The organism is Cupriavidus sp. 05T41, assembly GCF_056396525.1.
Map to the genome: position 1 here is coordinate 1 of NZ_JBFTLQ010000057.1, position 57,671 is coordinate 57,671.

Annotated in this window: 51 protein-coding genes and 4 pseudogenes (1 of these 55 running past the window's edge); 10 read left to right on the forward strand and 45 right to left on the reverse strand. The window is 67.4% G+C overall.

Annotation, left to right across the window (positions count from 1 at the left end; genetic code table 11):
- Both AC1DKV_RS27490 and AC1DKV_RS27495 read left to right on the forward strand, forming a co-directional pair.
- Positions 1-488: pseudogene (locus tag AC1DKV_RS27490) on the forward strand (HlyD family secretion protein); the annotation flags it as partial.
- Positions 485-2,023: pseudogene (locus AC1DKV_RS27495) on the forward strand (efflux transporter outer membrane subunit). The pseudogenes AC1DKV_RS27490 and AC1DKV_RS27495, both read left to right, overlap by 4 nt.
- Before the next feature lie 92 nt (positions 2,024-2,115).
- Here AC1DKV_RS27495 and flgL read toward each other — a convergent pair.
- The 11 genes and pseudogenes from flgL to flgB form a co-directional block, all read right to left on the reverse strand.
- Positions 2,116-3,345, reverse strand: a complete 1,230-nt coding sequence (gene flgL / locus AC1DKV_RS27500) for a flagellar hook-associated protein FlgL (protein ID WP_477138390.1) — start codon at positions 3,343-3,345, stop codon at positions 2,116-2,118.
- A gap of 37 nt (positions 3,346-3,382) precedes the next feature.
- Complete coding sequence (gene flgK / locus AC1DKV_RS27505; RefSeq protein WP_477138391.1) at positions 3,383-5,296, reverse strand: flagellar hook-associated protein FlgK; 1,914 nt, start codon at positions 5,294-5,296, stop codon at positions 3,383-3,385.
- Positions 5,297-5,476: 180 nt separating this feature from the next.
- On the reverse strand, positions 5,477-6,517 hold the full coding sequence (gene flgJ / locus AC1DKV_RS27510) for a flagellar assembly peptidoglycan hydrolase FlgJ (RefSeq protein WP_477138392.1): 1,041 nt from the start codon (positions 6,515-6,517) through the stop codon (positions 5,477-5,479).
- Between the two features lie 2 nt (positions 6,518-6,519).
- The gene (locus AC1DKV_RS27515) at positions 6,520-7,653 is read right to left on the reverse strand and encodes a flagellar basal body P-ring protein FlgI (RefSeq protein WP_477138393.1); all 1,134 of its coding nucleotides are present in this window, start codon (positions 7,651-7,653) and stop codon (positions 6,520-6,522) included.
- Positions 7,654-7,667: 14 nt separating this feature from the next.
- Positions 7,668-8,351 (reverse strand): flagellar basal body L-ring protein FlgH, encoded by a 684-nt coding sequence (flgH, locus tag AC1DKV_RS27520; RefSeq protein ID WP_477138394.1) that lies wholly within the window; start codon positions 8,349-8,351, stop codon positions 7,668-7,670.
- Positions 8,348-9,133 (reverse strand): flagellar basal-body rod protein FlgG, encoded by a 786-nt coding sequence (gene flgG / locus AC1DKV_RS27525; protein ID WP_441621977.1) that lies wholly within the window; start codon positions 9,131-9,133, stop codon positions 8,348-8,350. Before flgG ends, flgH begins: the two co-directional genes overlap by 4 nt.
- Positions 9,134-9,185: 52 nt before the next feature.
- Positions 9,186-9,929 carry a flagellar basal-body rod protein FlgF gene (gene flgF / locus AC1DKV_RS27530; RefSeq protein ID WP_441650386.1) on the reverse strand — a complete coding sequence of 248 codons (744 nt, stop codon included), beginning with the start codon at positions 9,927-9,929 and terminating at the stop codon, positions 9,186-9,188.
- A gap of 41 nt (positions 9,930-9,970) precedes the next feature.
- Positions 9,971-11,224: pseudogene (flgE, locus tag AC1DKV_RS27535) on the reverse strand (flagellar hook protein FlgE).
- 44 nt (positions 11,225-11,268) lie between these two features.
- Positions 11,269-11,934: a flagellar hook assembly protein FlgD gene (gene flgD / locus AC1DKV_RS27540; protein WP_477138395.1), complete on the reverse strand. Its 666-nt coding sequence runs from the start codon at positions 11,932-11,934 to the stop codon at positions 11,269-11,271.
- Between the two features lie 21 nt (positions 11,935-11,955).
- Entirely contained in the window at positions 11,956-12,363 is a 408-nt protein-coding gene (flgC, locus tag AC1DKV_RS27545) for a flagellar basal body rod protein FlgC (protein WP_477138396.1), read from the reverse strand.
- Positions 12,364-12,370: 7 nt separating this feature from the next.
- Positions 12,371-12,778 carry a flagellar basal body rod protein FlgB gene (flgB, locus tag AC1DKV_RS27550; RefSeq protein ID WP_477138397.1) on the reverse strand — a complete coding sequence of 136 codons (408 nt, stop codon included), beginning with the start codon at positions 12,776-12,778 and terminating at the stop codon, positions 12,371-12,373.
- Between the two features lie 221 nt (positions 12,779-12,999).
- On the opposite strand from flgB, the gene flgA reads away from it, so the two are divergent.
- The 3 genes from flgA to AC1DKV_RS27565 all read left to right on the forward strand — a co-directional run bounded on the left by flgA (position 13,000) and on the right by AC1DKV_RS27565 (position 14,731).
- Positions 13,000-13,719, forward strand: a complete 720-nt coding sequence (flgA, locus tag AC1DKV_RS27555) for a flagellar basal body P-ring formation chaperone FlgA (RefSeq protein WP_441621966.1) — start codon at positions 13,000-13,002, stop codon at positions 13,717-13,719.
- 201 nt (positions 13,720-13,920) lie between these two features.
- Complete coding sequence (gene flgM / locus AC1DKV_RS27560) at positions 13,921-14,226, forward strand: flagellar biosynthesis anti-sigma factor FlgM (RefSeq protein ID WP_441621964.1); 306 nt, start codon at positions 13,921-13,923, stop codon at positions 14,224-14,226.
- A 46-nt stretch (positions 14,227-14,272) separates the two neighbouring features.
- Positions 14,273-14,731 carry a flagella synthesis protein FlgN gene (locus AC1DKV_RS27565; RefSeq protein ID WP_441621962.1) on the forward strand — a complete coding sequence of 153 codons (459 nt, stop codon included), beginning with the start codon at positions 14,273-14,275 and terminating at the stop codon, positions 14,729-14,731.
- Between the two features lie 253 nt (positions 14,732-14,984).
- On the opposite strand, the gene AC1DKV_RS27570 is transcribed toward AC1DKV_RS27565, so the two are convergent.
- The 22 genes and pseudogenes from AC1DKV_RS27570 to AC1DKV_RS27675 form a co-directional block, all read right to left on the reverse strand.
- On the reverse strand, positions 14,985-15,416 hold the full coding sequence (locus AC1DKV_RS27570) for a flagellar protein FlhE (RefSeq protein ID WP_477138398.1): 432 nt from the start codon (positions 15,414-15,416) through the stop codon (positions 14,985-14,987).
- A complete protein-coding gene (locus tag AC1DKV_RS27575) occupies positions 15,413-16,129 on the reverse strand; it encodes an RNA polymerase sigma factor FliA (protein WP_006162649.1) in 717 nt (238 codons plus the stop codon). The genes AC1DKV_RS27570 and AC1DKV_RS27575 overlap by 4 nt, the downstream gene beginning before the upstream one ends.
- Positions 16,130-16,168: 39 nt before the next feature.
- On the reverse strand, positions 16,169-17,002 hold the full coding sequence (locus AC1DKV_RS27580) for a MinD/ParA family ATP-binding protein (RefSeq protein WP_441621957.1): 834 nt from the start codon (positions 17,000-17,002) through the stop codon (positions 16,169-16,171).
- 3 nt (positions 17,003-17,005) lie between these two features.
- On the reverse strand, positions 17,006-19,444 hold the full coding sequence (flhF, locus tag AC1DKV_RS27585; protein WP_477138399.1) for a flagellar biosynthesis protein FlhF: 2,439 nt from the start codon (positions 19,442-19,444) through the stop codon (positions 17,006-17,008).
- Between the two features lie 13 nt (positions 19,445-19,457).
- A complete protein-coding gene (gene flhA, locus AC1DKV_RS27590) occupies positions 19,458-21,548 on the reverse strand; it encodes a flagellar biosynthesis protein FlhA (RefSeq protein ID WP_441621953.1) in 2,091 nt (696 codons plus the stop codon).
- On the reverse strand, positions 21,545-22,687 hold the full coding sequence (gene flhB, locus AC1DKV_RS27595; RefSeq protein ID WP_477138400.1) for a flagellar biosynthesis protein FlhB: 1,143 nt from the start codon (positions 22,685-22,687) through the stop codon (positions 21,545-21,547). The genes flhA and flhB overlap by 4 nt, the downstream gene beginning before the upstream one ends.
- Before the next feature lie 213 nt (positions 22,688-22,900).
- Positions 22,901-23,530, reverse strand: coding sequence for a protein phosphatase CheZ (cheZ, locus tag AC1DKV_RS27600; RefSeq protein WP_441621949.1), 630 nt, complete (start codon positions 23,528-23,530; stop codon positions 22,901-22,903).
- A 16-nt stretch (positions 23,531-23,546) separates the two neighbouring features.
- Entirely contained in the window at positions 23,547-23,942 is a 396-nt protein-coding gene (gene cheY, locus AC1DKV_RS27605) for a chemotaxis response regulator CheY (RefSeq protein ID WP_441621947.1), read from the reverse strand.
- An 89-nt stretch (positions 23,943-24,031) separates the two neighbouring features.
- Positions 24,032-25,114 (reverse strand): protein-glutamate methylesterase/protein-glutamine glutaminase, encoded by a 1,083-nt coding sequence (locus AC1DKV_RS27610; RefSeq protein WP_477138401.1) that lies wholly within the window; start codon positions 25,112-25,114, stop codon positions 24,032-24,034.
- 22 nt (positions 25,115-25,136) lie between these two features.
- Complete coding sequence (gene cheD / locus AC1DKV_RS27615; RefSeq protein WP_477138402.1) at positions 25,137-25,787, reverse strand: chemoreceptor glutamine deamidase CheD; 651 nt, start codon at positions 25,785-25,787, stop codon at positions 25,137-25,139.
- The gene (locus AC1DKV_RS27620) at positions 25,787-26,689 is read right to left on the reverse strand and encodes a CheR family methyltransferase (protein WP_477138403.1); all 903 of its coding nucleotides are present in this window, start codon (positions 26,687-26,689) and stop codon (positions 25,787-25,789) included. The genes cheD and AC1DKV_RS27620 overlap by 1 nt, the downstream gene beginning before the upstream one ends.
- 52 nt (positions 26,690-26,741) lie before the next feature.
- On the reverse strand, positions 26,742-27,236 hold the full coding sequence (locus AC1DKV_RS27625) for a chemotaxis protein CheW (RefSeq protein ID WP_477138404.1): 495 nt from the start codon (positions 27,234-27,236) through the stop codon (positions 26,742-26,744).
- Positions 27,237-27,257: 21 nt separating this feature from the next.
- On the reverse strand, positions 27,258-29,267 hold the full coding sequence (cheA, locus tag AC1DKV_RS27630; protein WP_477138405.1) for a chemotaxis protein CheA: 2,010 nt from the start codon (positions 29,265-29,267) through the stop codon (positions 27,258-27,260).
- 59 nt (positions 29,268-29,326) lie between these two features.
- Positions 29,327-30,349, reverse strand: a complete 1,023-nt coding sequence (gene motB, locus AC1DKV_RS27635; protein ID WP_477138406.1) for a flagellar motor protein MotB — start codon at positions 30,347-30,349, stop codon at positions 29,327-29,329.
- A gap of 18 nt (positions 30,350-30,367) precedes the next feature.
- On the reverse strand, positions 30,368-31,231 hold the full coding sequence (gene motA, locus AC1DKV_RS27640) for a flagellar motor stator protein MotA (RefSeq protein WP_477138407.1): 864 nt from the start codon (positions 31,229-31,231) through the stop codon (positions 30,368-30,370).
- A gap of 435 nt (positions 31,232-31,666) precedes the next feature.
- Entirely contained in the window at positions 31,667-32,272 is a 606-nt protein-coding gene (flhC, locus tag AC1DKV_RS27645; RefSeq protein ID WP_477138408.1) for a flagellar transcriptional regulator FlhC, read from the reverse strand.
- Positions 32,269-32,580, reverse strand: a pseudogene (gene flhD / locus AC1DKV_RS27650) (flagellar transcriptional regulator FlhD); the annotation flags it as partial. The pseudogene flhD and the gene flhC, both read right to left, overlap by 4 nt.
- 435 nt (positions 32,581-33,015) lie before the next feature.
- Complete coding sequence (locus AC1DKV_RS27655; protein WP_441621927.1) at positions 33,016-33,750, reverse strand: DUF4088 family protein; 735 nt, start codon at positions 33,748-33,750, stop codon at positions 33,016-33,018.
- Between the two features lie 93 nt (positions 33,751-33,843).
- Positions 33,844-35,655: a methyl-accepting chemotaxis protein gene (locus AC1DKV_RS27660; protein ID WP_477138409.1), complete on the reverse strand. Its 1,812-nt coding sequence runs from the start codon at positions 35,653-35,655 to the stop codon at positions 33,844-33,846.
- A gap of 271 nt (positions 35,656-35,926) precedes the next feature.
- The gene (locus AC1DKV_RS27665) at positions 35,927-37,576 is read right to left on the reverse strand and encodes a methyl-accepting chemotaxis protein (protein ID WP_477138410.1); all 1,650 of its coding nucleotides are present in this window, start codon (positions 37,574-37,576) and stop codon (positions 35,927-35,929) included.
- A 46-nt stretch (positions 37,577-37,622) separates the two neighbouring features.
- Positions 37,623-38,099 (reverse strand): chemotaxis protein CheW, encoded by a 477-nt coding sequence (locus AC1DKV_RS27670; protein ID WP_477138411.1) that lies wholly within the window; start codon positions 38,097-38,099, stop codon positions 37,623-37,625.
- A 169-nt stretch (positions 38,100-38,268) separates the two neighbouring features.
- The gene (locus tag AC1DKV_RS27675; RefSeq protein ID WP_441621919.1) at positions 38,269-38,652 is read right to left on the reverse strand and encodes a response regulator; all 384 of its coding nucleotides are present in this window, start codon (positions 38,650-38,652) and stop codon (positions 38,269-38,271) included.
- 471 nt (positions 38,653-39,123) lie between these two features.
- On the opposite strand from AC1DKV_RS27675, the gene AC1DKV_RS27680 reads away from it, so the two are divergent.
- The gene (locus AC1DKV_RS27680; RefSeq protein WP_441650214.1) at positions 39,124-39,876 is read left to right on the forward strand and encodes a hypothetical protein; all 753 of its coding nucleotides are present in this window, start codon (positions 39,124-39,126) and stop codon (positions 39,874-39,876) included.
- A 52-nt stretch (positions 39,877-39,928) separates the two neighbouring features.
- Here the strand turns inward: AC1DKV_RS27680 and AC1DKV_RS27685 are convergent, their stop codons facing one another.
- The 3 genes from AC1DKV_RS27685 to AC1DKV_RS27695 all read right to left on the reverse strand — a co-directional run bounded on the left by AC1DKV_RS27685 (position 39,929) and on the right by AC1DKV_RS27695 (position 44,511).
- A complete protein-coding gene (locus AC1DKV_RS27685) occupies positions 39,929-41,878 on the reverse strand; it encodes a putative bifunctional diguanylate cyclase/phosphodiesterase (RefSeq protein ID WP_441650213.1) in 1,950 nt (649 codons plus the stop codon).
- A 135-nt stretch (positions 41,879-42,013) separates the two neighbouring features.
- Positions 42,014-43,759, reverse strand: coding sequence for a methyl-accepting chemotaxis protein (locus tag AC1DKV_RS27690; RefSeq protein ID WP_477138412.1), 1,746 nt, complete (start codon positions 43,757-43,759; stop codon positions 42,014-42,016).
- Positions 43,760-43,899: 140 nt separating this feature from the next.
- Entirely contained in the window at positions 43,900-44,511 is a 612-nt protein-coding gene (locus AC1DKV_RS27695) for a flavin reductase family protein (RefSeq protein WP_477138433.1), read from the reverse strand.
- Positions 44,512-44,850: 339 nt separating this feature from the next.
- On the opposite strand from AC1DKV_RS27695, the gene AC1DKV_RS27700 reads away from it, so the two are divergent.
- Positions 44,851-45,156, forward strand: a complete 306-nt coding sequence (locus AC1DKV_RS27700) for an H-NS histone family protein (RefSeq protein ID WP_477138413.1) — start codon at positions 44,851-44,853, stop codon at positions 45,154-45,156.
- A 93-nt stretch (positions 45,157-45,249) separates the two neighbouring features.
- On the opposite strand, the gene galE is transcribed toward AC1DKV_RS27700, so the two are convergent.
- Positions 45,250-46,269: a UDP-glucose 4-epimerase GalE gene (galE, locus tag AC1DKV_RS27705; protein WP_441621909.1), complete on the reverse strand. Its 1,020-nt coding sequence runs from the start codon at positions 46,267-46,269 to the stop codon at positions 45,250-45,252.
- A 134-nt stretch (positions 46,270-46,403) separates the two neighbouring features.
- Entirely contained in the window at positions 46,404-47,441 is a 1,038-nt protein-coding gene (locus AC1DKV_RS27710) for a tyrosine-type recombinase/integrase (protein ID WP_477138434.1), read from the reverse strand.
- A 348-nt stretch (positions 47,442-47,789) separates the two neighbouring features.
- Here AC1DKV_RS27710 and AC1DKV_RS27715 point away from each other — a divergent pair, with 348 nt between their 5' ends.
- Together AC1DKV_RS27715 and AC1DKV_RS27720 are read left to right on the forward strand one after the other, a co-directional pair.
- Entirely contained in the window at positions 47,790-48,164 is a 375-nt protein-coding gene (locus AC1DKV_RS27715; RefSeq protein ID WP_441622005.1) for a nuclear transport factor 2 family protein, read from the forward strand.
- A gap of 90 nt (positions 48,165-48,254) precedes the next feature.
- Positions 48,255-49,250 carry an NAD(P)H-dependent flavin oxidoreductase gene (locus AC1DKV_RS27720; RefSeq protein WP_477138414.1) on the forward strand — a complete coding sequence of 332 codons (996 nt, stop codon included), beginning with the start codon at positions 48,255-48,257 and terminating at the stop codon, positions 49,248-49,250.
- Positions 49,251-49,304: 54 nt separating this feature from the next.
- Here AC1DKV_RS27720 and AC1DKV_RS27725 read toward each other — a convergent pair whose 3' ends face one another.
- Entirely contained in the window at positions 49,305-49,847 is a 543-nt protein-coding gene (locus tag AC1DKV_RS27725; protein WP_477138415.1) for a PadR family transcriptional regulator, read from the reverse strand.
- Positions 49,848-50,189: 342 nt separating this feature from the next.
- Between AC1DKV_RS27725 and AC1DKV_RS27730 the strand changes: the two genes are divergently transcribed.
- Positions 50,190-50,411 carry a hypothetical protein gene (locus tag AC1DKV_RS27730; RefSeq protein ID WP_441621903.1) on the forward strand — a complete coding sequence of 74 codons (222 nt, stop codon included), beginning with the start codon at positions 50,190-50,192 and terminating at the stop codon, positions 50,409-50,411.
- 211 nt (positions 50,412-50,622) lie between these two features.
- Here AC1DKV_RS27730 and AC1DKV_RS27735 read toward each other — a convergent pair whose 3' ends face one another.
- The 6 genes from AC1DKV_RS27735 to AC1DKV_RS27760 form a co-directional block, all read right to left on the reverse strand.
- Positions 50,623-51,642, reverse strand: a complete 1,020-nt coding sequence (locus AC1DKV_RS27735; protein WP_477138416.1) for a Bug family tripartite tricarboxylate transporter substrate binding protein — start codon at positions 51,640-51,642, stop codon at positions 50,623-50,625.
- A 126-nt stretch (positions 51,643-51,768) separates the two neighbouring features.
- Entirely contained in the window at positions 51,769-52,500 is a 732-nt protein-coding gene (locus AC1DKV_RS27740) for an SDR family NAD(P)-dependent oxidoreductase (protein ID WP_477138417.1), read from the reverse strand.
- A gap of 155 nt (positions 52,501-52,655) precedes the next feature.
- Positions 52,656-53,801, reverse strand: coding sequence for a 3-oxoadipyl-CoA thiolase (gene pcaF, locus AC1DKV_RS27745; RefSeq protein WP_477138418.1), 1,146 nt, complete (start codon positions 53,799-53,801; stop codon positions 52,656-52,658).
- Positions 53,802-53,854: 53 nt separating this feature from the next.
- Entirely contained in the window at positions 53,855-54,499 is a 645-nt protein-coding gene (locus AC1DKV_RS27750) for a 3-oxoacid CoA-transferase subunit B (RefSeq protein WP_441621895.1), read from the reverse strand.
- A gap of 20 nt (positions 54,500-54,519) precedes the next feature.
- Positions 54,520-55,200, reverse strand: coding sequence for a 3-oxoacid CoA-transferase subunit A (locus tag AC1DKV_RS27755; RefSeq protein ID WP_441621893.1), 681 nt, complete (start codon positions 55,198-55,200; stop codon positions 54,520-54,522).
- Positions 55,201-55,586: 386 nt separating this feature from the next.
- Positions 55,587-57,671: the 3' portion of an AAA family ATPase gene (locus tag AC1DKV_RS27760; RefSeq protein ID WP_477138419.1), read on the reverse strand. 993 nt of this gene lie beyond the right edge of the window; only the last 2,085 of its 3,078 coding nucleotides appear in the window; its start codon lies off the right edge, out of view; it ends in the stop codon at positions 55,587-55,589.

Here is a 57,671-nt window from a genome sequence, read left to right on the forward strand (position 1 = left end):
GCTCAGGAATTGGCGAAGCTCAGGAATTGGCGAATCTCAATCTGTCCTATACGGAAATCCATGCACCGGTGKACGGCAAGGTTGGCAGGCGCTCGGCGCGGGTCGGCGCATTTGTGACGCCCGGCGCGCCGGTTCTCGCGATTGTCCCGGTCTCCGACGCCTATGTCGTCGCCAACTTCCAGGAAAACCAGATCACCAATATGCGACCTGGCCACAGCGTGCGCATCAAGGTGGATAGCCTTCCTGGCGTCGTGATCCAAGGTCATATCGATAGCCTTGCCCCGGCGACCGGAGTGAGCTTCGCGCCTATTGCTCCTGACAACGCAACCGGCAACTTCACGAAGATCGTCCAGCGCGTGCCCGTCAAGATCACCATCGACCGCGGGCAGCAAGCCGCGTCGGAATTKAGCGTAGGCCTTTCCGTCGTAACGGAAGTGGCCGTTGGCCGCCGTGGCGATATGCTGGCCAAGGGAGCAGACAGAAAATGAACGCGAATGAATACTCTTTCCGCGCCTCGGTGCTGGCGATACTKGCGTGCCTCGCGATGGCCGGCTGCGCGGTCGGGCCGGACTTCGAACGTCCGGGCGCGGCCACCCCCGACGTCTTCGACCGCGCCCAGTCTGCGCAAGCATCGAGCAAGGCGGTTGAATCCCAGTTCAGTTCGGAATGGTGGACACTGCTCGACGATCCCCTGTTGAACTCGCTCGAAAAGCAACTGGCCGATGCGAACCTGGACGTGGCCGCCGCGTCGGCGCGGCTGCGGCAAAGCCGGGCCGCGCAACGGGTGGCCGGCGCCGCTGAATATCCGACACTGGACGGCGCCGCCTCCTATCACCRCGAGCGCGGAAGTCCAAACGGCATCCTCTCCTTGCTTGGGGTCAGCCCGACAGGTAGTCAGCCACAATCGGCATCGGGCGACGCGCCGCTCGGCGTAGCGCCATTGCCGGGTTCGAGCGGTTCGCCCGCATTCGACCTGTACCAGTTCGGCTTCGATGCGTCGTGGGAGATCGATATCTGGGGCCGCGTGCGACGCGGTGTCGAAGCGGCGACCGCTTTGACGGCGGCCTCGTACGAGGACCGGAACGCGGTTCTCCTGTCTGCCCGCGCCGAACTCGCGCGAGACTATATCGAGTTGCGCGACACGCAGTCCCTGCTACAGATCGCAGGACAGAACCTTGAAATCGCCCGTGACACCACCAAGCTCACGCAGGTACGCGCACGTGAAGGCGTCACGACGGATCTGGACGTGGCCAATGCTTCCGCACAGGTGGCATCGATCGAAAGCCTGATCCCGACGCTCGAGTCGCGTCGCGAGGCCACCATCAATGCGATCGGACTGTTGCTGGCCGAAGAGCCGGGCGCACTGCGGCAAGCGCTCGGCGAAGTGCGTGACATTCCGGAACTCCCCAAGGAGGTGCCCATCGGTTTCCCGTCGGAACTCGTGCAGCGCAGACCGGACATCAGGAGGGCGGAAGCGCAACTGCACGCGGCCACGGCGTCGATCGGCATGGCAAAGGCTGACTTCTATCCGCGCATCACGCTAAATGGCAGTGCCGGGTTCCAGAGTCTCCAACTCTCGAACCTCGCAAACTGGGCGTCGGGCCAGTTTGTCGTCGGACCGTCGATCTCGCTTCCCATCTTCGAGGGCGGCAAGCTCAAGGGGATGCTGCATCTGCGCGAGGCGCAGCAACAGGAAGCCGCGATCGTCTACAAACGCACCCTGCTCTAAGCCTGGCGCGAGGTTGACGACGCGCTGCTCGCCTACGATGCCGAACAGCGGCGGCGCKACCGGCTGACCGAGGTCGTGAGYCTGAACCAGCGCGCGCTCTCGATCGCGCAGCAACGGTACAAGGCCGGCGCTATCGACTACCTCAACGTCCTGAACGTGCAGAAGCAATTGATCGAAGCGCAGCGCAATCTTGAACAGAGCAGGTCAACCGCCGCCACGAACCTTATTACGCTATGCAAGGTACTCGGTGGCGGCTGGGAGTCGACCTACGGCGAGCAGCACGTTGTTCGCTGAGGAGGTGTTTGGGCGAGCGGGTGCGGGTTTCATCGCTTCCAGGCTTTGCTACCGTCGCACACACACCAATATCAGCCTGGCACTTCCCCGCCTTACAAGTACTTGAACAGATTCATCCCCTGGATCTGCATGAACGACTGCTGGGCGGCCTGCAGCGCAGTCTGGCGCTGGTAATACTCGGGGATTGCGGAGTAGTAGTCCAGGTCCTGCAGGCCGGACAGGGTCTGCGTGTAGTTCAGCGAGCGGTTGGAGCCGATGGTGTTGAGCGCATCGAGTTCCTGCAGGCGGGAGCCTGCCGAGGACTGTACCGTGCTGACGTTGTCGAGCGAGTTGGCCATCTTGCGGTTGGCGGTCGCCAGCGCGTTGGTCAGCGAGGCGCGGTCCGCATCGGTGACCATGGGCTTTTTCAGCGCGGCGATGACGCTMTGCAGGTTGGCGAAGATATCGGTGCCGGCCTGCTGCGCGGGCTGCAGGTTGACGATGTCGCCGCTGTTGGGCGTGCCCTTGATCGACAGCGAAAGACCGCCGATCTGGATGCCGGCATCGTCGGTGTAGGCGACAGGAGTGCCGACCGCGGCCGGCGGGGTGGCGCTGTTGTCGACCACCTGGTATTGCATCGCGCCGGTGGTGGGATCGGCGGCGAAATTGATCGACAGGGCATGGCCGTACAGCGCATTGGTCGGGTCGGCGACCGTGACCGCGCTGAAGGTGGCCGTGCCGGTGTTGCCCGCGCCCGCGGAGGCCACATAGCTTGCGGTGTTCTGCACGCTCATGAAAATGGCGTAGCCGTTGTCGTTGGTCGGCATCTGGCGCGACACGTCGACCTGCAGCAATTGCTGGCCCGTGTCGCCCGTGTATTGCACCGCGCCGAGGCTGTTCTTGGAGAACGGCGGCGTCGACGACTGGTAGCCCGCGAACATGAACTGGCCGTTGCCGTCGTCGGCGTTGGCCGTGCCCAGCAACTGGTTGTAGGCGYCTTGCAGCGACGATGCCACGGAGGCGCGGTCGGCGTCGCTCATGGTGCCGTTGCCGCCCTGCACCACCAGCGTCTGGATATTCTGGATCGTGGTGACGACGCTGTTGAGGGAGTTCAGCTCCATCGACAGGTTGTTGGTGGCCTGCTTGCGCGACGTGGTGTACTGGTCGTTGACCGCGCTCGACTGTGCGACGGTCAGGGCGCGGGTGGCGCCGACGGGATCGTCCGACGGCGTGAGGATGCGGCGGCCGGTGCCGAGTTGCTGCTGCACATGCAGCAGGGAGCCTTGCTGGCTGTTCATCGAGGCCAGGCCGAGCTGGTAAAGCGTTGAGCTTGCGACGCGCATGTCTGTTCCTTTCCTGGGATCCGGGTCTGCTGGACGATCAGTTGCCGATGCCGATGATGGTATCGAACAGGTTGGTGGCGGTCTGGATCACCTTGGCGTTGGCCTGGTAGAGCTGCTKGAAGCGCAGCATCGACACGGTTTCCTCATCCATGTTCACGCCCGACACGCTCTGCTGTGCGGTKGTGACCTGCGTGGTGACGCTGTCTTGCGACGTCGATGCGATCTGCACCGACTTGGCACGGCTGCCGACGTCGTTGACCAGCTGGGCAAAGGCATCGTTGTAGCTGGAGACACCGCCGATGGTCTTGACGTTCTGCAGCTTGGCCAGCGTCAAGGCGTTRCCATTGTCGGACACGCMGCCGAGGTTGGGCGCCAGGGTGAAGGTGTCGTTMACGGCAGGCGTGCCGGCGAAGCTCACGGTGATGCCGTTGAACGAGAAATCCGTTGCGGCGCCGTTGGGGGTCGGGCCGGTGGTCGGCACGACCGCGGCACCGGCGGCGTCGGTGAAGACGTAGCCGGCGGCGGTGTACTTCGCGGTGATGGTGGTGGCGGGCAGGCTGAAGCCCGCCGCGACGTTGCTGACCTTGACGGTGCCGGTGCCGGTGTTGGTGGCGCCGGTGCTGGCGCGCAGCGGACCCGCGGCAGCAATCTTGGCCGGATCGGTGATCGCCATGTCCATTGCCGCGGCCACGTTGCGGGTCGGCTGGATCTGGAACGARTCGTTGGTCGACATCGCKGTCGGGATATTGACGTCCACGCCATCCGCCGACAGCGTCAGCGGGTAGATAGCGGTGGCGCCGGCCTGGCTGGCCACGACCTTGCTGTCGGACGCGCGCACCAGGTTGTAGTTGGTGCCGTCGAACGACAGGGTGTAGTCGCTGGTGGTGAGCTGGGACGTATTGCTGATGGTCGCCGAGACCGCGGAGGCGCCTGTGTTGGTGGTMTTGGCGATCACCGCGGGCGTGCCCAGCGTGAACAGGTTGCCGCCGATCTGCCCGGTCAGGTCCACGCCAAGCTTGTGCTGGTCGTTGAAGGTCTGCGCCAGCGTCACCGACAGGCGGCCGATGGCGTTCTGCGCCGAGTCCAGGGTCTCGCTGCGGAACTTCAGCAGGCCACCGACGGAGCCGCCCGTGAGCGAGCTCTCATCCATCTCATACGCATTGCCGTTGGCTTGCGTGTAAGCGATGGTGGTACGCGAAGGGTCGTCGGCCGAGGCGACTGCCTTCAGGTCGTACGAGCTGGAGCCCATCACCAGCGCCTGGCCGTTGCCGGCGAAGACATTGTAGGTGCCGTCCTGCGGCACCACCTTGACGCCAACGATCTGGGTCAGTTGCGAGACCAGCTGGTCACGCTGGTCGAGCAGGTCGTTGGGAGGCTGGCCGGCACCGGCCGCGGTCGCCTGCGTGATCTGGGTGTTGAGCTTGGCGATCTGCTGGGAGAACGCGTTGATCTGCGTCAYMGAGCTTTGCAGCTGGCTGTTKACACCGTCGCGCAACTGCTGGAAATATGCGTTGGCGGCCCGCATCTGGCCCGTCAGCGACTGGCCGGCGTTGAGCAGGTTCTGGCGCGCGGCGGGGTCGGCCGGCGTATCGGACACGCCCTGCACGGCGGCGAAGAACTTCTGCATCAGCGGCGCCAGGCCACCCTTCTGGTCGGCCAGCAGGTTGTCGATCTGGCCGATCTGGTCGGAGTAGGTGGAGAGCTGCGCGCTGGCGGTCTGGGCACCGCGCAGCTGGTTGGTCAGGAATTCGTCATAGACGCGGACCACCGAGGTGGCATTCGAGCCCTGGCCGTAGAAGCCGGCGCTGGTGTACTGGCCGCCGGCCGAAGCGATGATGGTGTTCTGGCGGGTGTAGCCAGTGGTGGCCGCATTGCTGAGATTGTGGCCAACCGTGGTCAGCGCGTTCTGCGCCGTGTTCAGGCCGGAAAGTCCGATATTGAAGAGAGACATGCTCTAGCTCCGCGTCTGGTGGCTGCCGTGCGCCTGGCCKGGCGATCCGCGCACCGGAGCCGGTGCCAGTTCGCCGCTGCGAGGACCGACGGCGGTGAATGGTGTAAGTAACGGCAAAAAGACAAACAGACTTTAGAGCGCGGCGGCCGAATATTTGCCCGCCGCGGCCGGCCCGAGGGCTCAGACCGGGACCTTGCGCATGATCCGCACGAGCTTCTCGCCGTAAGCCGGATCGGTGGCGTAGCCGGCCCGCTGCAAGCCGCGCGCGGCGTCGTCCGGGTTGCCCGCGGCCAGCACCTCGGCATAGCGCGGGTTGTTGCTCAGCAGGCGTCCGTAGTCGGCAAACGCTTCGTCGTACGAACCATAGGCGCGAAAGCGCGCGCGCACCTTCTGCGGCTGGCCGTCGACGTATTCGGTGGTGGTGATTTCCGCGACGGCGCCCTTCCAGTTCGCCCCGGCCTTGACGCCGAACACGTTGAAGGTGGTGCTGCCGTCCGGATGCGCGATCTCGCGCCGGCCCCAGCCGGATTCGAGCGCGGCCTGGCCGAGGATCAGCTTGGCCGGCACGCCGGTGGCGCGCGAGGCGGACATGGCGGGCCCCGCCATGCGCGAGACGAAGGCGCTGATATGGGCCGGCGTGTCTTCCGGCAGCGCCGGGCCGTTGCCCTGCCAGGCGCCGGTGTCCTGGGCCTGGCCCTGGTATTGGCGCAGCCMGGCGGTCGGGTTCCAGCTGGGGCCGGCCACCACGCTGCCGGCGCGCGGCGTGTCGCCGTCGCCGTTGCGCATGTCGAGCGCGCCGGCCAGGCCGGGAGCGGCGTCGTCCATGCCGGCCTGCAGCGACGCCTGCCTTGCCGCCGCGACCCCGGCGCTGCCGGCAAGCTCGGGCGGCACCGCCGCGCCGCTGGCCCGCGCCAGCTGGCGCACCATCACGTCCGCCAGGCCGATGCCGCGGCTGGACATCTGCTGCGAGAGCTGCTGGTCCATCATCGACATGTAGAGCTTGGTCTGCTCATTGTCKAACAGGCCCTCCTGCGGCGTGGCATCGCGMATGCTCTTGAGCACCATCTGCGTGAACACAGCCTCGAACTGGCGGGCCKCGGTGCGCAGCGTCTCGGGTCCGGCCCCGGTGCGGGCGCTCTGCTTGAGTCCCTCGAAACCCTGGGTGTCCAGGGCAAAGCGTTGCGAGAGTTCGGCCTGCGCGGCCAGTCGGCTGGCGGACATGGTCAGATGATCTCGAGGTCCGCGCGCAGCGCGCCGGCCGCGCGCATGGCTTCCAGGATGGTCTGCAGGTCGGCCGGGGTCGCGCCCAGCGAATTGAGKCCCTTGACCACCGCCGCCAGCGAGGCGCCCGCCTTCACGATCTGYAGCGAACCGGCCTGCTGCTTCAGGTCGATCTGCGACACCGGCGCCACCACGGTCTGGCCGCCGCTGAACGGCGCCGGCTGGCTGATCACCGGCTGGGTGTTGATGACCACGGAGAGATTGCCGTGCGCGACGGCGCAGTCTTCCACGGTGACGGCCTGGTTCATGACGATCGAGCCGGTGCGTGCGTTGAGAATGACCTTGGCCGCGGCCTTGGCGCGCGTGACCTCGATGTTCTCGATGCGCGCCATGAAACCCACTCGCGCGGAGGAACCCTGCGGCGTGCGCACCTGCACTACGCGCCCGTCCAGCGCGGTGGCCACGCCGCCGCCCATGTTGCGGTTGATGGCATCGACCACGCGTTCCGCGGTGCCGTAGTCGGTTTCACGCAGTTCGATGTTCAGCAGGCCGCCTTCGGGCTGGAAGGCCGGCACGGCGCGTTCGACGATACCGCCGTTGGCGATGCGGCCCACCGCCAGCTGGTTGACCTGCACCTTGCTGCCGTTGGCCGACGCACCCGCGCCGCCCACCAGCATGTTGCCCTGCGCGATGGCATAGACCTGGCCATCGGCCCCCTTGAGCGGCGTCATCAGCAAGGTGCCGCCGCGCAGGCTCTTGGCGTTACCCATCGACKACACCACCACGTCGAGCTGGGTGCCGGGCTGCGCGAACGGCGGCAGCGTCGCCGTCACCATCACCGCCGCCACGTTCTTGAGCTGCATGTTCTTGCCGGCCGGCAGCGTGATGCCGAGCTGCGAGAGCATATTGGTCAGGCTCTGCGTGGTAAACGGCGTCTGCATGGTCTGGTCGCCGGTGCTGTCCAGCCCGACCACCAGGCCGTAGCCGACCAGCGGATTGTCCCGCACGCCCTGGAAGGTAGCCAGGTTCTTCAGCCGTTCCGCATGCGCCGCGCCTGACAGCAGGCCCAGCGTCAGCGCGAGGAAGAGAGCGCGGACGAAGCGGCGGCGCAAGACAGGGAGCGAAGACGGGAACATGATGCAATCTGCCATCAGTACGGTGAAACGTTGAGGAAGAAACGCTGCAGCCAGCCCATGTTCTGCGTTTCGTCGATATAGCCCTTGGCGGTGTATTCGATGCGCGCGTCCGCCACCTGGGTGGACGGGACCGCGTTGTCGCCTGTGATCGTGCGCGGATTGACCACGCCCGAGAAGCGGATGAACTCCGCGCCCTGGTTGATGGCCATCTGCTTTTCGCCGGACACCACCAGGTTGCCGTTGGGCAGCACTTCCAGCACGGTCACGGTGATGGTGCCGCTGAAGGTGTTGGCGGCGGTGGCGCCGCCGCTGGCCTTGAGGGCGTTGGCACCGCTCATGGTGGCGTTCTGGCTGCTGCTGAACAAGCCACCGAGCGCCTTGGGCACGGCATCGAATGCCAGCGCGMTGTTGGACGTGCGGCTGGCGTTGGTGCCGGAATTCTTGCTGGCGTTGACGTTTTCGCTGATCACGATGGTGAGGATGTCGCCCACGTTGCGCGGACGGCGATCCTCGAACAGCGGATTGCCTGCGTACGACCCCTGGAAAATCGATCCGCTCGCCGGTCCCAATGCGCGGGGTTCCGCCCGCGCGGTGGTGGGAAGCTKGACCAGCGGCTCGCGCGGCATCATCGCGCAACCGGTCGCGAGGCAGCACAGGGCGAGCGCGCCCAGGCGGGTCAACGAGGCAATCATGATCATCCGAGCTGGGTGAGGCGCTGCAGCATCTGGTCGGACGTCTGCACTGCCTTGCTGTTGATCTCGTAGGCGCGCTGGGTCTGGATCATGCTGACCAGCTCTTCGACCACGTTCACGTTGGAGGCTTCCACGTAGTTCTGCTGCAGCGTGCCGGCGCCGTTCAGGCCGGGCACGGTGGTGTTGGGCGCGCCCGATGCGTCGGTCTGCACGTACAGGTTCTCGCCCAGGCTTTCCAGTCCGGCCGGATTGGCAAAGGTAGCCAGTTGCAGCTGGCCGACCTGCACGTTGTTGCTCGAGCCCGGCTGCGTGACCGAGACCGTGCCGTCGCGCCCCACGGTGAGCGTGGTGTAGTTGGCCGGCAGCGTGATGGCGGGCTGGACCACGAAGCCGCTGGAGGTCACCAGCTGGCCGTTCGGGTCGGTCTGGAACGAGCCGTCGCGMGTGTAGGCGGTGGTGCCGTCGGGCAGCGTGACCTGGAAGAAGCCCTGGCCGATCACGGCCACGTCCTTGCTGTTGCCGGTCTGCTGCGGATTGCCCTGGGTGTGGATGCGCTCGGTGGCCACGGGGCGCACGCCGGTGCCCAGCTGCAGGCCCGAGGGCAGCGTGGTCTGGTCCGACGACAGCGCGCCCGGCTGGCGCACGGTCTGGTACATCAGTTCCTCGAACACGGCGCGGCCGCGCTTGAAGCCGTTGGTCGACACGTTGGCCAGGTTGTTCGAGATCACGTCCATCTGCGTCTGCTGCGCATCGAGGCCGGTCTTGGCAATCCAGAGAGAGCGGATCATGTTTGTCCTCACAGGCCGCCGCATGGTGCGACGGCGCATCAATTCAAGAAATTCAGTTGTTCGAGAGCAGCTGGTTGGCGCGCTGGTCGTTGGTGTCCGCGCCCTGGATCATCTTCATCTGCATCTCGAAGCGGCGCGCGTTGGCGATCATGTCGACCATGGCTTCCACCGGATTCACGTTGCTGCCTTCAAGCGCGCCGGAAACCACGCGTACGTTGGCGTCCTGCTGCAGCGGCTGCGCGCCGGGGCGCAGGCGGAACAGGCCGTCGTCGCCGCGGGCGATCGACTCCGGCGGCGGGTTCACCAGGCGCAGCTTGCCAACCTGCGCAAGGCCTTGCGCGGCATCGCCGGGGCCGCGCGCGGTGATGGCGCCATCGCTGCCGATGCTGACCGTCGACCCGGGCGGCACCGCGATCGGGCCGCCGTCGCCCATCACCGGCAAGCCGGTGCTGGTCAGCAGCTGGCCGTCGGCCGACACCTGCAGCGAACCTGCGCGAGTGTAGGCCTCGCTGCCGTCGGGCGCCTGCACGGTCAGCCAGCCATTGCCCTGCAGYGCCACGTCCAGCGGACGCTCGGTGTAGGTCAGCGGCCCGGCCTTCATGTCAGCGCCCGGCGTGGAAGCCAGCGTGAAGGCGCGGGTCGGCGAGGCATTGCCCACCACCGGCACCGCGCGGAACATGTTGACCTGCGCGCGGAAGGCCGGCGTGGAGGCATTGGCCAGGTTGTTGGATACCGCAGCCTGCTGGTCAAGCGTCTGCTTGGCCCCCGACAGGGCGGTATAGATCAAGCGGTCCATTGCGTTTCCTCAGTTCCGGCCTTGCTTGCCGACGACGTGCATTACAGGTTGACCAGGGTCTGCATGACCGTGTCCTGTGCCTTGATGGTCTGCGCGTTGGCCTGGTAGTTGCGCTGCGCCACGATCAGGCTCACGAGCTGGCCGGAGAGGTCMACGTTGGAGGCTTCGACCGCATTGGACTTGAGCGTGCCCAGGCTGCCGCCGGGCGCGCCKACCACCGGCTGGCCCKACGCGCCGGTCGCCTACCACACATTGTTGCCTTCGGGCCTGAGGCCTTCGGGGTTGCCAAAGCCCGCCATCACGACCTGGCCCAGTGCCTGGGTCTTCTGATTGGAGTAGCTGCCCAGGATGGTGCCGTCCGGCTGGATGGCGAAGCCCAGCAGGCTGCCCGCCGCATAGCCATCCTGCACCGGCGGCTTGGTGTCGCTGGCGCCGGCGAACTGCGTGGTGCCGGTCAGGTCCATGGCGATGGCCATCGCGGCGGCGCCGTTGGAGGCGGGCATGGCGATGTTGGTGGTGGCGCCAGGCGCCGGCGACACCAGGTTGCCGTTCGAGCTGAACTGCATCGTGGTGGTGTTGACGACGTTGCCCGCCGCATYGGTCAGGTGCATGGTCCAGTCGGTGCCGCCCGGCTGCGTGCCGGCGCCCGGCGTACCCGTCGAGAAGTACGCGGTCAGCTGGCGGGCATTGCCCAGCGAGTCATACACCGTCACGCCGGTGCCGTAGTTGTACATGCTCAAGGTCGGCAACGAAGCCGGCACCGGGGGCGGTCCGGGGAGCGGGCCGGTGCTGACGAACGGCGTGGCCGGAACCTTGCTGCCGGAATCCAGGTTGAACGACGAGGCCAGCGTGGTGGTGGCCTTGGCCGCCATGGTGGTGCTGGGCACCACCAGCGGCTGCGGCTGCACCGCGCCGCCGCCGGTCGTGCCGGCCGGGTAGCCGGTCAGCGCCAGGCCCTGCGCATTGGTGATGCTGCCGTCGGGCTGGCGCGAGAACTGGCCATTGCGCGAGTAGAAGACCGAACCTGTGGCGTCGGTCAGGCGGTAGAAGCCGTTGCCGTTGGTGATCGCCACGTCGAGCGAGCTGCCGCTCGCCTCGATATTGCCCTGGCTGAACGACTGCACCACCGAATTCACCGTCACGCCCAGGCCAATCTTGGTGCCCGCATACACGTCGGCGAACTGCGCCGTCGATTGCTTGTAGCCGACGGTATTGGCGTTGGCGATGTTGTTGCCGATGACGTCCAGGTTGGATGCCGYGGCGTTGATGCCGCTTACCCCTTGACCGAAACCCATGATGTTCCCCTAGTAGACTGGTTAGCTGATGAATCGCAGTTKAATCAAAGAATGCGGCGCACGTCGTCGACGGACGCCGTGCGGCCGTTGCCGATATCCACCAGCACGCCGCTGGAGTCACCGCTGATGCTGCCCACCTTGCCGTAGACCAGCGCGACCGGCGTGACATCCTTGCCGCTGGCCGTGGCCGTGACCTTGAAGCTGTAGTCGCCGTCGGGCAAAGCCGCGCCGGCATCGTTCTTGCCGTCCCACGGAATGTCGTGCACGCCCGCGACCTGGCCCTTCATGTCGATGGTGCGCACGACGTTGCCGTCCTTGTCGAGCACGTTCACCGTGACCGCGTCGGCCGTCGAAGGCAGGTCCACGCCGATCTTGTCCGGCACGCCGCCCGTCACCGAGGTGCTGGAGCCCGGCACCATCACCGTATGGCCGATCAGCGACGCCGAATCCATGGCCCGGCTGGCGGAGACTTGCGACAGCAGCGCCTGCAGCGTGCTGTTCATGGTCTGCATGCCGCTCACCTGGCTGATCTGCGCGAGCTGCGAGGTGAGCTGCGAGTTGTCCATCGGGTTGAGCGGGTCCTGGTTGTTCATCTGCGTGACCAGCATGGTCAGGAAGTTGTTCTGCAGGTCGGCGGCGCTAGCGCTGCCACTCTGCAAGGCGTTGTTGATGCCCTGGCTGCTGGTATMGACGGAAGAAGTGCTAGTCATTGCGTATCCCGGTTAAGACGATTACTGCCCGATGGTCAGTGTCTTGAGCATCATGTTCTTGGCGGTGTTGAGGACTTCCACGTTGGCCYGGTAGGACCGCGAGGCCGAGATCATGTTGACCATCTCTTCCACCGGGTTGACGTTCGGCATGGTGACGTAGCCGTCGGCGTTGGCCAGCGGATGTGTCGGGTTGTGGATCATGCGCGGCGGCGACGGGTCTTCCAGCACGCCTTCCACCTGCACGCCGCCCACGTCGCTCTGGCCTGGCGTGGGTGCCAGGMCGAACACCACCTGCTTGGCGCGGTAGGGCTGGCCGTTGGGGCTGACCGCGCTGTCCGCGTTGGCCAGGTTGGAGGCGGTCACGTTCATGCGCTGCGACTGCGCGGCCATGGCCGAGCCGGCCACCTCGAAGATATTCATTGCTGGCATGGCGCGCTCACTGCTGGATGGCCGACAGCATGGTCTTGATCTTGGCGCTCATCACCGTGAGGCCAGACTCGAAGTGCACCGCGTTGTCGGCGAAGGCCACGCGCTCGGTGTCCATCTCGACGGTATTGCCGTCGATGCTCGACTGCATGGGGATGCGGTACTCGAGGTCCATGTTGTCGGACGCCGACGCCTGGCCCGGCAGGTGCCGCGCCGAGGTCGTGGAGAGAGATACGCCTTCGGCGCGCCTGCCGCGCTCGACCGTCTGCGCCAGCGTGCTGGAGAAATCGAAGTCGCGCGCCTTGTAGCCGGGCGTGTCGGCGTGCGCGATATTGGAGGCAATCACCGACTGCCGCTGGGTCCGCAAGCTCAGCGCATCCTGCTGGAAGYGCAGTGCCGCATCGAGTCTGTCAATCATGTCTGTGTCTCGCTGGAGGGAGAGAGCGATGAAGGTCGACCTTCTTCAGGTGTGCCATCTTAGGTTCGGCCCTGTCATCCCAATCGTGCGAATAGGGCAAAGAAAACTGCGTATTTCGGAACGAGAGAGAAAGCGCGGCTGCCTACAATGGGTCCTGTTCTCGCGGCCCGGCCCGCGCGCCGGTGGCGCGCCAGCGCACCGCTCCTTGCCTGGATGCACCCATGATTCCTCGTTTCCGGTCCGCCGTTGCGCGTGCCCTGCTCTGTGTGCTMGCCGCCGGCGGCGCCCTGTCCGGCAGCGTCCGCGCAGCGCCGCCCTCGCCCTTTGCCGAAGACCCGGTGCGCGTCGCGGTGGAGCGGTTCCTCGAACGCCAGACCGCCGGGCTGCCCGGCAAGGCCAGCATCCAGGTCGTKCCGCCGTCGGGCGGCCGCGCACCGGAATGCACCCTGCCCGAACCCTTCCTGCCGCCGGGCGCGTCGCCCTGGGGCCGCGTCTCCGTCGGCGTGCGCTGCGGCGGCGAGCGCCCGTGGACGCGCTACGTGCAGGCGCGCGTCGCGGTGGTGGCCGATTACTACGTGGCCGGCCGCAATTTCACCCCCGGCGAGCCAGTAGACCCTTCTGACCTGGAAGTGCGCCAGGGCGACCTTTCCAACCTGCCGCGCGCGGTGGTGACCGACCCCGCGCAGATCGCGGGCGCCGTGGCCGCCAGCCGCATCGCAGCGGGTTCGCCGATGCGCACGGATCTMCTGAAGAAGGCCATTGCCGTGCGGCAGGGACAGAACGTGACGGTGGTGGTCGAGGGGGATTCCTTCCAGCTCAGCAGCGAGGGCAAGGTGATGGCCGAAGCCGCGGTCGGCAGCAATGTGCAGGTGCGGCTCAAGAGCGGCCAGGTGGTCAGCGCGCTGGTGCGCAATGGCGACACGGTGGTGCTGCAGCAATAGGCTGGCGTGCCTGGGTAGCGCAACGGTCTCATGAGACAATGGCGCGCAGCGCTGCAGGATGTGCAGCCGGCATCCCAAGACCGGCGTCCGGCGGGCAGCGTGGCCKGACGGGTCCGTGAGCCGGGCCGGATGGACCCGGGGCGGCCCTAAAGTTCTGCCGCCACCGTCCGATAAGCCAGAGGTACCCAGCAAGGAATCACCGTGAAGATCAATCAGACCACCTCCTCGAGGCCGGGCGACGCCGGCGACGGTGCAACGCGCAGCGTGGCAGGCACCCCCGCCGGCCCGGCCGCCGCCCCGGAAACCCCCGGCGTGCGCGTMAGCCCGCTAGGCGCCCAGGTGCGCGAAATCGGCGCGCGCCTGGTGGAAGACCAAGACGACGACATCGATACCGCCAAGGTGGACGAAATCCGCCAGGCCATCGCCGAAGGACGCATCAAGATCGACCCCAGCAAGATCGCAGACGGTCTGCTGGCGTCGCTGCGCGAACTCAACGGCGGCGCCTGACGCTCGACACCGGCGGCAAAGCCAACCCACGACACTTAGGCAAGCCATGAGCCAGTCCCTGATCCAGAACCTCGCCCGGGAAACCGAGCTCTCCAAGGAATTCGCCGCCGTGCTGGGCGAAGAGCGCGCCATGATCAAGGCGGGCGACTACCAGGCGCTGGTCGGCCTGCTGGATCGCAAGGTCGAACTGGCCGGCTCGCTGCAGACGCTGACGCGCACGCGCGAGGCGCAGATGGGTGCCATGGGGATTCGCCTCGGTGCGGGCGGCCAGCTGTTCGGGCGCGAGATCGTGCCTGCCGTCGAGACCGCATGGCGCGACCTGCTGTTCGCCGCGCGCATGGCGCGCGATGCCAACGCCGTCAATGCGGCCGTGGTGGATGCGCATCTGGAGTTCACGCAGGAAGCCATCCTGGCGCTGCGCCACCGGGGCGAGACGGGCACGTTGTACGGCAAGGACGGGCGAACCCAGCAAGGTCCGCAAGGCGTCAGCCTGGCGGCGGGCTGAACCGGTGTCTTGTCGCCACGGGCTTTCGCAAGCCCGCGGCGAAATGCAGGAAAGACCGAACGAACAAAAAAAGCGGCTTCGCTCCCGGCAGGGAAGGCGAAGCCGCTTTTTTTTGTTCGGGCGCGGTGGCGGAGCCGGTGGCTTGAGGGTTGGAGCCTGAGGCTTGAGACTTGAGGCTTGAGCGGCTGCGGGGGCTTGGGAAGCGGCGCCCGGGCGGAAAGGCCCGGGCCGCCGAATCCATGCACCTGCGGTCTTACCTGTACCCCACCACCACTTGTCCCGACTGTCCCTGCAGGACGGGCGTCAGCGCGCCCTTCCCCGGTACCTGGAACGCGAACACGAATCCCCTGCCTGCGTCATCCCCGCTGAAGGCATCGGTGAGTCCCTCCGCCCMCGGCAGCAACACGCAGCGCTGCGCATTGCACAGATAGGCCTGCAGATCGAGCGGCGGCGTGCGGGTAAAGCTGTAGCGCCACCGCACGGTGGTGATGGCGCCCTCGGCCTGCGGCAGATACCCGGTCGGGGTGATGGGCGCGGACATGGTGCGCAGGCCCTTGCCATACAAGGCGGGGCCACTCACGGAAGCCGACCACGAATGCAGGGTAGGTCCTGCCGGCGCGGCCCAGCCGTGGCTGCAGCATGCGGCAATGGCCGCCACGGCGATATGGCGGGACCTGGCTTTCATAGCAGCCCGCGCAGCTGCGAACGCAGGCGCGTGATGGCCTGGCTGCGGATCTGGCAGACGCGCGACTCCGTCACCTCGAGCACGGCGCCGATCTCACGCAGGTTCAGCTCCTGGTCGTAGCACAGCGACAGCACCAGCTTTTCCCGCTCGGGCAGTCGCTCGATGGCGCGTATCAGCGCTTCGCGCATGCCGCTCTCCATCAGCACGGTGAGCGGATTGCCGTCGTCGCTGACGCTCAGGTGGCGATCCAGGAAGTCTTCTTCGCCGGAGCGTTCGAAGTCTTCGTAGTGCAGCAGCTGGCAGCCATAGACCTCGTTGAGCAAGGTCTGGTATTCGTCGAGTGGCAACTCGAGCTCCTGCGCCACCTCGGAGTCCAGCGGCGCCCGGCCGAGCGTCTGCTCGAGGCCGCGCACGGTACGCTCGATGCGCCGGGTGAACTGGCGCAGGCTGCGCGATTGCCAGTCGTTGGCGCGCACCTCGTCGAGCATGGCGCCGCGGATGCGCTGGCTGGCATAGGTCTCGAAACGCGCACCGTGCGTATCCTCGTAACGCTTGGCGGCGTCGAGCAGGCCGATCATGCCAGCCTGGATGAGGTCATCGAGCTGCACGCTGGCCGGCAGCTTGGCCGCGAGTTGCAAGGCGATGCGACGCACCAGCGACGCATGCGCGGTCACGGTGTCAGTCTGTTCGAGCTTTCCCTGAATCGTATACATGGTGGAATTCTCGTGAGTCCTAGCTGGCAGGCCCGGCGCTCAGGCCAGGGCCGTGGCCGGCGGCGCCAGCGGCGCGGCCGGAGGGGTTGAACGGGCTACGGCTGGTGAAGGCATGGGAAGCGGCCAGCCGGCGATGCCGACGGCAAGACGGCGCAGGGCGGCAGTGGCCGGCGCCGCCGGATACGCTTCGACCACGCAGCGGCCAAGCGCCGTGCTGCGCTCGACCAGCGGATCGTGCGGCAGGCTGCCGGCAGGACTCGCGTCCACGCCGAGATACTGGCTGGCGGTGCGCGCAAGATTGCCGAGCACGGCGCTGGCGGCGGCGTCGCTGGCGGCGGCATTGACGACCAGGTGGAAACGGCGGCAGGCGTAGAGGTGGTTCAGCTGCTTGATGCAGGCATAGGCGGCCTTGATCGATGCCGGCTCGGCACGCAGCACCACCACCACGTTGTGCGCCATGCCGGCCACCTGCGACAGGGCGCCCTCGGCATCGCTGCGGGCATCGCTGAGCACGGTGCGGTAGCCATTGAACAGGCCCAGGTCGCCCGTGGCCTGCGGGCTGCCGGGCAGCACGCCGATGGTGCCCGCGGGACGTTGCCCCAGCGCGGCCTCCAGCGTGAGCGCACCGCCCAGCACGGCGGCCAGCGTGCCCTCGGGCGCCGCGCCGGCCAAGCGGGTGGCGCGCGCGCCAATGCGGTCTTCGTCGATCAGCAGCACGCGTTCACCCTGCATGGCGAGCGCATTGGCCAGCCCGAGCGCCACCGTGGTGGCACCGGCGCCCGCATCGCTCGCGACCACCGCGATGCGGCGCGTGGCACGCGGCGCCAGCATGCGCCGCAGGCTTTCGGCCTGGTCCAGGGCAAGTGAATTCACGTTTTACTCTCCCTGCACCTGCGCCAGCGCCTTGAACATCCGGCCACCATCGACGAAGCCGTCGGGCTCGGTGGCGGGCGCGGCCGGTACGGTCGGCACGGCAGGTGCGGCACGGCCATTGCGCGCGGGGTAGTTCTCCAGCACGTCCAGCAGCGCCAGCAGGCGGCCCATGCCTTCGACCAGCACGGCAGCATTCGGGGTCTGGCGCGCCGGCGCGCGCRCGGACAGGCGCGCCAGGAAGGCCGCGGCTTCCGTGTCGCCGGCCTGCTCCAGGCGCAGCGCGGCCACGGCCATCTGCAGTGCCAGCAGGCGCGCGCATGCCTGGTTTTCCGCCTGCGCGGCATCGTTGGCGCCGTCCTGGCGTTCGCCCTGGCCGAGATGGTCGAGCGCATGGCGCAGTGTGCGCAGGTGCGCCTCGCCGGCTTCGGCCCAGCGTGCCCAGCGCGCCAGTTGCGCGCCCTCGGCCAGCAGTGCGGGCTCGCACAGCAGGTATTGCACGGCCAGTGTCTGGCCGTTTTCACGGTCGACCAGGCGCGATACCAGCAGGCCGGCCTCGGTGCCGCCCTCGCTGCCGCGCGTGCCGCGCACCTGGCTTTCGAGCACGCGCACCGGCGCTTGCGCGATCCACTGCACGGCATCGCGGCCGCGGTACTCGATCTCTTCGAAGGCATGGAACGTCAGCGTCTCGGCCAGCGCATCGACCTTCAGCGCAACGCCGTTGCTGGCGACGCGCGTGGTCTTGCGGGTGGTGGTCAGCCAGCGCTCACCTGCCTGCTGCCAGCGCGCCAGCGTGGCCGCGGCCGGCATGGTGTCCAGCACATTGACCACGGTACGCGCGGCGGCGATGGCGGCGCCCAGGTTGGCGGCGTCGGTTTCCCAGCCGCCCTGGCTTGCCTGCAGCGCTGGGGCGGTACGCCCGCCCGGCGCCGCGGCGGCAGCCAGCGGCAGGCCGTCGCGGTCGGCCAGCCACAGCGTATGCTGCCACGGGCGCGGCGCGCGGCGGCCGGCCGCGGGCGCKGCCACGGTGGCGCTCAGCGCGAGCACGAAGCGGTCGCACTGGCGGGCGAGATCGCGGCAGGCGGCCTCGCGCACGTGTTGCGCCATCTGGCGCGCCGACGGTGCGCTGTCCGCGCGCTGCTGCCACAGGGTGCGTACCAGGTCGAAGCCGAAGTTGCCCGCGTCGAGCTGGTCCACGCAGTMGCTGACCGCGTTGGCGCTGTCGGTCAGCGAGCGCAGCATGCCCTCGGCGCCGGCGGTGGCCGAAGCACCCGCGGCGCGGGCGCCATCGTTGTCATCCTGGCCCGGCATGACGCGGCGCACGGCATCGGCATCGGCAAAGACGGAGCCACGGCGCGGGGTCTGGAAGGCGCGCTCGACCAGGGCGGCGCCGCTGGCCAGCTCCAGGTGTTCGGGCACGCGCTGACCGATCGAGGCGTAGTACACCGGCAGGCGGTGGCGGATCACCACGTCGAGCACGGAGCCGAGGTGCGTGGCTTCGTCGAGCTTGCTGACGATGCAGCCGTCGATGCCGCCGCCGGGCGTGGCATCGTGGCGGTAGGCATGCACCACCTCGTTGAGCGTGTCGCCGTGGCTGGCGCCGTTGAGCAGCAGGATGCGCTGCACCGGCGCCTGCACGCCGGCCAGCATGGCGATCTGCTCGGACAGGTTGCGGTCGCGCTGGCTCATGCCGACGGTGTCGATGATCACCAGGTGCTTCTCGGTGAGCGCGGCCAGCGCGAAGCGCAGGTCGGCCGCGTCCTTGACCGCGTGCACGGGCACGCCGAGGATGTCGCCATAGATGCGCAGTTGTTCATGCGCGCCGATACGGAAGGTGTCGGTGGTCAGCAACGCCAGCCGTTCCGGGCCGTGCTTGAGCACGAAGCGCGCGGCCAGCTTGGCGGTGGTGGTGGTCTTGCCMACCCCGGTGGGGCCGATCAGGGCCAGCACGCCGCCTTGCGCGAACAGCGCGTCTTCGTCGCCCAGCACCGGCACCTTGCGCGCCAGCTCCTGGCGGATCCAGGTCATGGCGGCGGGCCGGTCGTGGCCGAGCGGCAGGTGGCCCAGCAGCGAACGCGCGAGCTGGCCGGAAAATCCGGCGGTGACCAGCCAGTTGAACAGGGAATCGCGCAGCGGATCGCCGCCTGCGGCAGGCAGGCTGTGAGTGCCTACTCCCGCGAACTGCCGCTCCATCATGGCGCGCATGGTCTGCAGTTCCCCGCGCAGGTCGCCCAGGGCACCGTCGACCGCCACCGTGGCGGGCGGCGGCGTGAACACCGGCGCGCTGCTGGAAATGGCGCCGAGATCGGTGTCGCGCATGGCGACGATCTCCACACCACCCTCGACGGTGCGGTTGGACAGCACCACGGCGTCCGGGCCCATCGCCTCGCGCACCTGGCGCAGGGCCTCGCGGCCATTGGCCGCCACGAATTTAGCTACGCTCATCTTGCGTCATCCCTCACGCTGCGCCGCCGATCATGGCGGTGATCCTGATGTTTCGGTTGTCCGGCACCTCGGCATGCGAGAGCACCTTGAGCTGCGGCATGGTCCGGCGCAGGAAGCGCGCGAGCAGCGGGCGCAGCGGATGCGGCACCAGCAGCACGGGGTCCAGCCCCAGGTGTTCCTGGCGCGACACCGCGGCCTGGGTCTGCTGCAGCAGCGCATCGGCCAGCCCCGGTTCGATACCGCCGCCGTTAGTGAGCGCTTGCGACAGCACGCGCTCAAGCCCCGCGTCCAGACCGATGACCTGCAGGTCGGCCCCGTTGGGGAACCACTGCTGGGTGATGGCACGTCCCAGCGCCATGCGCACCAGCGCGGTAAGTTCGTTGGGATCGCTGATCTTGGGCGCGTGCTCGGCCACCACGTCCAGCACGGTGCGCATGTCGCGGATCGGCACGCTTTCGTCCAGCAGGTTCTGCAGGATCTTCTGCAGCGCGGTGAGCGTGATGACCTTGGGCACCAGGTCTTCGGTGAGCTTGGGCGATTCCTTGGAGATGCGGTCCAGCAGGGCCTGCACTTCCTGGCGCCCGAGCAGTTCGGCCGCGTGCAGGTGGATCAGGTGGTTGAGGTGAGTCGCCACTACCGTGCTGGCGTCCACCACGGTGAAGCCGTAGGTTTGCGCCTGCTCCTTGAGCCCGGCTTCGATCCACACCGCGGGCAAGCCGAAGGCCGGATCGTGCGTGGGCGTGCCCGGCAGCGTGCCGGATACCTGGCCGGGGTTGATCGCCATCCACTGCCCCGGCGTGGCCTCGCCGCGACCGATCTCCACGCCCTTGAGCGTGATGCGGTAGGCGTTGGGCTTGAGTTCGAGGTTGTCGCGGATATGCACCACCGGCACCAGGAAGCCGATCTCCTGCGCCACCTTCTTGCGAATGCTCTTGATGCGGCCCAGCAGTTCGCCGTTCTGCGCGCGGTCCACCAGCGGAATGAGGCGGTAGCCCACTTCCATGCCCAGCGGGTCGACCAGGGAGACATCGTCCCAGCTGGCTTCGGTGGATTCCGCCGCGGCGACGGGCGCGCGTTCCTCGCGTTTCTTTTCCTGCACGGCGGCCACGTCGCGTCGCGCCACATAGCGGCCGAACCACACCAGCGCGCCGGCGAACACCAGGAAGGCGAAATGCGGCATGCCGGGAATGATGCCCATCATGCCGATGATGCCGCCGGTCAGGTACAGCACGCGCGGGTTGGAGAAGAGCTGGCCGGTCAGCTGCTGGCCCACGTCCTGCTCGTTCGACACACGCGAAACGATCACGCCGGCGGCGGTGGAGATCACCAGCGCGGGGATCTGCGCCACCAGGCCGTCGCCGATGGTCAGCAGCGTGTAATTGCGCACCGCKGTGGAGAAGTCCAGGTCGTGCTGCAGCATGCCGACCACCATGCCCGCGCCGACGTTGATGAACATGATCAGCAGCCCGGCKATGGCGTCGCCGCGCACGAACTTGCTGGCGCCGTCCATGGCGCCGTAGAAATCCGATTCCTGCGAGACTTCGGCCCGGCGCTTCTTGGCGCCGTCTTCGTTGATCAGGCCGGCGTTGAGGTCGGCGTCGATCGCCATCTGCTTGCCGGGCATGGCGTCGAGCATGAAGCGCGCGCCCACCTCGGCGATCCGGCCCGCGCCCTTGGTGATCACCATGAAGTTGATCACCACCAGGATGGCGAACACCACGATGCCMACGGCGAAGTTGCCGCCMACCAGGAAGTGGCCGAAGGCCTCGATCACCTTGCCCGCGGCGTCGGGCCCGGTGTGGCCTTCGAGCAGTACCACGCGGGTCGAGGCGACGTTGAGCGACAGGCGCAGCAGGGTGGAAAACAGCAGCACGGCCGGGAAGGCGGCGAAATCCAGCGCCTTCTGCGTGTACATGCCCACCAGCAGCACCATGATCGACAGCGCGATGTTGAACGTAAACAGSAGGTCCAGCACGAAGGGCGGCAGCGGCAGGATCATCATGCCGAGGATCATGATGATCAGCAGCGGTCCCGCGAGCGCCTTCATCTGGCTGCTGCTGGCCCGTGCCCCCGACAGGTTGAACAGCGAGGTCAATGCGTTCATGCGTGGCTTTCCGGTACGGCGAGTTCGTCAGGCACCAGCAGGTCGGACGGTGCCGTGGGGTGCGGTCCGCTGGTGTGGTGCCAGTGCTTCAGTTGATAGACCCAGGCCAGGACTTCGGCCACGGCGGTATACAGGCCGGCGGGGATCTCGCGGCCGATCTCCACGTGGCGGTGCAGCGCGCGCGCCAGCGGCGGCGCGGACAGCAGCGGCACGTTGTTCTCCACGGCGATCTCGCGGATGCGCGCGGCGACCGCCTCGCTGCCCTTGGCCACCACGCGCGGCGCGCTCATGCGGCCTTCCTCGTAGCGCAGCGCCACGGCGAAGTGGGTCGGGTTGGTGACCACCACGTCCGCCTTGGGMACCTCGGACATCATGCGGCGGCGAGCCATGGCGCGCTGCTGCTGGCKGATGCGGCCCTTGATATGCGGGTCGCCTTCGCTGTCCTTGTGCTCCTGCTTGACCTCTTCCTTGGTCATGCGCAGCTTCTTGAAGAAGGTCCAGTACTGCCAGGGCACGTCCAGCGCGGCCACCAGCACCAGCGAGCCGGCGACCATCCCGCAGCAGTGCAGCACCAGCTCCAGCATGTGCAGCAGCGCCTCGTGCAGCGGCGCGCTCATCAGCGCCACCGCGTCGGGCAGGCGGTGCCACAGCACCCAGCCGGCCACGCCGCCCACCAGCAGGGCCTTGGCGATGGCCTTGGCCAGTTCCACCAGGGATTGCGAGGAGAACAGCCGGCCCAGCCCCTTGAGCGGCGAGAGCCGGGAGAAATCGGGGGCGAGGGATTGCGTGGAGAACATCCAGCCGCCCAGCAGCATGGGACCGGCGAGGGCCGCCGCGCCGAACAGCAGCAGCAGCGGCAGGAATGCCAGCAGGCCTTCCCAGGTATTCATGGCGAAGCGCGACATCATGCGCGAAGTATCGAAGGCCGTGGCCGGCTCGAAGGCCAGGCCGGCGCGCATCACGGCGTTGAGCCTGGTGGCGAGCGTGCCGCCGAGGGTCGCAAGGCCAGCCACGCCGCTCATCAGCATGATCAGCGTAGCGAGCTCGCGCGAGCGTACGACCTGTCCTTCCTCGCGCGCCTTTTCCAGGCGCCGGGGTKAGGCAGGTTCGGTTTTCTCGAGATCGCTTTCTTCGGACATGGCCGCTCCGTTACGAAGCGGCATGCTGGCCCTTCGTCAGCAACGATTATGGGAGCGCGAAGGGGCGGGCATTAGAGGGAATAAGGCCGGGATTGTGGCGCTGTTTGCGCGATGACACGGCCCGCCCGAAGGCGGGCCGTGTCCCCGGACGGCCTCCGGGGGCGCCCCGGGGGCCGGCGCGGCGCCAGGCCGGCACCGCGTCCCGGGCGGGACTCAGAAGCCCAGGCTGGCAAGCAGGTCGTCCACCTGCGACTGGTCGGAGACGACGTCGGCCTTGCCTTCCGGGTTGATCTGCGGGCCGTTCATCAGCGTGGCGGGCGCCTCGACGCGGCGGTCTGCCGGCACGTTGTCGATCAGCACCTGCAGCAGTTCCTGCTCCAGCGAGCGGATCATGTCCATCATCTTCTTGATGACCTGGCCGGTCAGGTCCTGGAAGTCCTGGGCCATCATGATTTCCAGCAGGTGGCTGCCGGTGGCGCGGGCCTGCTGCGGCACGTCGGTCAGGAAGGCACGGGTATCGAGCACCAGCTCGCGCGCGTCGGCCAGCTCGACCGGCTTGTCGAACCAGGCTTCCCAGCGCTTGTCGAGCGCCTCGGCCTGCTTCTCCATGCCGGCCTGAAGCGGCTGCGCCAGCTCCACGGCGTTGAGCGTGCGTTCAGCGGCCTGCTCGGTCATCAAGGCGATATAGCTGAGCCGGTCGCGCGCATCGGGGATGGCCTGGGCGGCGCGCTCGATTTCCTTGTCGAGCCCCAATTCGCGCATATTGTCGCGCAGCATCCGTGTCAGGGCGCCAATGCGCTGGAAAAGCTGCTCGGCAGATTCGTTGCTGAGAGTCGGAGTCATCGACATGTCGCCCACCTTATGCCCCTTCCTTGGCCAGTTTCTCGAAGATCTTGGTGATCTTCTCGTCAAGCGTGGCGGCCGTGAACGGCTTGACCACGTAGCCGTTCGCGCCGGCCTGCGCCGCTGCGATGATGTTTTCCTTCTTGGCCTCGGCCGTCACCATCAGCACCGGCAGCTTGGCCAGCGCGGCTTCGGCGCGGATMGCCTGCAGCATGCTCAGGCCGTCCATGTTCGGCATGTTCCAGTCGGACACGACGAACTGGAAGCTGCCGTCCTTGACCTTCTCCAGGCCGGCGGCACCATCTTCGGCCTCCTCGACGTTGGCGAAGCCCAGTTCCTTGAGCAGGTTACGGATGATGCGGCGCATGGTGGGGAAGTCATCGACCACCAGGATCTTCATGTTCTTGTCCACTCTAACGGCTCCAATACAGTTGTGGAAAGTTGCTACTTCAATACTTGCACCCGCCGCTCCGCGTGGATCCGGCAGGCGCCTGTGCCCGGTCAAACCCGCTGCGCGCGCGTCCCGAAGGTCGCCAGGCGCGCCATCACGCGCTGGCTCATCGCGTGCAGCGGCACTACCTCATGCACGCCGCCGGCGGCAATCGCCTCCTTGGGCATGCCGAATACGATGCAGGTGCTCTCGTCCTGCGCCAGGTTGTAGGCGCCGGCCTCGCGCATGCGCAGCATGCCCTGCGCGCCGTCACGGCCCATGCCGGTCAGCATCACGCCGATGGCGTTCTTGCCGGCATGCTGGGCGGCGGAGTCGAACAGCACTTCGACCGACGGCCGGTGGCGGTTGACCGCCGGCTCCTGCGACAGGTGGGCCACGTAGTTGGCCCCGCTGCGCGCCAGGCGCAGGTGCGAATCGCCCGGCGCGATGTAGGCGTAGCCCGGCAAGACGCGCTCGCCGTGCTCCGCTTCCTTGACCGTGATGCGGCACAGGCCGTCCAGGCGCTGCGCGAACGAGCGCGTGAAGCCGGCCGGCATATGCTGGACGATCAGCACGGCCGGGCAGTCCGGCGGCATCGGCATCAGGAATTCCTTGATCGCCTCGGTGCCGCCAGTGGAGGCGCCCACGATGATCAGCTTCTCTGTGSWCAGCAGCGGGCTGCGCAGCATCGGCGCCGCCGGCTCGGTGGTGCCGCCGCCCGCCGGCGCGGCCTGAGCGGTGCGCAGGCGCGCCCGCGCCGCGGCGCGGATCTTGTCGGCGATGGTATCGGTGTACTCCATCAGGCCGTCGCGGATGCCGAGCTTGGGCTTGGTGACGAAATCCACCGCGCCCAGCTCCAGCGCGCGCATGGTGATTTCCGAGCCGCGCTCGGTCAGCGAGGACACCATCAGCACCGGCATCGGGCGCAAGCGCATCAGGCGCTCGAGGAAGTCCAGGCCATCCATGCGCGGCATTTCCACGTCGAGCGTGAGCACATCCGGGTTCAGGCGCTTGATCAGATCGCGCGCTACCAGCGGATCGGGGGCGGTACCCACCACCTCCATGTCGGGCTGGCTATTGATGATCTCGGTCATCAGGCTGCGTATCAGCGCGGAATCGTCCACGCACAATACCTTGATCTTGGCCGCACTCATGTCTGGAAAAATCCTTGTCGGTTCAGGAGACGGCAGCCGAGGGCGCACGCCTGGAAAACAGTTCGGCGCCGCCGCTGGCAGGTGCGGTGGCAATGGCCCGCGCCAGCGCACGCTCGTTGCGCTCGACCACCACCTGGTCGTCCTGGCGAGTGAGCCGGCGCACCAGCGCCAGTCCCGTCAACGGAAAGTAGCTGACGCGGCGCGCGTGCGGGCCGCGCAGATCCTGCGCGGCTACGCGGATCTCTTCGGTCTTCAGGTACTTGAGCACGAACTCGGCGTTGCGGTCGCCGATATTGAGCGTGGTCATGTTGGCCAGCACCGCGCCACCGCCGAACACCTTGGCCTCGAGCCGCTCGCGGCGCGCGCCCATCTTCAGCAGCTCGTTGATCAGCACTTCCAGCGCATAGCTGCCGTAGCGCATKGACGCCGACAGCAGCCGGTCGGCGCCGGCGGCGCCGTCATCGTCCGGCAGCATGAAATGGTTCATGCCGCCCACGCCGGCGGTCTCGTCGCGGATGCAGGCCGCCACGCAGGAACCCAGCACGGTGGTCAGCACCACGTCTTCGCGGGTCACGTAGTACTMGTTGGGCAGCAGCTTGATGGCCTGCTTGCCGAACTCGCGGTCGAAGTAGCTGCGCGTGGCGATCGCTTCGGGGAGCTGGGGCGTGCGCATCACGAACCTCCCAGCCGGGCCGACGGCGGCGCCAGCTCGTAGACGGTCTGCCCGCGCAGCTGGAACGCGCGCGTGACATAGGAAAAGTTCTCCGAATGGCCCGCGAACAACAGTCCGTGCGGCTTGAGCAGCGGCACGAAGCGCTCCAGGATGCGGCCCTGGGTGGGCTTGTCGAAGTAGATCATCACGTTGCGGCAGAAGATCGCGTCGAACTTCTCGCGGATGCCCCAGTCCGGCGCCAGCAGGTTGAGCGGCTGGAAGTCGATGGTGCCCGCCAGGTCCGGCTTGACCTTGACCGCGCCGGCGCGCTGGCCGGTGCCTTTGAGGAAGAAGCGCTTGAGCCGTTCGGGCGAGAGCTTGCTGACCTGCTCGGCCGTGTAGACGCCGGCGCGGGCCTTGGCCAGCACCTGCGTATCGATGTCGGTGGCCAGGACCGTGCCGGCACGGTCGCCCAGCGCTTCGGCCAGCGTGATGGCGATGGAATAAGGCTCTTCGCCGGTGGACGCGGCCGAGCACCACACCGAGTAAGGCCGCCCGGTCTTCTTGGCATGTTCGGCCAGCAAGGGAAAGTGATGCGCCTCGCGGAAGAACGATGTCAGGTTGGTGGTGAGMGAATTGGTGAAGAACTCCCACTCGTCCGAGCGGTCGTCCTCCTCGAGCATGGCCAGGTAGGTGCCGAAATCGGTGAGCTGCAGCGTGCGCAGGCGGCGCGCGAGGCGGCTGTACACCATCTCGCGCTTGTGGCTGCCGAGCGAGATGCCCGCGCGGCGATGGATCATCGCGCGGATCTTCTCGAAGTCGCGTTCGGTCAGCAGGAAATCACGCGGCTCGTCGCGCCGCGGCGAAGCGGGCTGCGCCAGCGGCAGGCCGGCGGCAAGGGCGGTGKGGCGAGGCTGCGTCATGTGATGCCTGATACGGGATGCTTGATGCTCGATACGATGGGTGTGGCCGCGCTCAGGCGAGTTCGGCCTCGACCAGTTCCATCTCGGCGCTGGTCATCAGCTTCTCGATGTCGATCAGGATCAGCATGCGGCCATCCACGGTGCCGAGCCCCGTGAGGTGTTCGTTGGAGACCGACACGCCGAACTCCGGCGCCGGCTTGATGGCTTCGCCGGTCAGGGTCAGCACGTCCGACACGCCATCCACCACGATGCCGACCACGCGCCCGGCGATATTGAGGATGATGACCACGGTCTGGTGGTCGTAGCGCACGTTGCCGAGGCGGAACTTCAGGCGCAGGTCGACGATCGGCACGATCACCCCGCGCAGGTTGGTCACGCCCTTGATGAAATCGGGCGCGTTCGCCAGGCGGGTGACCGCGTCGTAGCCGCGGATCTCCTGCACCTTGAGGATGTCGATGCCGTATTCTTCGCTCCMCAGCGTGAAAACCAGGAATTCCTGCCCCGCGGCTTCGCTTCCGGGGGTATCGATGTGTCCGATGCCGGCCATGATGTCTTGTTCTCCTGAGCGTTAAGCGAGTACCGGGTCTTGGCGGCGCACGCCGGTGCGCTGCAGCGCGCCGACGTCCACGATCAGTGCCACGCTGCCGTCGCCCAGGATGGTGGCGGCGGAGATGCAGGGCACCTTGCGGTAGTTGGTTTCGAGATTCTTCAGCACCACCTGGTGCTGGCCGATGAGCTGGTCCACCAGCAGCGCGAAGCGCTTGCCTTCGGCCTGCAGGATCACGGCGATGCCCTGCGTCGGCTCCTGCACGGCGTCGTCCACGTTGAACACGCGGTGCAGCTCCAGCAGCGGCAGGTATTCGCCGCGCACGTGCATCACGCGGTCGTTGTTGGCCGCGGTGTGCACGTCCTCGGGCTTGGGCTGCAGCGATTCCATCACGCAGTTCAGCGGCAGGATGAAGGTCTCCGCGCCGACCTTGACGGACATGCCGTCGAGGATGCCCAGCGTCAGCGGCAGCACGATGCGGGTAGTGGTGCCCAGGCCCGGACGCGAGGTGACCTCGACATGGCCGCCCATTTCCTGGATGTTGCGCTTGACCACGTCCATGCCGACGCCGCGCCCGGAGAGGTCGGTGACGGCTTCCGCGGTGGAGAAGCCCGGCGCGAAGATCAGCTGCCAGACTTCTTCGTCGCTGATGTTCTCCGATACCGGCAGGCCGCTCTGCAGGGCCTTGGCCAGGATCTTGTCGCGGCGCAGGCCGCCGCCGTCGTCGCTGACCTCGATGACGATGTTGCCGCCATGATGCTGCGCGGACAGGATCAGCTGGCCGGTCGGCTCCTTGCCGGCTGCAACGCGCTTGTCCGGCGTTTCGATGCCGTGGTCGAGGCTGTTGCKCACCAGGTGGGTGAGCGGGTCGATGATGCGTTCGATCAGGCTCTTGTCGAGCTCGGTGGCCTTGCCGAAGGTGACCAGGTCGATCTGCTTGCCKAGCTTGCCGGCAAGGTCGCGCACCAGGCGCGGGAAGCGCGAGAACACGTAGTCCATCGGCATCATGCGGATCGACATCACCGCTTCCTGCAGGTCGCGCGCATTGCGCTCGAGCTGGCCCATGCCGGAGAACAGGCGGTCGAACAGCACCGGGTCGAGCGCCGAGGCGGTCTGCGCCAGCATCGACTGCGTGATGACCAGTTCGCCGACCAGGTTGATGATCTGGTCGACCTTTTCGGTCGGCAYGCGGATGGAGCCGGACTCCTGCGCATGCGCGGCGGCGGCAGGCTGAGCCTTGGCCTTTTCCTTTGCCGGCGCGGACGCCGCCGCCGGGGCGGCGGCCGGAGCCGGTGCCGGAGCCGGCGCTGCGGCAACGGCTGCAGTGGCTTCGGCAGCCGGCGTCGCGCCGGCTGCCTCCACGACGATCTGGTCGCCGTCGACGATGAAGCAGCACACCGCGATGATGTCGTCGGCGCTGCACTGGCTCGACAACCATACGCTCAGGTTGCCGCCCTCTTCCTGCTGGCCGGTGATCTCGCCAAGGTTGCCAAGTTCGTCGCGCAGCAGGGCCCGGTCCGCCGCCGAGACGTTGATCAGCGTCACCTTGAGGCCGCTGCCCGCGGCCGCCGGCGCAGGCGCCGCCGCTACCGGGGCYGGAGCGGGAGCCGCGGCGTGCGCGGGTGCGCCACCGGCGGCTTCGTGCGCCAGCTGTTGCAGGACGGCGCAGATACGCGCCAGCGTTCCCGGATCGGGTTCGGTACCGTTACGGTAGGCGTTGAGCTGATCTTGCAACACGTCCTTGGTTTCCAGAAAGGTGTCGATGATGGTGCGGGACAACGCGAGTTCCCGCCGCCGCGTGCGGTCGAGCAGGTTCTCCAGCAGGTGCGTGGTCTCGGTCAGGGCGGCGAAGCCGAAGGTTGCCGCGCCGCCCTTGATGGAGTGGGCCGCGCGGAAGATCGCGTTGAGCTCTTCCGCGTCGGGGGATTCGAGATCCAGCCCGAGCAGCAGCTGCTCCATTTCCACGAGGAGCTCCTCCGCTTCCTCGAAGAAGGTCTGGTAGAACTGTGTGATATCGATATCGACAGACATAACCGTCCTGGCTCACTGAAATTCGCTGCGAAGACCGCCGCCGGCATGGCGGGCGGACTTCATTGAACACTGCCCTTGCCGGCCGGGGCCGAGGCGGGGGCCTGTGCCGCCTTGCCCTGCKCCGTTGCCGGGGCCGAAGCCGCCTTTGCCGCGGCGGGCGCCGAGGCGGCCGCCAGGCCTGCCTGCATTTGCTCGCCTGCCTCGCCTGCCTTTGCCGCCACCGAGACCTCGGCGGCGCTGGCATTCTCTGCCTCGATCCGCGCCTGCGCGCGCTGGTTGAGCACCACGATGCTGATGCGTCGGTTCACCGGCGCCAGCTCGTCCTTCTTGTCCAGCGGCATGGTCGCGGCCAGGCCGATCACGCGCAGCACCTTGCCTTCGTTCATGCCGCCACCGATCAGCTCGCGCCGCGAGGCATTGGCGCGGTCCGAAGACAGCTCCCAATTGCTGTACGTGCGCTCGCCGTTCGAGTAGTTGGCCGCGTCGGTATGGCCGGACAGGCTGACCTTGTTSGGCATCTCGTTGAGCACCGGGCCGATCTCGCGCAGGATGGTGCGCATGTACGGCTCCACCGAGGCTCTGCCGGTGCGGAACATCGGSCGGTTCTGCGTATCCAGGATCTGGATGCGCAGGCCTTCGCTGGTGATGTCCAGCAGCAGCTGCGGGCGGAACTGGCGCAGCACCGGATTGTTCTCGATGATCTGCTCGAGGCGGTTCTTGAGCGCGCGCAGACGCTCGCCTTCCCTGCGCTCCCTGGCCTTTTCCGTGGCGTCTTCAGGGGTCTTGCGCACTTCGGCGTCCTGCCGCGTGATGTCGAGCCCGCCGCCGGGAATCACGCTGGAGGAAAGACTGCTCTTGTTCCCCCCCGCTATCGCCACCTTCAGCGGCGTGCGGAAATACTCTGCCAGCTGCACCAGGTCCTTCGGCGTCGACGCACGCAGCAGCCATAGCACCAGGAACAGGGCCATCATCGCCGTCATGAAGTCGGCGTAGGCGATCTTCCAGCTGTGGTTACCGTGCGGCTTGGCGTGTCCGCGAGACTTGCGGACGACGATCGGGCGCATATCATGGGCGCTGCTCATCGCTGTAGCTCCTGCCGCTTAGGTGATGCTCTTGACCTCGCGGACGTGGTCGTCCAGCTCGAGGAAGGACGGGCGTTCGCTGGAGTACAGCACCTTGCGGCCAAACTCCACGGCCACCAGCGGTGCGTAGCCATTGAGCGAGGCCAGCAGCGTGACCTTGATGCACTCGTACATCTTGATGGATTCGGCCACCTGGTGCTCGACCCGCGCGGCCAGCGGCGAGACGAAGCCGTAGGCCAGCAGGATGCCGAGGAAGGTGCCGACCATGGCATGGGCGATCAGCGCGCCGAGTTCCGCCGGAGGCAGGTCGGCCGAGCCCAGCGCATGCACCACGCCCATGACGGCGGCAACGATGCCGAATGCGGGCAGGCCGTCGCCGATGCGCGCCAGCGCATGAGCGGGGACTTCTGCTTCGTGGCGGTAGGTCTCGATCTCGTGGTCCATGAGGGCCTCGATCTCGAAGGCATTCATGTTGCCGTTGACCATCATGCGCAGGTAGTCCGTGAGGAACTCMATCATCGCGGGGTCGGCGAGGATGCGCGGGTACTGGCTGAACACGCTGCTGGCGGCCGGATCCGCGATCTCCTTCTCGAGGAACAGGATGCCTTCGCGGCGGGCCTTGGACAGCAGCACGTAGAGCAGTGCCATGACTTCCATGTACAGCGCCTTGCTGTACTTGCTGCTGCGGAACAGCGTCGGCAACGCACGCATGGTGGCCTTGATGGCCTTGCCGTTGTTTGAGCTGATGAACGCACCGACAGCCGCGCCGCCGATGATGACAAACTCTGCGGGTTGATAAAGCGCGCCCATATGGCCGCCGGTCATGGCATATCCACCAAGCACCGCCACCATCACGACAACATAGCCAATTACAACTAGCACGATCGATTCCCCGTCAGTAAAACACGCGTCAGGCATGCACAAGGGCCGCTTCTCCGGGAGAGGAGGAAGGACCGCTTGCCCTGGCAAGACCCAGCAACCACGTACGCCGCCCCCGGACTCCGGGATCCGGAGCCCTGAAGCCCTGCAGTCCTATGGATTAACGACTTGAGACGGCAAGACTTGAAGACCTATTGATACGGCATTGATGATCTTCCAACGCGAATATCGACAATCCGGTGAATAAGCTTGAGTTTTCTCGCGAGTTCCCGCGATGGCCCGTGCGCGGCGTGGGTACGCTTCAGGGTGTGCCACGGGTCGTGCGCGCGAATGCCGTACCTGTGGCATCCGCGGCGCACGGCCGCAGGATTCCCGCRGGCGGGCCGGGCAGGAACCCTGCCCGRGCCGTCCGGGGATGTCTMTACCGAATCGCCTCAGTCAGGCAACGACTTGCGTGGGAGCGACGTCCTTCGGGAGCTTCTTGGCCTTGCCGGCGCKCGACGGCGGCCGGCACAGGCTGCATACGAAGTTCGCATGCGGCTCGTAGGCGTGTGTCACGAACTGGCCGCCGCAGCACGTGCAGCTGGAAAGCTGCAGCATGTTGCTCTCGAAAAACCGTACTAACGTCCATGCACGGGTGAAACTTAAGACAATTTCACTGCCGAGTAGCGAGACGTGCTMGAGATAGAGCCGATAGCTCGCCACCACCGCGCGGATGCCGGCGGTCTCGCCCTGCTGGACCATGAACTGATAGGCCGAGAAGAACAGCGAGGAATGGATGTTCGGCAACCAGGTGGTGAACCAGTCGGTCGAGAACGGGAGCATGCCCTTGGGCGGCGAGGCGCCGCGCAGCTCCTTGTAGAGGCGGATCAACCGGTCGCGCGAGAGCGTGGTCTCGGCTTCGAGCACCTGAAGACGGGCACCCAGGCCGATCAGCTCGATGGCGAGCTGGGTCTGGTTGGCGTCCTGCAGCACGCTCTTGCGGTTTGGGACTGGAGTGGCCGTGAAACTCCGGGCGGGCTGGGCCTGCAGGAGCGCGGTCAATTGAGCGACTCCACGGGCTGCCGTGCGAGCAGGATCGCAGCATGGATCTGCTGCATATCATGGCTCTTGGCCGTATGGGTGAGCGTCGACAGCAAGGCATGGTCGTCGAACCGGAAACGGCACAAGACCATGTTGGACGCTGCCAACTTGACGAGCTGGGCCGGTGTCAGCTTGGCGAGGATGTCAGCGATTTCCTTGCTGACGCCGAGCCTGAACATGGMTTCCAGATGGTTTTCGCGCACCAGGCGTTGCGCGAGCAGCAGATAGGCGAGATTGACCTCCCTGATCTCCTGGAGAACTTCACTGCTTTCMAATTTTTCCCMGCTACCAAAAACCCTTCGACCGCTTGTCCGGCGCTTACCCGCAGCCGAAGGCTGAAGGCGACCAKATCGTTTGCTTGCGTGTTCGACGGGTACTGCGTACGACTAAGGAACTGCGCTCGGTCAGACTTATCTCAAACGTTACAAGTGTTACAGAGTGTAAGTAGGACTGTGAGAGTTATATCGGCAATTGGACCAGACTGCCAATCCCCCCTTACGTTGGGGTAAGCAAATGTCGCATGAAACATACATGGGACACGAAGTTTGTAACAAGTCACAGATTCGTCATGTGATTTGCATCAAATCTGTTACTGGTTTGTAACAGAGGAAAACGTCTAAAATGCGCCGGACGCCACCCGCCGCAGGGTGCAAAATGCGCCCCACGAGGCTTGTAGTCGCATTCCTCTATTGACGCGAAAACGCTCATTGCAGTAGTGCGCGCCGCAGCCATGCGGCCACCCGCGCAAACAGGTCGTCGGGCTCCTCGCGGAACAGATGCGGGCAGGTCTGCTCCACCTGCTCCATGACGCGCTCGGCCTCCTCGGCACTCACCGTGCCGTAGTCCATGGCCAGCGCCAGCAGCGCGCGCAGTTCGCCCAGGCGGGCGCGTGCCGCGCCCGCTCCGCGCTCGGTCTGCACCCGGTACAGGACGTCGTAGGCGCGGCTGCGCAGGCTCTCCGCCACGCGCCATGCGGGCGTCTGCATCTGCTCCTCCAGCGATCGGATATCAACCGCGGAGCCGGCCAGCTGCGACGCCAGGGGCTCGGTGAAGGCCAGGTCCGCCCCGGCGTCCTCCAGGATCTGCTCAGACCACTCCCGGGCGTGCGCGAGGCGCTCCTGGGGCGTCCATTCGTAGCGCACCGCCAGGCCGTAGCCGAAGCGCTGCGCGTCGCGCATGAGCGTGGCCATGGCGTTGGGCAGCTGCTTGTTGAAGACGCGCTTGGCCCATGCGTACTCGCCCCCCGAGAGCAGCCGCGTGACGGCGCGCTCGGTCAGCGGGCCATCGTGGTGGAGCAGGCGCGCGCGCAGGAAATCGTCATAGTCCGGCGGCGTGAATTCGTGGTCCAGCCCGGTGGAGAGCTTGACGAAGTGGTCGAACTCGGCGCGGAGCTTKGCGGCTGTCTCTGCGGACAGCGCGAGGGAGATTTCCGTTGTCATGGGGTTCAGTGCTGACGTTGGCGCAGAAAAGCGGCGCTGCCGGCAATGCCGGCAGCATCAGGCGATGCGTCGCCGCCTCGAAGAGGCCTCKCCTCAGAATGCGCTCCAGTCGCCGCTGTCCGACGTCGCCATCGCGGCGGGACGCGCAGCGCGCGCGGTGGCGGCCCGCACGGTGGCGGCCGGCGCCCCCTTCTCGTCCGCCACKGCAGGTTCTGCCTCGCTGCCGGCCGAATGGACGGGCGCCGGGGCCTTCGGTTCGATGCGCGCCGGCCGCGATACCGCCGCCGCCCTGGCGCGCGGCGMTTCCACGCGGCTGCCGGCGGCGCCTTGCACGTCGKCCAGGCGGAAGCTGGCCACCGAAGCCTGCAGGCGGGCGGCCTGGTCTTCCAGCGACCCTGCCGCGGCCGCGGCTTCCTCTACCAGCGCCGCGTTCTGCTGCGTGACTTCGTCCATCTGCGCCACGGCCTTGTTGACCTGCTCGATGCCCGAGCTCTGCTCGGCCGAGGCCGCGCTGATCTCGCCCATGATGTCCGTCACGCGCTTGACTGCCTGCACGATCTCGCCCATGGTCTTGCCAGCCTGGTCCACCAGCGCCGAGCCGTTCTCCACGCGCGCCACCGAGTCGCCGATCAGGCCCTTGATTTCCTTGGCGGCGTTGGCGCTGCGCTGCGCCAGGCTGCGCACTTCGCCAGCCACCACGGCAAAGCCGCGGCCCTGCTCGCCGGCACGCGCGGCTTCCACCGCGGCGTTCAGCGCCAGGATGTTGGTCTGGAAGGCAATGCCTTCGATCACGCCGATAATGTCGACKATCTTCTTCGAAGCATCGTTGATCTCGTCCATGGTCTGCACCACGCGGCCGACCACTTCGCCACCCTTCACCGCGGTCTCGGAAGCGTTGGCGGCGAGGCCKCTGGCCTGGCGCGCGTTGTCGGCGTTCTGGCGCACGGTGCTGGTCAGCTCTTCCATGCTCGACGCGGTCTCTTCCAGCGAGGCCGCCTGCTGCTCGGTGCGCTGCKACAGGTCGCTGTTGCCCGCGGCGATCTGGCGCGAGGCGGAAGCGATGGACTCGGCCGACTCCTTGAAGTCACGCACCGTGGCCGACAACTGCTGCTGCATCTGCTTCATGGCGTGCAGCAGGCTGGTCTTGTCGCCGCTGCGCAGCTTGACCTCGCCAGAGAAGTCGCTGCCGGCGATGCGCGCGGCAATGGCCGCGGCATAGCCGGGCTCGCCGCCAAGCTGGCGCGACAACGTGCGCGCCAGGAAGGCGCCCAGCGCCACGGAAACGGCCAGGCCGCCGAGCACCAGGCCCAGCATCCACAGGCGCGAAGCCTCATAGACGCCGCGCGCTTCCTGCATATTGGCCAGCGCGCGGTCATCGCGGCGCTTGACCATCTTGGCCATCACGTCTTCGAGCGCGCGGCTCTCCTTGATCAGGTCAGCACTTTCGCTGAACACCTGGCTCTCGAACTGGGAGGTATCGAGCGGCTGCTTGCCCACCAGCGCCACATAGGCGTTGATGCGCTGATGGTAGGCCGGCAGCAGCGTGTCCATCTGCTTGACCAAGGCCTGGCCTTCGGGCTGCGTGAACATGGAGCGCGCACCCTTCACGCGCTCTTCGAGCGCGTTCAGCGATTTTTCGATCTGATCCTTCTCGGCGGCGCGCTCGCCCATCGTCGATGCGGACAGCAGCGCGATCTGCGCGCGGCTGGAATAGAGCAGGTCGATATTGGCGCCCTGCACGCTCTTTAGCGCCTGCAGGTCGCCGTGGTAGATCTTGCCCGTCCAGTCGGCCATGCGACCCATGTTGATGACGCCGAGCAGACCCATCACAGCGCCGATGAGCGACACGACCAGAAAGCCAACGACCAGCTTGGTCGTGACGCGCAGCTGATTGAACCATTGCATGCCGACTACCTCTTTTCTCTGAATGACTTGACCAGGCGCCTTGCCTGTCCGGGCCGGCGGATGCCGGCGAGCGCAGACGGCGGGCGCTATTATTTTCTAGAACAGATGTTTTCAGACTGACTGCCTCAGCCGGAGACACTGGGCCGGTGCCGGGCGGTCTGCCTTGGCCGTCCAAGTATTGCCGGCTACTTCAATGCACTGCCTGCTACTCGCCTGCTACTCGCTTGCCCTGACTTGCCTGCACGATGCCCGGCMCCGCAGCCTGCGCACCTCAGGCTCGCGCCAGCCTATGTTCACCCGGCGCCGGCTCGTGGCGCGCACGCACGGGCCGCGCCTCCGGGCGCAGGCTGACGCGGAATGTGGCCACCGTGTCGCGCAGGCGCGCGGCCTGGTCTTCGAGCGAACCCGCCGCGGCCGCGGCCTGCTCCACCAGTGCCGCGTTCTGCTGCGTCACCTGATCCATCTGCGCCACGGCTTCGTTGACCTGTTCGATGCCCGAGCTCTGCTCGGCCGAGGCCGCGCTGATCTCGCTCATGATCCCGGTCACGCGCTCGACTGCCTGCACGATCTCGCCCATGGTCTTGCCGGCCTGGTCCACCTGCGCGGAGCCATTGGCCACGCGCGCTTCGGACTCGCCGATCAGGGTCTTGATTTCCTTGGCGKCGTTGGCGCTGCGCTGCGCGAGCCCGCGCACCTCGCCGGCCACCACGGCAAAGCCGCGGCCCTGCTCGCCGGCACGCGCGGCTTCCACCGCGGCGTTCAGGGCCAGGATGTTGGTCTGGAAGGCAATGCCTTCGATCACGCCGATGATGTCGACGATCTTCTTCGAGGCCTCGGTGATCTCGTCCATGGTCTGCACCACCCGGCCCACTGCCTCGCCGCCCTTCACCGCGGTCTCCGAGGCATTGGCCGCCAGCCCGGTGGCCTGGCGCGCGTTGTCGGCGTTCTGGCGCACGGTGCTGGTCAGCTCTTCCATGCTCGACGCGGTCTCTTCCAGCGAGGCCGCCTGCTGCTCGGTGCGCTGCGACAGGTCGCTGTTGCCCGCGGCTACCTGGCGTGTGACCGAGGAGATGCTCGACATGCCTTCCTGGATCTCGCCGACCACCGAAAGCAGGCTGCGCTGCATGGTGCGCATGGCGCGCGCCAGTGCGCCCACCTCGTCGGACGCGCGGTACTCCAGGTGCGTAGTGAGGTCGCCGGCGCCCATGCGCAGCGCGAAGTCCAGCATGTCGCGTACCGGCCGGTTCACCCGTGCCAGCAACAGCGAGCCAGCGATGAACGATGACGCCACCGCCAGCGCGAAGCCGCTCCACAGCCATGGCCGCAGCGCGCTCGCGCCAGCATCGCCCGCCAGCAGCTCGAATGCCACCAGCGCGGCCAGGAACCACACCAGCCCGGATGCCTGCGACACCAGGATGCGGCGCCTGAGGGAGAACTTGCGCAGGCTGCCGATCAGGCCGGGCAGGCCACGGCGCACCACGGCGCCGTCGCGAACCGTCAGCCGGCGGCCCTGGTCTTCGCGCAGGCGGGCATAGGCTGCCTCGGCCGCCTCGACCTGTTCGCGCTGCGGCGTGGCGCGCACGGAGGTATAGCCCACCAGCTGGCCGTCGATCACGGTCGGCGTGACCGTGGCGTTCACCCAGTAGAAATCGCCATCCTTGCGGCGGTTCTTGACGATGCCAACCCAGGAGCGGCCGGCCTGGATGGTTTGCCAGAGATCGGCAAACGCTTCGGGCGGCATGTCGGGGTGGCGCACAAGGTTATGCGCCGCGCCGAGCAGGTCCTCCGCCGCGAAGCCGCTGACCTCGATGAAGGCGCGGTTGGCGAACGTGATACGCCCCTTCAGGTCGGTCCGGGAGATGAGATAGTCGTCGGGCGAGAGCTTGTACTMGCGGTTCGTTACTGGCTGGTTGTTTCGCATGTGTGGAAAAACTGCGTGGATCGGGCTGGCGTGGATCGCTGCCGCGTCAGGCGGCCACGGCTGCTTCAAGCGCCGCGAGCTCTTCGGTGTCCAGCAGTTTCTYGATATCGACGAGGATCAGCATGCGGTTCTCGACCGAGCCGATGCCGCGGATGTACTCCGTCTCGCCGGAAAGTTGCGGCGCCTGCCGGATCTCGCCGGCGCCCAGCGTCAGCACGTCGGACACGCCGTCGACCACGATGCCGGTGGTCTGCTCGTGCAGCTCGACGATKATCACGACCGTGTACTGGTCATAGTCGATCTTGGCCTGCCGGAACTTGATGCGCAGGTCGATGATCGGCACGATGATGCCGCGCAGGTTGATCACGCCTTTCAGATACTCCGGCGCGTTGGCGATCTGCGTGACGTTCTCGTAGCCACGGATCTCCTTCACCTTGAGGATGTCGATGCCGTACTCCTCGCCACCCAGCCTGAAGGCGAGGAATTCCTCGCCTGCGCCTTCCGTCTTGATCCCGTTCTTCATTTACTGGCTCCCGCTTGCCAAGTCCGGCCCTGCGGTGCGACCAAAGCCACGGCCGGCCCGCCCGCGGGCGGGCAGCCTGGCCGAGACCCGGCGGGCGCCGAGGCACGAATATCGTTTACTGCTTAACGGCAGCCGGGGACGTGGCTGAAGGGTAACAATACCGATGCATTCACCCTACTTTGGTGGGGTCCAGCAGCGCCCCGACGGCTTCCATCAGCTGATCGGGATCGAACGGCTTGGCCAGGAAGCCGGATGCGCCGGCCTCGCGTGCCTGCTCACGCACGTGGCTGTCGACCTCGGTGGTGAGCATGAGCATGGGAATGGCKGCATAGGCGCTCGTGGCCCGCAGCGTGCGGATCAGGGTCAGGCCATCGGTGCCCGGCATGACCTGGTCGGTCACCAGCATGCCGAAGGATGCCTGCCGCGCTTGGGCCAGCGCCTCGTCGCCATCGGCGGCTTCGGTGACGACGTAGCCGCCCGCGCGCAGGCAGGCGCCGATCATGCGGCGCAGGGAGGGAGAATCGTCGACGACAAGGATATGAGGCAAAGACATGGCGGCTCCGTTGACAGCACGATGGTGAGCCCACGGGCGCGCTGCCTGGCGCGGTGGACCAGTGTTCGTTTGCCCCGGGCGGCGTGGGCCCGGCKGTCGCCGCGCGCGTTTTCGCACGCGCCGGCGACGAGGCTGAAGCAGGCGCCGCGCKCAAGCCGGCATGGCCGGTGMAAACGGCGCCCCTCTCGGGGCATATCKGCAGCGGCGGCGAAATCCGTAGGCCCGATGCGCGTGCCGGCGACCGATCATCACGGCTGGCCATCGCGCCGCGGTTGCGCCAGCGGCCATGCCCCGTCCATCAGCCCTAACCGATCGCCAGAATTGCGCTTACCCTACCTGCATGGGGTGCAGCAGCTTGTCGCTGAGCCGGCATACTACGGCGCCCGCTCCAAGCCGCGCCGCGCTCCTGGACGGCCAAGGCGAAGGCCTGCGTCACCGCGAACGGGCACCGCAAAGCCATCGGAACGTCATATGTCGAACTTGCCAGCCCCCCCGTGGAACCAGCGGGAATCTCCCGACGCGCGCCAGCCCGACAAGCTCACGGTGCTCGTGCAGGGGGCACCGGACGTGTTGCTGGCGTCCTTGCCTGACTTTGACGGTCGGCTGCAATGGCTGTCGCGGCGCCCGCGCCAGCCGGCCGATGCGCAGATCGTCATCGCCGAGCGGCAGATCGGCGCGACGCTGGCACAGCGCCTTCGTTCGCTGCGCCACCCCGAGCGGCTGGTGCTCACCGTGCTGGTCGATGGCACCGCTGCCGCGGCCACCGGCTGCGGGCCGATCGTGCCGACCACCGCGCAGGCGTTGCCGCACACCCTGGAGCTACTGGCTTCGGTGCTGTTCGCGCCGGTGCTGGGAGACGGCCCGATGCCGCTGTCGTGGCGCGATGTGCAGACGCTGGCGAGCCGCGACGCGCTCGGCCTCGCACTGCACCTGGATACCAGCAGCGAGTCCTGCATGTCCGATGCGTTGCTGATGCAGCTGGCGCGCTTCCACGGGCGCACGCGCATCGAGCCCGAGGCCCTGCTGGCCAGCATCTACCTGCCGCGCGGGTTGCCGTCGCTGGTGCAATGCAGCGAGCAGTTGCGGCGCCTGGGCGCAGTGACAGGACATCACTGCGAGACCCGCTTTGCCCTGCTGGTGCCCGAGAGCGGGTGCTTCACCCGCGTGCTGGCCCTGTTCCCGCCCGGTGGCTCGCTGCCCGAGCCGTACACGCCGCGGCGCTGAGCGGCGCTCAGCGGCACAAGCACGCAAGACACCAGCGCTGCCGCTTGGCGGTTCAGGCGCCCGCCAGCAGACCGGCGAAGCTGCCGGCGTCGAGCGGATGCGACAGCAGGTAGCCCTGCACCTCGTCGCAACCCATGGCGGCCAGGATGTCGAGCTGCGAACTCGACTCGACCCCTTCGGCCACCACGCGCATGCGCAGTTCATGCGCCAGCGCCACCATCGAGCCGACGATGGCGCGTCCTTGCGCGTCCATGTCGAGCCCGCCGATCAGGGTGCGGTCGATCTTCAGGGTGCCCACGCGCAGCCGCTTGAGGTAGCCCAGGCTGGAGTAGCCGCTGCCGAAATCGTCGAGCGCCACATGGATGCCGAGCGCCTGMAGCTCGACCAGGGTCTCGAGCGATTGCGCGATGTCCTTCATCGCGGCGGTCTCGGTGATCTCCAGCGTGACCGCCGACGGCGGGATGTCGTGCTGGTGGATCTGCTCCAGCAGGTATTGCGGGAAATCGCGGCTGGCAAAGCGCAGGCCCGAGACATTGATGGCCACCGGGACGGTCGGGATGCCGGCGTCCTGCCATTGGCGGATCTGCTTGCAGACCGTGGCGATGACCCAGTCGTCGAGCTTGTCGATCTGCCCGGACTGTTCGGCCACGGTGATGAACTCGGCCGGGTTGACCTGCCCCAGCGTGGGGTGGCGCCAGCGGCAGAGCGCCTCGGCGCCCACCACGGTGCGCTGGCGCACGTCGAACTTGGGCTGGTACTGCAGCGAGAGGCCGTCGTCCTGGATCGCCAGCCAGAGGTCGCGCCGGATCACGCGCATGCGCCGGGCGCGCTCGCCGGCCGCGGAATTGAACACGCGCACCTGGTTGGAGCCGCTTTCGCGCGCTTCGCTCAGGCTCACCCGCGCGGCCTGCATCAGGGCTTCGGAGGTCTGKGCGTCGCGCGGRTAGATGGCGATGCCGATGTTSACSCCGATCTGCATCTGCAGCCCGCGGGCGGCGACAAACTCCGCCAGCGAACCCAGCAGGCGCGAACCCAGCTCATTGGCGCGGCCCTGATGCACCAGTTCGGGCACGCCGACGGCAAACTCGTCGCGCGCCAGGCGCGCGAGGAAATCGTGTGGCTCGAGCGCGGCCTGCGCCAGGGCGCCGGCATCCTGGGCCAGGATATCGTCAGCCCGTACCTCGAAGACTTCGTCGACTTCGCGGAAATCGGCGATATGCACCAGCAGCACGGCGCAGCCGGTCTCTTCCAGCCGCGCCTGCGCGATCGACTGGTCGAGCCAGCGCGCAAACGCGGCGCGGTCCGGCAGGTCGGTGCTGACGCTGTACTCGCCGACCGTGCCCTGTCCGCGCGCGGTCGTGCGCACGGTCAGGCGGCCCGGGATGCGGCCCCGGCGGCGCACCGGCATGGCGCCGCCGCTGGACGTGCCCACGGGCGGTTCGTCCGGCATGTCCTCCAGCCCGCCGGCATCGGGCGCGCCGTAGCCATTGGCGCTGGCGAGCCGCCAGCCGCGCAGGTTGGCGCGGCGCAGCCAGAAGAAACCGAGCGGCAACGCCAGCAGCGCGCCCATGGCCAGCCAGGCTGGCTGCATGACGATGCCCGCATCGCCGCACAGGGCGGTGCGGCGCGACGTGTCGCTGCACAAGGTGCTCAGGCGGGCCCCCGCGGCCACCACCACGCCGGCGCCGGCCAGCATGCCCAGCAACGCTCCGGCCCGCAGCATCGGCAGCTTGCGGCGCAGCCAGGGAACCGCCAGCGTCAGCGCGGCGGTCACGGCCAGGGCCGCCGCGGTCTGCGACACCTCGCGCGTCACGCGCAGGCTGCCGGAACCCAGGGCGACCCATAGCGGCAGGCCCACGGAGGCAGGCGACAGCAGCAGGAACGCCCAATGCAGCGTCCTGGCGGGGCCGCGCGCCAGCTCCCGGTCCGGCTTGGCTGGGCGAATGCCCAATCCGACCGCGAGGCCGGAGAGGGCAGCGAGCAGCAGAAGGCTAGCACTCATGTCAATAAGCAAGCTGCGCAAAAATTGGGGGCGAAAATGGCGCGACGAAGAGATCTACGCGGGCGCGAGACCCGCATCATCGCATCACGCGGCCTTCCCCGAAAAGGAAAACGGCTGCAAGCGCACCGCCATGGCTCAGAACGCGCTCCAGTCGTCGCCGCCGGCGCCGGCCCCGAGGGCCTGCGGACGCACCATCGGCGCCACGCGCTGGACCGCCTTGCGCTGTCGCGCAGGCGTGGCAGGCTGGCGCCGGGGCGCGGCTGCCGCAGTCACCGGAACACGCGCAACCGGCGCGCTTGCCCGCGCCACGGACGCCGCGGCGGCCTGGCCGCCGGAGAGCCGGAACACGGACACCACGCCGTCGAGCTTCTGCGCCTKCTCTTCCAGCGCACCCGCCGCGGCCGCTGCCTGCTCGACYAGCGCGGCATTCTGCTGCGTGACCTCGTCCATCTGCGTGACCGCCTGGTTGACCTGCTCGATGCCGCTGGTCTGCTCCTGCGACGCCGCGCTGATCTCGTTCATGATGTCGGTGACGCGCTTGACMGCGTCGACGATCTCGCCCATGGTCTGGCCGGCTTCCGCCACCAGCCGCGTGCCACTTTCGACGCGCTGGCCGGACTCGCTGATCAGGGCCTCGATTTCCTTCGCGGCGGCGGCAGAGCGCTGCGCCAGGCTGCGCACCTCGCCTGCCACCACGGCGAACCCGCGGCCCTGCTCGCCGGCGCGCGCGGCTTCCACCGCGGCATTGAGCGCCAGGATATTGGTCTGGAAGGCAATGCCCTCGATCACGCCGATGATCTCCACCACCTTGCGCGACGAGCCGCTGATCTCGTTCATGGTATCGACCACGCGGCCCACCACGTTGCCGCCCTTGAGGGCGATCTGCGAAGCGTCGCCGGCCAGCACGCCGGCCTGGCGCGCGTTGTCGGCATTCTGGCGCACCACCGTGGTCAGCTCTTCCATGCTGGCGGCGGTCTGCTCCAGCGAGGAGGCCTGCTCCTCGGTGCGCTGGGACAGGTCGAGGTTGCCGGTGGCGATCTGCTTGGTGGCCGAAGCGATCGAATCGGTGCCGCCGCGCACCTGCGACACGATATTCGACAGGCTGTCCTGCATGGCGGACAGCGCCTGCATCATGCGTCCGACTTCGTTGCGCGACACATTGACGATGCGCGAAGTCAGGTCGCCGGCGGCGATGCGTTCGAACACCGACAGCGCCTCCTCCACCGGCCGCACGATGGCCCGGTGCAGGGCCGCCGTGCAAAGCGCGGCCACCAGCAGGCCGGCCACGACCAGCGCGAACGACAGCATGCGCACGCGCTCGAAGCGGGTCTGCGAGACATTGAAGTTGGACTCGCCGGTGCGGATCTGGTACCCCTGCAGGGCTTCATAGGCCGTTGCCATGCTGCGCTGCATATCCGGCAGTTCCTTCTTGGCGATCGTCAGCGCCTGCTCCGCGTTGTTCTCCAGCAGCGCCTTCTGCAGGGGCTTGATGCCCTTTTCCATGAAATCGCGGCGCTTGCGCTCCAGATCATCCGCCAGCGTTTTTTCCTCCGCGCTCTGCGGCAGGCTGGCATAACGCTTCCAGGCAGCTTCGGCGCTGTCGATGAAGACCATCGAGCGGTCCACCGCCACCTTGCCGTCGCCGGGTTCGCCCGGCATCACGCCACGGTCCAGCGCCAGGMGCATGCGGGTGGTGCCAAGCATGGTCTCGCTCAGTGCCTGCGCCGAGGCCAGCTGGTTACCGTAGGTCTCCTGGAGTGCGTCATTGCTGTGCGACATACCGTACAGGCCGGCCGCGCCGACGAGCACGAGCAGTAGCGACAGCACGGCCATTGCGCCGCGCAGCAAGGTTTTGATCTGGATATTGTTATGGAAAGACATGAAGCACCCGATACGGTAAGGAACGCGCGGGGCCTCCTCCGGCCCCGGCCCGGCGGATCGACACCCCTGCGACCCGCTCAGGGCAGATAACGGCGAGCCCGCGAGAATCCTTGAGCAAGGTGCCGTGCGCGGCACGCKGCTCAGCCGCCCCCTCCCGTTTCGACCTGGAACGCCTCGCCTGTGGCAAAAAATGCCCCGCCGGCCAGATAGTGTATCGAACGGCACTCGCTATCCGGAAAATGCCATCGGCCGTTGGAAAATACGGCGKAGTCGGCCCAGGCAGCAACCACCTCGGCAATAAACAAGTCATGGCGCGCGGCATTATGCGGCTCGGGAATCACCCGGCATTCAAGCCATGCCAGGCATCCCGCCAGCAGCGGCGCGGCAATTTCCCGGGCAGGAAATGTCGCCAGGCCTGCGGCYGCGAACTTGTCGGCCTCGCGGCCGGAGTGCGAACCGACCTCCAGCGTGGCGGCGGCCTGCGGCCGCGCCGGAATGTTCAGGGCGAACTCGCCGGACGCGTCCACCAGTTCGCGCGTGAGGGTGCGCGCATCGATGACGACTGCCACCTTGGGCGGCTGGAAATCGAGCGGCATGGCCCAGGAGGCGGCCATCACGTTGCGCCTGGCGCCGTGCGCACTGGTCACCAGCGTCACGGGCCCGTGGTTCAGCAGGCGGTAGGCCTTGGCCAGTTCCACGGGGACAAGGCGTGCGGGGATGTTGGCTGCGGTGTCGGTGAGATCGGATGACATGGCAATGATGATGCGCGGGAGAGCCTGATTTGCAATGAGGCCGCTATTGTTGCAGCAAACGCACTCGCCGGCGTGCGCCAATACGCCGGCGAGGGTTATTTCCGATTGCCCGGCAAAACAATGCAAATGGCCGGCGCGTGGATTTTCCGGCCGCGCAGCGCGACCGCGACAAATCCCGGGTGCACGGTGACCTGCRATTCGCACGGAAGTTCATTAATTGGGCTTCGGCATCGATTTATCAGAATTCTCTTTTCCGCCGGCACGGGCATATGCAGAATCGCCGGGCGCCGTTATAATCGTCTCACTCTCACCMGCTAACCCAGTAAATCGAGGCTCGTAATGGCGACTTATCAGGAAATTGTTCAAAAAATCAGCGAACTCCAAAAGCAGGCCGAGGAAATCAAGGCGCGCKAGCAGGCTTCCGTCATCGCCGATATTCGCGAGAAAATTGAGCAATATGGACTGACCGCCGACGACCTCGGCTTCGGTACCAAGCCGGCCGCCAGCAAGAAGGCCACCCGCAAGGTGCCGGTACGCTACCGCGACAGCGCGGGCAATACCTGGACCGGCCGTGGCAAGCGTCCGGGCTGGCTGACGCAGGCGCTGGCCGCCGGCAAGAATATCGACGACTTCCTGATCGGCTGAGATCKGCTGAGATCGGGGTTTTCCTCGCGCGAAGTAAAACGGCCGGGCTAATGCCCGGCCGTTTTACTTGCTGCCTGAGCAGCGCCAGACCGCTCAGCCGGCGAAACCCAGCGGGTTCATGGACTGCCAGCGCCACGAATCCACGCACATGCGGTCGAGATCGTGCCTGGCGCGCCAGCCGATCAGCGACTGCGCCAGCGCCGGATCCGCATAGCACGCGGCGATATCGCCGGGCCGGCGCGCGACGATCTCGTACGGCACCGGACGCCCGCTGGCGCGCTGGTAGGCCGCCACGACTTCCAGCACGCTGTAGCCCCGGCCGGTACCCAGGTTGACGGTCAGGCACTGCTGCTTGTCGCGCAGGTAGACCAGCGCGGCAAGGTGGCCGTCCGCGAGGTCGCTGACGTGGATGTAGTCCCGCACGCCGGTGCCGTCGCCGGTCTGATAATCGCCGCCATAGACCATCAGCTTCTCGCGTCGGCCGCCGGCCACCTGCGCTACATAAGGCATCAGGTTATTGGGCACGCCACCCGGGTCTTCGCCGATCAGCCCGCTTTCATGCGCACCCACMGGATTGAAATAGCGCAGGTAAGCGATGCGCCATGCCGGGTCKGCGCGCTCCAGGTCGCGCAGGATCTGTTCGCTCATCAGTTTGGTCTGGCCGTAGGGATTGGTGGCCGAGAGCGGGAAGTCCTCGAGGATCGGCACCGTGTGCGGATTGCCATAAACCGTGGCGGACGAGCTGAACACGAGCTGCTTCACGCCGGCCGCGTTCATCGCCGAGCACAGCGTGAGCAGGCCATTGAGATTATTGTCGTAATAATCGAGCGGCTTGCTGACCGATTCCCCCACGGCCTTGAGCGCCGCGAAATGAATCGCCCCCGAGATCCGGTGTTCCGTGAACAAGCGGTCCAGCAGGGCGCGGTCGCGCACGTCGCCTTCCACAAAATGCGGGCGCTGGCCGGTAATCTGCGCCAGCCGCTCGACCACGACGCGATTGCTGTTGCAGAGATTATCCAGGCCGATCACGTGATAGCCGGCCTCGAGCAAGGCAACCCAGGTGTGCGAGGCGATATAACCGGTGGCTCCCGTGAGCAGCAGTGTTTCAGACATGGCGATTCATCGATAAGGTTATGAAAGTGGCTAAAAAGGCGCTGCAGTGGCTCCGGTCGTGCCCGTCGCGCACAAGCTGCCCCGGAAGCCGGACCAAGGCCGGGCCGGCGCCTCGGAAGTGACGGCTAAGCATATCAGGCCAAGTCCGGCGCGCCMGGGGCGGTGGCAGGATTTTGTGCGGGCACAAGGCCGGCACGAGCCTGCCAGGCCTCGAAAGCGGTGCGCAGGCGCCAGCCCGATTCCAGGTCACGCATGCCCAGGCGCTGGGCGACCTCGGCGGGACTCGCGCCGGCCTCGAAGTGCAGSGCGCAGCAGGTATTGCGCAGCGTCTGCGGCGAAGCCCGTTCGCTGCGCTCCGCCAGCACGCCGGCCTCGTCGAGCAGGATCTCCACGCGGCGGTATAGCGAAGCCGCGTGCAGGGGCCGGCCGCTGGGCATTGCCGGGAATACCAGGTCGCCGTGCGTGCCAGAGGCCGCGCGGGTTTCCAGCCACGCCAGCACCGCCGCCCGGGCGAAGGGGAAGACCGGCGCCGCATAGGCGCGCCMGTTGTCGGCGCGCACCAGGCGCAGGACAGAGACATCCGCCTCGATGCTGTCGGTGCGCAGCATGCGCGCTTCGCCGACCTTCAGGCCAGCGCCCAGCAGCACCGCCACCAGCGCGGCGTCGCGCGCGCGTTTCCACTGGGTGGGCGAAGGCATACCGCTGTCCTTGCCGTCCTTGCCATCCGTCAACGGCGACGCGGCCGCCGGAGCAAGCACGCGGGCGATCAGGATGTCCCGCTCGGCGGGCAGCAGGAAGGCCGTGGGATCGTTCTCGCCTTCGGCGAGATGTGCGCGCACGGCCTGGCTGGCGGGGTTGTGCAAGCCATCCTGGAGTTGCKACAGGTGATGGAACACGCGCTCGATGAGGCGCGCGTAGCGGTAGCGGTGGTGCTTGTGCAGGTCCTGCTMGTCCAGGAAGGCGCCGATCTGCTCGGCGGACCAGGCCAGCGGCGCCACGCCGCGCTCGCCCGACCAGCGCAGCAGCTTGCCCCACATGGACCGGTAGACCACGGCGGTGCCCTGGCGAAAGCCGTGGCGGGCAAGCCAGCCGTCGAAGGCGCGCTCCGGCTGGTTGCGCCAGGCGTCGAGGTCCGCATCGAAGAGGGCGGAAGTCAGCCCGTCGGCGCTCATGTTGGTCTTCACGCGCGCTCCTGCGTTGGTTGCGGCAATGGCCGTATTGTAGACAAATCGCCACAAAAGACCGAGCCCCGCGGCGCCCGCAAGCGCGCATCAAGCGCAGCGCACGACGCCTGCGGCGGGCATTTGAGCGGCACTGCCACCGCGCCTTGTTGCATTTGCGCGCCCGGGCTGCTACCTTTCACTGCATTGCTATGCAACTGGTTGCATAGCAAGCTTGCAGACAACGCTGAAGAACGATGCCGAGGCGCCGCGCGCGCCCTTGGCCAACCCGGAGAAGACACCGTGAACCAAGCAGCCCTGAGCACAGCGGCGCAAGCCTCGCTGGCCACCTGGCATCGGATGATCGCCACCCATTCGATGGCCGAGCTGGACAGCATCGTCGCCGACGATGTCGTGTTTCATTCGCCGGTGGCGCACACGCCCTACCCGGGACGCGTCGCGCTGCGCATGGTGCTGGAGACCGTGAACCAGGTCTTCCAGGACTTCCGCTACCACCGCTGCTTCGTCAGCGACGACGGCCACAGCGTGGTGCTGGAGTTCAGCGCCAAGGTGGACGGCAAGTCCGTCAAGGCCATCGACATGATCCGTTTCAACGCGGACGGCAAGATCGACGACTTCGAAGTCATGGTGCGCCCCAAGAGCGGCCTCGACGCGCTTGCCGCCGCCATGGGCGCGCGCCTGGCCAGCCAGAAGGCAGCCCTGCAAGGCGCCTGACGCGCCGGACCCGCGCCGCTTGCCGCCGCATTCCTTCAATTCCGGATTCTTTCCGCTCCGCTCCACTGACCTAACCTTGCGCTGATCGCCATGTCCCTTCCCGCCATCCTCCAGAACCGCCTTTCCCTGCCGGTGGTGTGCTCGCCGCTGTTCATCATCTCCAACCCCGACCTGGTCATCGCCCAGTGCAAGGCCGGCGTGGTGGGCTCCTTCCCCGCGCTGAACGCACGCCCGGGCCCGGTGCTCAACGACTGGCTGGACCGCATCACCACCGAACTGGCCGAGCATGACGCCAGGCACCCCGACYGGCCGTCGGCACCGTTCGCGGTCAACCAGATCGTGCACAAGTCGAACGACCGCCTGGACCACGACCTGGAACTGTGCGTGCGCTACAAGGTGCCCATCGTCATCACCTCGCTGGGCGCGCGCAAGGAAGTCAACGACGCCGTGCATTCCTATGGCGGCATCGTGCTGCATGACATCATCAACAACGCTTTCGCGCGCAAGGCCATCGAGAAAGGCGCGGACGGCCTGATCGCGGTGGCAGCCGGCGCCGGCGGCCATGCCGGCGTCCTGTCGCCGTTCGCACTGCTGCATGAGATCCGCGAGTGGTTCGACGGCCCGCTGCTGCTGTCGGGCGCCATCGCCAGCGGCGACGGCATCCTCGCGGCGCAGGCCGCGGGCGCGGACCTGGCCTACGTGGGCTCGGCCTTCATCGCCACMGAGGAAGCCAACGCGCAGTCCGGCTACAAGCAGATGATCGTGGACAGCAGCGCGTCCGACATCGTCTACTCGAACCTGTTCACCGGCGTGCATGGCAACTACCTGCGCCAGAGCATCGTCAATGCGGGGCTCGATCCGGAAGGCCTGCCGCAATCGGATCCGTCCAAGATGAACTTCGGTTCGGGCAGCGCCAAGKCATGGAAGGACATCTGGGGCGCCGGCCAGGGCGTGGGCGCGATCAAGCGCGTGGTGCCTGCCGCCGAGCTGGTGCGCCGCTTCGCCGAGGAATACGCGCTCGCGCGCCGCCGGCTCGGCCTGGCCCCGCAAACGGCGCCCGCCACGACCGCGGCCGACCTGGCCTGATCCGTTGTCACCGCGCGGCCCCGGCGCCTTGCGCGCCGGGCCGCGCGCGCCCTCTCAGGCMGCGCCGCCCTGCTCCAGCAGCGGCAGCAGTTCCTCGGCCCACTCCACCCAGCCCTCTTCGTAGCGGATGCCACGCTTGAGCAGCGCATGCTGCAACTGCTGCGCGCGCGTCGGCTCGGCGTCGGAAAAGTCGCGCGCTTCGATCTTGCGATAAGTGTCCAGGCGCTCGCGGTGCAAGCCGATCAGGCGCGCCATTTCAGGCGCCAGCCCAAGCGGGCCGATCACCGCGTCCGCCCGCAGCTTCACCAGGATCTCGTCGCGCTGGTCGAGCCCGGCGGTTGGCGCCAGCACCCAGCGCGCCAGTTCGTCGCGCCCCGGCGGCAGCACGAAATACACCTTCTTGCGGTTGCGCGCGTCGCCCTCGCCTTCCTCCGCGGCGATCCAGCCGCTTTCCGCCATGCGGCCCAGCTCGCGGTAGATCTGCTGGTGCGTGGCATGCCAGAAATAGCCGATCGAACGGTCGAAACGGCGTGCCAGCTCGTAGCCGGAGGACGGCTTTTCCAGCAGGGAAGTCAGGAGTGCGTGCTGAACGGACATGCAAGAAGGCGTGACGTGGAGGCGGTCCGGCAATATGAAGCCGGCGAGCCGCATGGCCGGGATGGCGAGCGCGTATGGTAGCGCATAGCCGCTCGCGCGCAGACTCCGCCGCCGGCCGCCGGGCCGGATCGATGCCAGCCAGCCTCAATGCCGCGCAATCCAGGCCGTTAATTGCATGGCCTATGACAAATTGAAGCAAAGATCGGACCAGAGTTAAATAATGCGAAATGGCATTTTCCGATCGACTGCAATACATTTGCAGACATAGTCATCTTTTGCATGCCTGGGACCGCTATTCGGCCGCGGCGCATGGCATGCGAATCCATCGATCAGGAGTGGTCCATGCAAGGACAAGCAGATTTCGCCGAAGACCGGGATGTCCCGTGGGAAGCCGACGCCGCCAGGCCGGCGGCACAGCCTCCACCGGCAGCATCCACACCCGTGTACTACCGCCTGCCGGATACGCCCGAAGGCCACCACATCAAGGAATATGCCAGCGGCTTGCGGCAGCTGGTGCGCTTTGTCGGCGTTGAAGAACAGGTCGTCAAATACAGCCTCGTCTGAGATACAGCCTCATCTGGGGCATGCGTCCCTGACGCTCTTCTGTTGTTTGTTGTCTCCTCCTGCCCAGATCATGGGCCGGAATTAAGCCCGCGCTGCCCGCGGGCTTTTTTTCGTCCTGCTGCCGGGCATCGGGCGCGCACAAATGACAAACCCGCGGCGGGGACTGTTGTCCCCGACCGCGGGCTGGACAAACGGCAGGACAGCTGGCGGATCAGTCCACCGTCGCGCCGGAAGCCTTCACCACCTTGGCCCACTTGGCGGTCTCGGCGCTCATGAACGCGGCCAGTTGCGCCGGCTTCTCCGGATGCGGCTCCGCACCCTGGTCCGCCATCTGCTTCTTCACTTCCGGCATCGCCAGGATCTTCACCACTTCGGCGTTGAGGCGGTCGACGATCGGTTGCGGCGTGCCGGCCGTGGCGTACAGCGCAAACGAGGAAGTGGCTTCATAGCCCGGCACCCCGGATTCGGCCACGGTCGGCACGTTCGGCAGGGCCGGCGAGCGCTTGGCCGAGGTCACGGCGATGGCGCGCAGCTTGCCAGCCTTCACGTGCGGGTACGACGACGGCATGTTGTCGAACATCAGGCCGATCTGGTTGCCCAGCAGGTCGTTGACCGCGGGGGCGCTGCCCTTGTACGGCACGTGCTGGATGTGCAGGTTGGTCATCGAGTTGAACAGCTCGMCCGACAGGTGCATCGACGAACCGCTGCCCGACGAACCGTACGACAGCTTGTCCGGGTTGGCCTTGACGTAGGCGATCAGTTCCTTGATGTTGTTGACCGGCACCTTGGGATTGACCACCACGAGGTTCGGCACCATGGCCACGCGCGAGATCGGCGCGAAATTCTTGACCGGGTCGTACGGCAGCTTGGAGTACAGCGACTGGTTGATGGCGTGGGTACCGATGGTGCCCATGAACAGCGTGTAGCCGTCGCCAGGCGCCTTGGCCGCCAGCGATGCGCCGATATTGCCGCCAGCKCCCGGACGGTTGTCGATCACCACGGGCTGGCCGAGCGCCTTGCCCAGTTGCAGGCCGACGATGCGGGCCAGGATGTCGGTGGTACCGCCTGCCGAGAACGGCACGATCAGGGTGATCGGCTTGGTCGGGTAGGTGCCTTGGGCGAAGGCGCTGCCGGTCACGCCGGCGAAGGTCGCTGCCAGCGCCACGCCAGCAGCCAGCAGGCGCCGGCGCGTATTGGCGTGCGGGGTGCGTGCTTGGGAATCGGATTTCATGTTTGCTCCAGGATAAATCGCTTATCGGCCCGCGCTCGTGGCCCGGGCCGTCATTTTAGTTATTGACTGATGAACTGCTTCGGCGTGATGACGCCGCGGCACCTTGGCCGCGCCCACGCCCCGGGCTTACACGGGGGCGACGCCAAGCGTGGTGCCACCACAAACGTAGAGTACCTGGCCGGTCACGAACCCGTTCTCCGGCGAGAGGAAGAACATCGAAGCGCGCGCGACGTCTTCCGGCGTGCCCATGCGCTTGACCGCGATGCTGGCCAGGATGCGCTTGGTCTGCTCGCTGCCGTCCGGGTTGCTGTTGCGAAACAGCTCGGTGGCGATCGGGCCCGGCGCCACGGCGTTGACGGTGATGCCGTCGCCGCCCAGTTCCATGGCCAGCGTGCGGGTCATGCCGATCAGGCCGGCCTTGGTGGCGGAATACACCACGCGCTCGGGCTTGCCCAGCGCGGCACGCGACGCCATGTTGACGATGCGGCCGAAACCCGCCGCGCGCATCGCGGGCAGGCAGGCCTGGGTCAGCAGCATGGTGGCCTGCAGGTGCAGCCCGACCACGTAGTTGAGGTCTTCGACGCGGGCGGTGTCGGCAGTGCCGGGGCGCGTGGCGCCGGCATTGTTGACCAGCCGCGTGACGGCGAAGCGCGAGACCACCTGCTCGGCCACGGCGCGGGTCGCGGCGGCGTCGGTCAGGTCAGCCTGKAAGAAGGTCATGTTCGGGTGGGACCAGGCGGGGGCGACATAGTCGACATTGACCACCTGGGTCACGCCGTCGGCCAGCAGCATCTCGCTGATGGCGCGGCCGATACCGGAACTTGCGCCGGTAACGAGCGTGGCAACGGGAAGAGACATCGTTTGCTCCGACCGGCGCAAACCTGCGCCGGGTCATGCCAAAAGGGGATGCGACGAGAGCCGGCGAGCCAGTCGGCCCTGTCGCATTGCTTCTTGCGTTGGGAAACGTCATCAGCCTGTACATCCAGCCCAGGCTGGCGGTAGGACGGTGTTCTTTAGCGCCGCGCGCCCGCGGACCGGAGTCCCTGGTACATGGCGGTGGTGACCAGGCGGGCGCCGCTCATGCCGAGCGGGTGGCCCAGCGCGATCGCGCCGCCGTTGGGATTGACGCGCTCGTCGTTGTCGGCCACGCCCAGTTCGCGCAGCACGGCCAGGCCTTGCGCGGCGAACGCTTCGTTCAGCTCGATCACGTCGATCTGGTCGATGGTCATGCCGAGCTGCTTGAGCAGCTTCTGGGTGGCCGGCGCCGGGCCGATGCCCATCACGCGCGGCGCCACGCCGGCGGTGGCCATGCCGACGATGCGTGCCTTCGGGGTCAGGCCATGCTGCTTGGCGGCAGCTTCGCTGGCCAGCAGGATGGCGCAGGCGCCGTCGTTGACGCCCGAGGCGTTGCCGGCGGTCACGGTGCCGTCGGCGCGGACCACGCCGCGCAGCTTGGCCAGCGCTTCCATGCTGGTGGCGCGCGGGTGCTCGTCACGGTCCACCACGAGCGGGTCGCCCTTCTTCTGGGCGATCGTCACGGCGGTGATTTCCTGCGCCAGCGTGCCGTTGGCCTGCGCGCGCGAGGCCTTTTCCTGGCTGCGCATGGCCATCAGGTCCTGGTCTTCGCGGCTGATCTTGTAGTCGGTGGCGACGTTCTCGGCGGTCTCGGGCATCGAGTCCACGCCGTAGGCCGCGCGCATGGCCGGGTTGATGAAGCGCCAGCCGATGGTGGTGTCGAAGATCTGCGCGTCGCGCGAGAACGCGCTGGTGGCCTTGCCCATCACGAACGGGGCGCGGCTCATGCTTTCCACGCCGCCGGCGAGCATCAGGCCGGCTTCGCCGGACTTGATGGCGCGCGCGGCGGTGCCGGTGGCGTCCATGCCGGAGCCGCACAGGCGGTTGATGGTGGCGCCCGGTACGCTTTGCGGCAGGCCGGCCAGCAGCAGCGACATGCGCGCCACGTTGCGGTTGTCTTCGCCGGCCTGGTTGGCGTTGCCGTAGATGACGTCATCGATGGCGGACCAGTCCAGGTTCGGGTTGCGCGCCATCAGCGCCTTGAGCGGCACCGCGCCCAGGTCGTCCGCGCGCACCGCGGACAGGCTGCCGCCGTAGCGGCCGATGGGGGTGCGGATGGCGTCGCAGATAAAGGCTTCGGTCATGTTGTCTCTCTCTTGCTTGTATGTGAAAGCGTGGTGCGGATGGCGCTTGCCGGTCAGGCGGCGGCCTGCTTGAGCGGCACGCCGGTTACGCCCTGCAGTTCCTCGAAGGACAGGCCTTCGACGAGGTCGCGGGCCACCAGCCCTTCGGGCGTGACGTCGATGGTGGCCAGGTCCGTGTAGATGCGCGTGACGCAGGTCATGCCGGTGAGCGGGTACGTGCATTGCGGCACGATCTTGCTTTCACCCTGCTTGGTCTGGTGCTCCATCATCACGAACACTTGCTTGGCCCCGATGGCCAGGTCCATGGCACCACCCACGGCCGGGATCGCGCCGGGCGCGCCGGTGTGCCAGTTGGCCAGGTCGCCCTTCTCGGACACCTGGAAGGCGCCCAGCACGCAGAAGTCGAGGTGGCCGCCGCGCATCATGGCGAAGGAGTCGGCATGGTGGAAATACGAGCCGCCGGCCTTGACCGTGACCGGCTGCTTGCCGGCGTTGATCAGGTCGCCGTCTTCCTCGCCGGCGGGGGGCGCCTTGCCCATGCCGAGCAGGCCGTTCTCGCTGTGCAGCAGGATTTCACGGTCGGCCGGCAGGTGATTGCCGACCAGGGTGGGCAGGCCGATGCCGAGGTTGACCACGGCACCGTCGGGAATGTCTTTGGCCACGCGKGCGGCCATCTGATCGCGGGTCAGGCGTTGCATGTTCTGGATCTCCTTGTCGCTCAGACGGGGGTCTTGCCGGCGTCGATCTTGACGACGCGCTTGACGAACAGGCCCGGGGTCACGATGTGCTCCGGGTCCAGTTCGCCGAGTTCGACGATCTCGCTGACTTGCACGATGGGGCAATTGGCAGCCATCGCCATGATCGGGCCGAAGTTGCGCGCGGTCTTGCGGTAGGTCAGGTTGCCCCAGCGGTCGGCGCGCTGCGCCTTGATCAGGGCGAAATCGGCGTGGATGGGCTTTTCGAACACATAGCCCTGGCCGTCGATGATGCGGGTTTCCTTGCCCTCGGCCAGCGGCGTGCCGTAGGCGGTGCGGGTGAAGAAACCGCCGATGCCGGCGCCGGCGGCGCGGATGCGCTCGGCCAGGTTGCCCTGCGGCACCAGTTCCAGCTCGATCTCGCCGGCGTGGTAGAGCGAATCGAACACGTAGGAATCGGCCTGGCGCGGGAACGAGCAGATGATCTTGCGCACGCGCTTGGCCTTGAGCAGCGCGGCCAGCCCCGTGTCGCCGTTGCCGGCGTTGTTGTTGACGATGGTCAGGTCGCGCGCGCCCTGGGCGATGAGGGCGTCGATGAGCTGTGCCGGCATGCCGGCCATGCCGAAGCCGCCGATCAGGATGGTGGCGCCGTCGTGGATGTCGGCCATGGCCGCTTCCACCGAGTCGAATAGCTTGTTGATCACTTGCGTTCCAGTTCCGAAAGCCCGGACGAACTACCCGGGACCGGCCGCCAAGGAGGGAACATCAGGCGGCGCAGGAAACGCTGTCTCCGGACAGTCCTGCCGGAAGGGCCATCCGGCCCGCCCGCCCCGCGATTGCCGCAGGAGCGTGCTGCCGGACACGAATCCAACAGAATTTGGTTTTTCTTATTATTCTGGTTTGTTCTAATTGCGAACCTCAATTCGCACAATGAACAGATTACACCCCCGCTCGGAAGGCGGTCAAGGCGCCGGCAAATCGCTTGTGCGTTAGCCGGACACCCCTGCCGCGATGCGGCCCGCGGGCTGGCGGCACGGGTGGCGGCGGGCGGTCTTCGCAGCTTACGCCTTTCCCGTCGCCCCCGGGCCGCTCAGGGCAGTTGCAGTTCCGCCCGGCTGCCGGAGGCGCCGGGCCGGATCTCCAGCCGCACATCGATGCGTTCGCGCAACTCCGCCACATKGGAAATGATGCCCACCAGCCGGCCGGCCTGCTGCAGGTCGATCAAGGTATGGATGGCGAAATCCAGGCTCTCCGGGTCGAGCGTACCAAATCCTTCGTCCACGAACAGCGTATCGAGCTGGATGCCGCCCGAGCGCGACTGCACCACGTCGGCCAGGCCCAGCGCCAGCGAGAGCGAGGCCAGGAAGCCCTCGCCGCCCGACAGGGTATTGGCCGGACGCGCCATGCCCGTGTTGTGGTCGAACACCTCCAGGTCCAACCCGCCCGCCGCGCGCAGGTCGCCTTGCTCGCGCACGCGCTGTAGTTCATAGCGGCTGCGGCTCATGCGCATGAGCCGCAGCGAGGCTGCCTCCAGCACCTCGTCGAGCAGGGTAGCCAGCACGAAGCGCTGGAAAGTGATGCGGCGCGGGTTGTTGCCGTTKGCCACTTCGGCCAGGCGCCCCAGTACCGCGTAGCTGCGCTCGATGTCCGCTCCGTCGCTGGCCAGCCGGTCCAGGCGCCGCTGGCATTGCAGCAGGTTCTCGCGGCCACGGTGCAGGTCGGCCTGCTGGCGCACCAGCGCTTCCAGCGCGCTGGTGGCCTCAGCTTGCACCCGGCGCAGGGTGTCGAGATCGGGTGCCGCCAGGTCGCGCGCGGCGGCGGCAGCGCGCTCGCGGCGATCCGTGGCCGCGGCCAGGTCGAGGTCGAAACGCTGGACACGGGCTTCGAGCTGCACGGACTCCGCCTCCGGCATGCACGCTTCGGCATAAGCCTGCGGCGTGGCAAAGCCGGCCTGGGCCAGCGCGCCCGCGAATGCCGCGTCGGCCTGTTGCTCGCGCAGCGCGCTGCCGGCCATGCTGGCCTGCGCGGCCGCCTGCGCCGCCTGCGCCGCGGCAAGACCGGCGCCGGCCTGCTTGTMGGCAGCCTGGGCGGCCGCCAGCGCGGCATCGCATGCGGCCAGTTCGTGTCGTGCCTGCTCCAGCGCGCGCGCGAGCTGTTCCGGCTCGCGCCGCTCCGGCGGTACCTGTTCGCTGGCTGCCTGCCACTCGCCCTGCAGCCTGGCGTGGCCTTGCGCCGCATCCTGCGCGGCGGCATCGGCGGCGCKAATGGCGGCTTCGGCCGCGGCCAGCGCGCCACGCTGGCGCTCAAGTTCCGCGGCCAGTGCCTGGCGCTGCGCCGCGGCGGCCTGCGCGGCTTGCTGCTGCGCGCGCAGCGCCTTGCCGGCCTCGGCAAGCGCGTGCCTGGCGGCATCGGCATCCGCTGCCGCGTTGGCCGGCATGCCGGGGGCGTCGACGGCCGCGCGCGATTCTTCCAGCTGATCCTGGCGCAGCGTCAGTGCCGCCAGCGCGCCCTGCGCAGCGGCGGACGCCGCGTGCGCGGCCTGGTCCGCCAGCCGCGCGTCCTCGCGCGCCTGGTCCAGGACCTCGTCCGCCACCGGTGCATCGAACTGCAGGGCGCGTTGCGGATGGGCGGCACTGCCGCAGACCGGGCATGCCTCACCGGAGCGCAGGCTGGCCGCCAGCCGCGCCGCCTGCCCGGCCCGCCAAGCCTGCTCGGTCTCGCGCAAAAGCAGGGCCGCGGCCGACTGCCGCGCGGCGGCTTGCTGCGCCGCGTGCTGTGCGGCCTCGGCTTGGCGCCGGGCCTGTCCCGCCTGCGCCAGGGCGGTGGCGTATTTGTCCAGCGTGGTGCCCTGCCGGCCCAGATCCGCCTGCTTGAGCAGGATCGTCTCCAGGCCCTGCGCGCCGGCCTCGGCCTGGGCCAGGCCGGCTTCGGCCTGGCGCATCGCAAKGGCAGCCTGTTCCTGCGCACGCGCGGCATCCGCGTGCGCCGCTGCCGCGCGTGCCTGCCCGGCAGCGGCGCGCTGCAGTGCGGCCTGCAATGCGCCCAGGCGTTGCGCCTGCGGCAGCATGGCCTCCAGCTCCGCCACCTGCTTCTGCATCTGCTGGCGCTCGCCGATGCGCGMGGTCTGCACGGCGAGCGCGGCGGCCGCGCGCGTGGAAACGGCGGCGCAAGCGCT

Bases quoted from the DNA above. Each gene is read 5' to 3' on its own strand.
- AC1DKV_RS27680 (WP_441650214.1), top strand. From the start codon at position 39,124: ATGTCGAACTTGCCAGCCCCCCCGTGGAACCAGCGGGAATCTCCCGAC.
- AC1DKV_RS27575 (WP_006162649.1), bottom strand. From the start codon at position 16,129: ATGTATACGATTCAGGGAAAGCTCGAACAGACTGACACCGTGACCGCG.
- pcaF (WP_477138418.1), bottom strand. From the start codon at position 53,801: ATGACCGAAGCCTTTATCTGCGACGCCATCCGCACCCCCATCGGCCGC.
- AC1DKV_RS27565 (WP_441621962.1), top strand. From the start codon at position 14,273: ATGAGCCAGTCCCTGATCCAGAACCTCGCCCGGGAAACCGAGCTCTCC.
- cheZ (WP_441621949.1), bottom strand. From the start codon at position 23,530: ATGACTCCGACTCTCAGCAACGAATCTGCCGAGCAGCTTTTCCAGCGC.
- AC1DKV_RS27730 (WP_441621903.1), top strand. From the start codon at position 50,190: ATGCAAGGACAAGCAGATTTCGCCGAAGACCGGGATGTCCCGTGGGAA.
- AC1DKV_RS27715 (WP_441622005.1), top strand. From the start codon at position 47,790: ATGATCGCCACCCATTCGATGGCCGAGCTGGACAGCATCGTCGCCGAC.